At 73.7% G+C, this 54,015-nt stretch carries 55 protein-coding genes, 1 pseudogene and 1 riboswitch (1 of these 57 only partly in view); of the genes and pseudogenes, 30 read left to right on the top strand and 26 right to left on the bottom strand.

Annotated elements, in window-relative coordinates; all coding sequences use genetic code 11:
- Positions 1–674, bottom strand: partial view of an FAD-dependent monooxygenase gene (locus AB0H75_RS46560; RefSeq protein WP_367807801.1) — the 5' portion only. Its footprint begins 598 nt before the window's first position; the window shows 674 of its 1,272 coding nt (coding positions 1–674); the start codon lies at positions 672–674; the stop codon falls past the left edge of the window.
- Positions 675–846: 172 nt separating this feature from the next.
- On the opposite strand from AB0H75_RS46560, the gene AB0H75_RS46555 reads away from it, so the two are divergent.
- Positions 847–1,515: a peroxiredoxin-like family protein gene (locus AB0H75_RS46555; protein ID WP_367807799.1), complete on the top strand. Its 669-nt coding sequence runs from the start codon at positions 847–849 to the stop codon at positions 1,513–1,515.
- 49 nt (positions 1,516–1,564) lie between these two features.
- Here the strand turns inward: AB0H75_RS46555 and AB0H75_RS46550 are convergent, their stop codons facing one another.
- From AB0H75_RS46550 to AB0H75_RS46535, 4 genes are all read right to left on the bottom strand, one after another.
- Positions 1,565–4,114: a bifunctional FO biosynthesis protein CofGH gene (locus AB0H75_RS46550; RefSeq protein ID WP_367807797.1), complete on the bottom strand. Its 2,550-nt coding sequence runs from the start codon at positions 4,112–4,114 to the stop codon at positions 1,565–1,567.
- A gap of 13 nt (positions 4,115–4,127) precedes the next feature.
- Complete coding sequence (locus tag AB0H75_RS46545) at positions 4,128–4,862, bottom strand: 2-phospho-L-lactate guanylyltransferase (protein WP_367807795.1); 735 nt, start codon at positions 4,860–4,862, stop codon at positions 4,128–4,130.
- On the bottom strand, positions 4,859–5,872 hold the full coding sequence (fgd, locus tag AB0H75_RS46540) for a glucose-6-phosphate dehydrogenase (coenzyme-F420) (RefSeq protein WP_367807793.1): 1,014 nt from the start codon (positions 5,870–5,872) through the stop codon (positions 4,859–4,861). Before fgd ends, AB0H75_RS46545 begins: the two co-directional genes overlap by 4 nt.
- A gap of 75 nt (positions 5,873–5,947) precedes the next feature.
- On the bottom strand, positions 5,948–6,937 hold the full coding sequence (locus tag AB0H75_RS46535; RefSeq protein WP_367807791.1) for a sigma-70 family RNA polymerase sigma factor: 990 nt from the start codon (positions 6,935–6,937) through the stop codon (positions 5,948–5,950).
- Positions 6,938–7,171: 234 nt separating this feature from the next.
- Between AB0H75_RS46535 and AB0H75_RS46530 the strand changes: the two genes are divergently transcribed.
- The gene (locus AB0H75_RS46530; protein WP_367807789.1) at positions 7,172–8,209 is read left to right on the top strand and encodes an amidohydrolase family protein; all 1,038 of its coding nucleotides are present in this window, start codon (positions 7,172–7,174) and stop codon (positions 8,207–8,209) included.
- 59 nt (positions 8,210–8,268) lie between these two features.
- Here the strand turns inward: AB0H75_RS46530 and AB0H75_RS46525 are convergent, their stop codons facing one another.
- The 3 genes from AB0H75_RS46525 to AB0H75_RS46515 all read right to left on the bottom strand — a co-directional run bounded on the left by AB0H75_RS46525 (position 8,269) and on the right by AB0H75_RS46515 (position 11,314).
- Positions 8,269–9,222, bottom strand: coding sequence for an EamA family transporter (locus tag AB0H75_RS46525; protein WP_367807787.1), 954 nt, complete (start codon positions 9,220–9,222; stop codon positions 8,269–8,271).
- On the bottom strand, positions 9,219–10,037 hold the full coding sequence (locus AB0H75_RS46520; RefSeq protein ID WP_367807785.1) for an SDR family NAD(P)-dependent oxidoreductase: 819 nt from the start codon (positions 10,035–10,037) through the stop codon (positions 9,219–9,221). Before AB0H75_RS46520 ends, AB0H75_RS46525 begins: the two co-directional genes overlap by 4 nt.
- Before the next feature lie 182 nt (positions 10,038–10,219).
- Positions 10,220–11,314, bottom strand: coding sequence for a GNAT family N-acetyltransferase (locus AB0H75_RS46515; RefSeq protein ID WP_367807783.1), 1,095 nt, complete (start codon positions 11,312–11,314; stop codon positions 10,220–10,222).
- 30 nt (positions 11,315–11,344) lie between these two features.
- Between AB0H75_RS46515 and AB0H75_RS46510 the strand changes: the two genes are divergently transcribed.
- The gene (locus AB0H75_RS46510) at positions 11,345–11,809 is read left to right on the top strand and encodes a MarR family winged helix-turn-helix transcriptional regulator (protein ID WP_367807781.1); all 465 of its coding nucleotides are present in this window, start codon (positions 11,345–11,347) and stop codon (positions 11,807–11,809) included.
- Between the two features lie 155 nt (positions 11,810–11,964).
- On the opposite strand, the gene AB0H75_RS46505 is transcribed toward AB0H75_RS46510, so the two are convergent.
- On the bottom strand, positions 11,965–12,471 hold the full coding sequence (locus AB0H75_RS46505) for a pyridoxamine 5'-phosphate oxidase family protein (protein ID WP_367807779.1): 507 nt from the start codon (positions 12,469–12,471) through the stop codon (positions 11,965–11,967).
- Between the two features lie 286 nt (positions 12,472–12,757).
- Here AB0H75_RS46505 and AB0H75_RS46500 point away from each other — a divergent pair, with 286 nt between their 5' ends.
- The 3 genes from AB0H75_RS46500 (at position 12,758) to AB0H75_RS46490 (ending at position 15,397) form a co-directional block, all read left to right on the top strand.
- On the top strand, positions 12,758–13,732 hold the full coding sequence (locus AB0H75_RS46500; RefSeq protein ID WP_367807777.1) for an LLM class F420-dependent oxidoreductase: 975 nt from the start codon (positions 12,758–12,760) through the stop codon (positions 13,730–13,732).
- A gap of 94 nt (positions 13,733–13,826) precedes the next feature.
- The gene (locus tag AB0H75_RS46495) at positions 13,827–14,180 is read left to right on the top strand and encodes a YciI family protein (protein WP_367807775.1); all 354 of its coding nucleotides are present in this window, start codon (positions 13,827–13,829) and stop codon (positions 14,178–14,180) included.
- A complete protein-coding gene (locus tag AB0H75_RS46490) occupies positions 14,177–15,397 on the top strand; it encodes an RNA polymerase sigma factor (RefSeq protein ID WP_367807842.1) in 1,221 nt (406 codons plus the stop codon). Before AB0H75_RS46495 ends, AB0H75_RS46490 begins: the two co-directional genes overlap by 4 nt.
- A 23-nt stretch (positions 15,398–15,420) precedes the next feature.
- On the opposite strand, the gene AB0H75_RS46485 is transcribed toward AB0H75_RS46490, so the two are convergent.
- Complete coding sequence (locus AB0H75_RS46485; RefSeq protein ID WP_367807773.1) at positions 15,421–16,158, bottom strand: 50S ribosomal protein L11 methyltransferase; 738 nt, start codon at positions 16,156–16,158, stop codon at positions 15,421–15,423.
- A 7-nt stretch (positions 16,159–16,165) separates the two neighbouring features.
- Positions 16,166–16,267, bottom strand: a riboswitch (SAM riboswitch).
- A 254-nt stretch (positions 16,268–16,521) separates the two neighbouring features.
- Between AB0H75_RS46485 and AB0H75_RS46480 the strand changes: the two genes are divergently transcribed.
- Positions 16,522–17,511 (top strand): DUF664 domain-containing protein, encoded by a 990-nt coding sequence (locus AB0H75_RS46480; protein WP_367807771.1) that lies wholly within the window; start codon positions 16,522–16,524, stop codon positions 17,509–17,511.
- Positions 17,512–17,516: 5 nt separating this feature from the next.
- Here the strand turns inward: AB0H75_RS46480 and AB0H75_RS46475 are convergent, their stop codons facing one another.
- Positions 17,517–18,383, bottom strand: a complete 867-nt coding sequence (locus AB0H75_RS46475; RefSeq protein ID WP_367807769.1) for a helix-turn-helix transcriptional regulator — start codon at positions 18,381–18,383, stop codon at positions 17,517–17,519.
- Between the two features lie 139 nt (positions 18,384–18,522).
- Here AB0H75_RS46475 and AB0H75_RS46470 point away from each other — a divergent pair, with 139 nt between their 5' ends.
- Positions 18,523–19,389 carry an NAD(P)-dependent oxidoreductase gene (locus AB0H75_RS46470; protein WP_367807767.1) on the top strand — a complete coding sequence of 289 codons (867 nt, stop codon included), beginning with the start codon at positions 18,523–18,525 and terminating at the stop codon, positions 19,387–19,389.
- On the opposite strand, the gene AB0H75_RS46465 is transcribed toward AB0H75_RS46470, so the two are convergent.
- On the bottom strand, positions 19,370–19,858 hold the full coding sequence (locus tag AB0H75_RS46465; RefSeq protein ID WP_367807765.1) for a GNAT family N-acetyltransferase: 489 nt from the start codon (positions 19,856–19,858) through the stop codon (positions 19,370–19,372). The genes AB0H75_RS46470 and AB0H75_RS46465 overlap by 20 nt on opposite strands.
- Complete coding sequence (locus tag AB0H75_RS46460) at positions 19,818–20,651, bottom strand: helix-turn-helix domain-containing protein (protein ID WP_367807763.1); 834 nt, start codon at positions 20,649–20,651, stop codon at positions 19,818–19,820. The genes AB0H75_RS46465 and AB0H75_RS46460 overlap by 41 nt, the downstream gene beginning before the upstream one ends.
- An 88-nt stretch (positions 20,652–20,739) precedes the next feature.
- Here AB0H75_RS46460 and AB0H75_RS46455 point away from each other — a divergent pair, with 88 nt between their 5' ends.
- Positions 20,740–21,144 (top strand): nuclear transport factor 2 family protein, encoded by a 405-nt coding sequence (locus AB0H75_RS46455; protein ID WP_367807761.1) that lies wholly within the window; start codon positions 20,740–20,742, stop codon positions 21,142–21,144.
- 21 nt (positions 21,145–21,165) lie between these two features.
- Here the strand turns inward: AB0H75_RS46455 and AB0H75_RS46450 are convergent, their stop codons facing one another.
- A complete protein-coding gene (locus AB0H75_RS46450) occupies positions 21,166–22,629 on the bottom strand; it encodes a sulfatase (protein WP_367807759.1) in 1,464 nt (487 codons plus the stop codon).
- A gap of 274 nt (positions 22,630–22,903) precedes the next feature.
- On the opposite strand from AB0H75_RS46450, the gene AB0H75_RS46445 reads away from it, so the two are divergent.
- Complete coding sequence (locus AB0H75_RS46445) at positions 22,904–23,863, top strand: MBL fold metallo-hydrolase (RefSeq protein WP_367807757.1); 960 nt, start codon at positions 22,904–22,906, stop codon at positions 23,861–23,863.
- A gap of 32 nt (positions 23,864–23,895) precedes the next feature.
- Here AB0H75_RS46445 and AB0H75_RS46440 read toward each other — a convergent pair whose 3' ends face one another.
- Entirely contained in the window at positions 23,896–24,852 is a 957-nt protein-coding gene (locus tag AB0H75_RS46440) for a GlxA family transcriptional regulator (RefSeq protein ID WP_367807755.1), read from the bottom strand.
- 83 nt (positions 24,853–24,935) lie between these two features.
- On the opposite strand from AB0H75_RS46440, the gene AB0H75_RS46435 reads away from it, so the two are divergent.
- Complete coding sequence (locus AB0H75_RS46435; RefSeq protein WP_367807753.1) at positions 24,936–25,508, top strand: MBL fold metallo-hydrolase; 573 nt, start codon at positions 24,936–24,938, stop codon at positions 25,506–25,508.
- A 464-nt stretch (positions 25,509–25,972) separates the two neighbouring features.
- Positions 25,973–26,971 (top strand): GlxA family transcriptional regulator, encoded by a 999-nt coding sequence (locus tag AB0H75_RS46430; protein ID WP_367807751.1) that lies wholly within the window; start codon positions 25,973–25,975, stop codon positions 26,969–26,971.
- Between the two features lie 181 nt (positions 26,972–27,152).
- Here AB0H75_RS46430 and AB0H75_RS46425 read toward each other — a convergent pair whose 3' ends face one another.
- Positions 27,153–30,914 (bottom strand): BTAD domain-containing putative transcriptional regulator, encoded by a 3,762-nt coding sequence (locus AB0H75_RS46425; protein WP_367807749.1) that lies wholly within the window; start codon positions 30,912–30,914, stop codon positions 27,153–27,155.
- A 199-nt stretch (positions 30,915–31,113) separates the two neighbouring features.
- Here AB0H75_RS46425 and nhaA point away from each other — a divergent pair, with 199 nt between their 5' ends.
- The 8 genes from nhaA to AB0H75_RS46385 all read left to right on the top strand — a co-directional run bounded on the left by nhaA (position 31,114) and on the right by AB0H75_RS46385 (position 37,824).
- Complete coding sequence (gene nhaA, locus AB0H75_RS46420; RefSeq protein WP_367807747.1) at positions 31,114–32,454, top strand: Na+/H+ antiporter NhaA; 1,341 nt, start codon at positions 31,114–31,116, stop codon at positions 32,452–32,454.
- Positions 32,455–32,493: 39 nt separating this feature from the next.
- Positions 32,494–32,940, top strand: a complete 447-nt coding sequence (locus AB0H75_RS46415; RefSeq protein ID WP_367807745.1) for a hypothetical protein — start codon at positions 32,494–32,496, stop codon at positions 32,938–32,940.
- A gap of 119 nt (positions 32,941–33,059) precedes the next feature.
- On the top strand, positions 33,060–33,533 hold the full coding sequence (locus AB0H75_RS46410; RefSeq protein ID WP_367807743.1) for a GbsR/MarR family transcriptional regulator: 474 nt from the start codon (positions 33,060–33,062) through the stop codon (positions 33,531–33,533).
- Complete coding sequence (locus AB0H75_RS46405; protein WP_367807741.1) at positions 33,523–34,701, top strand: FAD-dependent monooxygenase; 1,179 nt, start codon at positions 33,523–33,525, stop codon at positions 34,699–34,701. Before AB0H75_RS46410 ends, AB0H75_RS46405 begins: the two co-directional genes overlap by 11 nt.
- Positions 34,698–35,648: an alpha/beta hydrolase gene (locus tag AB0H75_RS46400; protein ID WP_367807739.1), complete on the top strand. Its 951-nt coding sequence runs from the start codon at positions 34,698–34,700 to the stop codon at positions 35,646–35,648. Before AB0H75_RS46405 ends, AB0H75_RS46400 begins: the two co-directional genes overlap by 4 nt.
- Before the next feature lie 210 nt (positions 35,649–35,858).
- On the top strand, positions 35,859–36,257 hold the full coding sequence (locus AB0H75_RS46395; RefSeq protein ID WP_367807737.1) for a VOC family protein: 399 nt from the start codon (positions 35,859–35,861) through the stop codon (positions 36,255–36,257).
- Between the two features lie 29 nt (positions 36,258–36,286).
- Positions 36,287–36,625, top strand: coding sequence for a YciI family protein (locus AB0H75_RS46390; RefSeq protein ID WP_367807735.1), 339 nt, complete (start codon positions 36,287–36,289; stop codon positions 36,623–36,625).
- Positions 36,622–37,824 carry an RNA polymerase sigma factor gene (locus tag AB0H75_RS46385; RefSeq protein WP_367807733.1) on the top strand — a complete coding sequence of 401 codons (1,203 nt, stop codon included), beginning with the start codon at positions 36,622–36,624 and terminating at the stop codon, positions 37,822–37,824. Before AB0H75_RS46390 ends, AB0H75_RS46385 begins: the two co-directional genes overlap by 4 nt.
- 61 nt (positions 37,825–37,885) lie before the next feature.
- On the opposite strand, the gene AB0H75_RS46380 is transcribed toward AB0H75_RS46385, so the two are convergent.
- On the bottom strand, positions 37,886–38,464 hold the full coding sequence (locus AB0H75_RS46380; RefSeq protein WP_367807731.1) for a TetR/AcrR family transcriptional regulator: 579 nt from the start codon (positions 38,462–38,464) through the stop codon (positions 37,886–37,888).
- An 82-nt stretch (positions 38,465–38,546) separates the two neighbouring features.
- Here AB0H75_RS46380 and AB0H75_RS46375 point away from each other — a divergent pair, with 82 nt between their 5' ends.
- The gene (locus tag AB0H75_RS46375) at positions 38,547–39,734 is read left to right on the top strand and encodes an MFS transporter (protein ID WP_367807729.1); all 1,188 of its coding nucleotides are present in this window, start codon (positions 38,547–38,549) and stop codon (positions 39,732–39,734) included.
- Between the two features lie 108 nt (positions 39,735–39,842).
- Positions 39,843–40,403, top strand: coding sequence for a dihydrofolate reductase family protein (locus AB0H75_RS46370; RefSeq protein ID WP_367807727.1), 561 nt, complete (start codon positions 39,843–39,845; stop codon positions 40,401–40,403).
- 92 nt (positions 40,404–40,495) lie between these two features.
- Here AB0H75_RS46370 and AB0H75_RS46365 read toward each other — a convergent pair whose 3' ends face one another.
- Positions 40,496–41,380: a family 16 glycosylhydrolase gene (locus tag AB0H75_RS46365; RefSeq protein ID WP_367807725.1), complete on the bottom strand. Its 885-nt coding sequence runs from the start codon at positions 41,378–41,380 to the stop codon at positions 40,496–40,498.
- A complete protein-coding gene (gene vanY-N, locus AB0H75_RS46360) occupies positions 41,308–42,027 on the bottom strand; it encodes a D,D-peptidase/D,D-carboxypeptidase VanY-N (RefSeq protein ID WP_367807723.1) in 720 nt (239 codons plus the stop codon). The genes AB0H75_RS46365 and vanY-N overlap by 73 nt, the downstream gene beginning before the upstream one ends.
- A 200-nt stretch (positions 42,028–42,227) precedes the next feature.
- On the opposite strand from vanY-N, the gene AB0H75_RS46355 reads away from it, so the two are divergent.
- From AB0H75_RS46355 to AB0H75_RS46345, 3 genes are read left to right on the top strand one after another with little or no spacing between them, the layout of a single operon-like run.
- A complete protein-coding gene (locus tag AB0H75_RS46355; RefSeq protein WP_367807721.1) occupies positions 42,228–42,893 on the top strand; it encodes a response regulator in 666 nt (221 codons plus the stop codon).
- A gap of 7 nt (positions 42,894–42,900) precedes the next feature.
- Complete coding sequence (locus AB0H75_RS46350) at positions 42,901–44,427, top strand: ATP-binding protein (protein WP_367807719.1); 1,527 nt, start codon at positions 42,901–42,903, stop codon at positions 44,425–44,427.
- The gene (locus tag AB0H75_RS46345; protein WP_367807717.1) at positions 44,424–45,020 is read left to right on the top strand and encodes a hypothetical protein; all 597 of its coding nucleotides are present in this window, start codon (positions 44,424–44,426) and stop codon (positions 45,018–45,020) included. The genes AB0H75_RS46350 and AB0H75_RS46345 overlap by 4 nt, the downstream gene beginning before the upstream one ends.
- Before the next feature lie 52 nt (positions 45,021–45,072).
- Here the strand turns inward: AB0H75_RS46345 and AB0H75_RS46340 are convergent, their stop codons facing one another.
- Positions 45,073–45,480, bottom strand: coding sequence for a hypothetical protein (locus AB0H75_RS46340; protein ID WP_367807715.1), 408 nt, complete (start codon positions 45,478–45,480; stop codon positions 45,073–45,075).
- A gap of 491 nt (positions 45,481–45,971) precedes the next feature.
- Between AB0H75_RS46340 and AB0H75_RS46335 the strand changes: the two genes are divergently transcribed.
- Entirely contained in the window at positions 45,972–46,523 is a 552-nt protein-coding gene (locus AB0H75_RS46335; protein ID WP_367807713.1) for a MarR family winged helix-turn-helix transcriptional regulator, read from the top strand.
- A 139-nt stretch (positions 46,524–46,662) separates the two neighbouring features.
- Here the strand turns inward: AB0H75_RS46335 and AB0H75_RS46330 are convergent, their stop codons facing one another.
- The gene (locus tag AB0H75_RS46330) at positions 46,663–47,499 is read right to left on the bottom strand and encodes a hypothetical protein (protein ID WP_367807711.1); all 837 of its coding nucleotides are present in this window, start codon (positions 47,497–47,499) and stop codon (positions 46,663–46,665) included.
- Between the two features lie 35 nt (positions 47,500–47,534).
- The gene (locus AB0H75_RS46325) at positions 47,535–48,245 is read right to left on the bottom strand and encodes a hypothetical protein (RefSeq protein ID WP_367807709.1); all 711 of its coding nucleotides are present in this window, start codon (positions 48,243–48,245) and stop codon (positions 47,535–47,537) included.
- Positions 48,246–48,468: 223 nt separating this feature from the next.
- Here AB0H75_RS46325 and AB0H75_RS46320 point away from each other — a divergent pair, with 223 nt between their 5' ends.
- Positions 48,469–48,750, top strand: coding sequence for a hypothetical protein (locus AB0H75_RS46320; RefSeq protein WP_367807707.1), 282 nt, complete (start codon positions 48,469–48,471; stop codon positions 48,748–48,750).
- 105 nt (positions 48,751–48,855) lie between these two features.
- A complete protein-coding gene (locus AB0H75_RS46315; protein WP_367807705.1) occupies positions 48,856–49,584 on the top strand; it encodes a hypothetical protein in 729 nt (242 codons plus the stop codon).
- An 82-nt stretch (positions 49,585–49,666) separates the two neighbouring features.
- Here the strand turns inward: AB0H75_RS46315 and AB0H75_RS46310 are convergent, their stop codons facing one another.
- Both AB0H75_RS46310 and AB0H75_RS46305 read right to left on the bottom strand, forming a co-directional pair.
- Positions 49,667–50,134: a MarR family winged helix-turn-helix transcriptional regulator gene (locus AB0H75_RS46310; protein ID WP_367807703.1), complete on the bottom strand. Its 468-nt coding sequence runs from the start codon at positions 50,132–50,134 to the stop codon at positions 49,667–49,669.
- Positions 50,131–50,511 carry a hypothetical protein gene (locus tag AB0H75_RS46305; RefSeq protein WP_367807701.1) on the bottom strand — a complete coding sequence of 127 codons (381 nt, stop codon included), beginning with the start codon at positions 50,509–50,511 and terminating at the stop codon, positions 50,131–50,133. The genes AB0H75_RS46310 and AB0H75_RS46305 overlap by 4 nt, the downstream gene beginning before the upstream one ends.
- Positions 50,512–50,733: 222 nt before the next feature.
- Here AB0H75_RS46305 and AB0H75_RS46300 point away from each other — a divergent pair, with 222 nt between their 5' ends.
- Entirely contained in the window at positions 50,734–52,305 is a 1,572-nt protein-coding gene (locus AB0H75_RS46300; protein ID WP_367807699.1) for a DUF4214 domain-containing protein, read from the top strand.
- 36 nt (positions 52,306–52,341) lie between these two features.
- Here AB0H75_RS46300 and AB0H75_RS46295 read toward each other — a convergent pair whose 3' ends face one another.
- Positions 52,342–53,406, bottom strand: coding sequence for a LacI family DNA-binding transcriptional regulator (locus tag AB0H75_RS46295; protein WP_367807697.1), 1,065 nt, complete (start codon positions 53,404–53,406; stop codon positions 52,342–52,344).
- 79 nt (positions 53,407–53,485) lie between these two features.
- On the opposite strand from AB0H75_RS46295, the gene AB0H75_RS46290 reads away from it, so the two are divergent.
- A complete protein-coding gene (locus AB0H75_RS46290) occupies positions 53,486–53,668 on the top strand; it encodes a hypothetical protein (RefSeq protein ID WP_367807695.1) in 183 nt (60 codons plus the stop codon).
- A gap of 157 nt (positions 53,669–53,825) precedes the next feature.
- Here the strand turns inward: AB0H75_RS46290 and AB0H75_RS46285 are convergent.
- Positions 53,826–54,015: pseudogene (locus AB0H75_RS46285) on the bottom strand (hypothetical protein); the annotation flags it as partial.

The raw sequence follows: 54,015 nt of genomic DNA, 5'->3' as shown, positions 1-54,015 counted from the left end.
GTCGGCGGGCGGTGCCGGAACGGGAACACCCACATCGACCGCCGCGGCTCGGCCAGGACGACGGAGTCCCGCTGGTCGAACCCCGGGAGCGGGCCCGCGAGCTGGAAAGCGACGGCCATGTAGCCCATCCGGCGCAGGTACGCCTCGTGCGGCCCGAACACCAGCCGCCGCACGGTGGAGCGCAGCCCGTCCGCGCCGACGACCAGGTCGAAGCGCTCGGTGGTCGAGGTGTCCGTGGCGGTGTCGGTCAGCGTCACGTCCACCCCGCCGGCGTCCTGCTCGATCCGCGCGGGAACGGTGGAGTAGCGGATCTCCACGTCGGGCGGCAGGGCGGCGAACGCGGCCTGCTCCACGTCCCCGCGCATCATCACCCACGGCCGGCCGGGGAGGTCCTTGAAGCCCAGCCCGGGCCGGCGCCGGCCGGCGCGGTCGATGTCGTGGCTGGTGCCGTCCGCGCTCCGGTCGGCCATCTGCTCCAGGATGCCGAGGCGCCGGGCGGCGGCCCGGCCCGCGCCGAACAGCGCGATGAAGTGCCCGCCCAGGCGCCGCTGCGGGGCCCGCTCGACGATGACCGGCCGCCAGCCGATCTGCCGCAGCCGTAACGCGGTGGCGATTCCGCTGATGCCCAGTCCGACGATCAGGGCCCGGCGGTCGTGGTGGTTCGTCATGGTCATGATCCCACGTTACGACTGACTGACCGTTTTGCTCATATGGTCAGAACGTGATGTGCGTCACTTCCACCGGGGCTCGCCCGGCCGGTCGCGGCGATTCCTGCCCGGCTCCGGCCAGGTCTTATCTGTGGCGCCGGCACCTGCCGGCGGCTGAAACGGAAAGGAAGTGTTGTCCATGACCCCGGACGTGCGCGAGGAGACGATCGCGGAGCAGGCGGCCGCGCTGACCCTCTCGATGATCCGGCAGGCTCCCTCGGGAGCCCTGTCCCCGTTCGCCGCCGAGCAGGCCGCGCTCAGGAGCGCGGGCATCCCGGCAGGGGTGGCGGCACCCGGGAGCCCGGTGCCCGACACCGCCCTCCTCACCGAGGGGGGCGAGCCCACCTCGCTGCACGCGGTCACCGGTGGCGCCACCACGGTGATCGTCTTCTACCGCGGGGTGTGGGGCCCGTACTGCGGCGTGGCCCTGCGCACGTATCAGGCCCGCCTGCTTCCCCGCCTGGCGGAACGCGGCGTGGGGCTGGTCGCGCTCAGCCCGCAGACCCCCGAGGGTTCCGCCGCCACCCGCGAGAAGAACGAGCTGACCTTCCCCGTCCTGTCCGACGCGGGCAACCGCCTGGCCGCGGCCATCGGGATCCTCACCGAGCCGACCCCGGACGCGCTGGCGGCGCTGGGCCGGCTCGGCGTCGACGTCGCGGCCGCCAACGCCGACGGCACGGTGAAGGTCCCGATGCCCACCGTCCTCGTCATGGACGGCGACCACGTCCTGCGCTGGATCGACGTGCACCCCGATTACACGTCCAGGACCGAGGTCGCCGACATCCTGGCCGCCCTCGACGCGCTCTGACCACCGGAGGCCGGGCCCGGCGGGCGGGCCCGCCGGACCCGGTCCCGGCTCACGGGACGACGGGCAGCAGGCCGCGCGGAAGCCCGTCGGCGGCGCGCGCCAGGGCCGCGCGTTCGGCGGGGACGGGCCCGTACGTGGTCGTGCGCTGGCGGGCGGGACGGCCCGCGCGCGCGGCCAGCGCCTCCAGCGCGGAAACGGTCCGGTACGAACCGTTGCCGGAGCCCGCCATGCGGCTGATGGTCTCTTCCATGAGCGTGCCGCCGAGATCGTTGACGCCGCCCTGGAGCACCTGGACGCAGGTGTCGTCGTCCAGCTTCACCCAGGAGCACTGGATGTTGGAGAAGGCCCCGTGCAGCAGGAGCCGGGAGACCGCGTGCAGGGCGAGGTTGTCCCGCCGCGTCGGTCCGCTGCGCGCGAGGCCGGCCAGGTAGATCGGCGCGTTGTGGTGGACGAAGGGCAGCAGGACGAACTCGGTGAACCCGCCGGTGCGTTCCTGGATCGACCGGATGGTCCTCAGGTGGGCGACCCAGTGGGCGGGCGTGTCCACGTGGCCGTACATCATGGTGGCGGTGGTCGGGATGCCCAGCTCGTGCGCCGTGGTGATCACTTCGATCCAGGTCGCCGCGGGCAGCTTGCCCTTGGTCAGGACCCAGCGCACCTCGTCGTCGAGGATCTCCGCGGCCGTCCCGGGCAGGGAGTCCACGCCCGCCGCCCGGGCCTCCGACAGCCAGTCGCGGATGGAGAGGTCCGTCCTGGAGGCCCCGTTGACCACCTCCATGGGGCTGAAGGCGTGCAGGTGGATCCCCGGCGCCCGGCGTTTCACCTCCCGCGCCAGGTCGAAGTAGGCGGTGCCGGGCAGCTCCGGGTGGATGCCGCCCTGCATGCAGATCTCGGTGGCGCCCGCCGCCCAGGCCTCGTCCACGCGCTCTCCCACCTGCCGCAGCGACAGGGTGTAGGCGTCGGCGTCGCCGCGCCGCTGGGCGAAGGCGCAGAACCGGCAGCCCGTGTAGCAGACGTTGGTGAAGTTGATGTTGCGCGTGACGACGTAGGTGATGTCGTCACCGGCGCTCTGGCGGCGCACGTCGTCGGCCAGCCGGGTCAGCGCCCGCAACTCGTCGCCGTCGGCATGCAGCAGGGCCAGGGCGTGCCCGTCGGACAGGGCGGCGGGATCGCGCTCGGCGCTGCGCAGCGCCGCGGCCACGTCCGCGTCGATCCTTCGCGGCGCGCGGATCCGCGCCCCGACCTGTTCCCAGTTCCCGTACACCTCCTCGGCGTCGCCACGGCCCCCGCTCGCCCGGCCGGCCGTGTCGATCGCGACGTGCAAATCCGTACGGCCGTGATCGGCCCAGCCGCCGTCCGGCTCCTGCCACGGCCGGCCGGTCGGCACGGCGGTCTCCAGGGCCAGGCCGTCGGGTCCGGCGAGCGCGGCCACGTGCGCCCTCAGCCGGGGATCCAGCCAGGGCTCGCCCTTCAGCACGTACTCGGGGTAGAGGGTGAGCCGTTCCCGCAGCGCGAACCCCGACTCCGCCGTACGGGCCGCGAGCTCGTCGATCCGCGGCCAGGGCCGTTCCGGGTTGACGTGATCAGGGGTGAGCGGCGAGACGCCGCCCCAGTCGTCGATGCCCGCCCGGAGCATGAGCGCGTGGGCGTCGCCCACGAGGTTCGGGGGAGCCTGGAGCCGCATCCCGGGGCCGAGCACGAGGCGGCTGACCGCGATGGTGGCGGCCAGCTCCTCCAGATCGGCGTCCGGCGTGCCGCCCATCCTGGTATGCGCCTTGGCCCGGAAGTTCTGCACGATGACCTCCTGGATGCCGCCGTACTCCCGCGCGACCCGCCGGATCGCGAAGATGGACTCGGCCCGGTCCTCGACCGTCTCCCCGATCCCGATGAGGATGCCGGTGGTGAACGGGACGGCGCTGCGCCCGGCGTCCTCCAGGACGCGCAGCCGGACGGCGGGGTCCTTGTCCGGCGAGCCGAAGTGGGCCCCTCCCCTCTCCTCGAACAGCCGCCGCGACGTGGTCTCCAGCATCATGCCCATCGACGGCGCGACGGGCTTGAGCCGTTGCAGGTCCCGCCAGGTCAGCACGCCCGGGTTGAGGTGCGGCAGCAGCCCGGTCTCCTCCAGCACCCGGATCGCCATGGCGCGCACGTACGACAGCGTGTCGTCGTAGCCGTGCGCGTCCAGCCACTCGCGGGCCTGCCGCCACCGGTCCTCGGGCCGGTCGCCCAACGTGAACAGGGCCTCCTTGCATCCCGCGGCGGCGCCCCGCCGGGCGATGTCCAGAACGTCGTCCGGCTCCAGGTACGGCGCCTCCACCCGCCCGGGAACCGTCGCGAACGTGCAGTAGCCGCACCGGTCCCGGCACAGCCGCGTCAACGGGACGAACACCTTCCGGCTGTACGTGATCACCCCGGGCCGGCCGGCGGCGCGCAGCCCGGCGTCACGCACCCGTGCCGCATGCTCCATCAGGGCGCCGAGCTCGTCGCCGCGGGCCCCGAGCAGGATCCGCGCCTCGGCCGGGTCGAGGGACTTGCCGTCGCGGGCGCGGGCCAGCGCCCGCCGGATCGCGTTCGGCGGGACGGGACGGTCGTCGGTCATGGAAGCTCCACCTTCACCGCGGGGATGTCTGGGGGGATGTCTGGGGGGATGTCTGGGACGAGGACGGCGTGCCCGCCGGCGCCGGCCACCGCCGGCCGCGCAGGAACGCCGTGGTGTGGGGGCCGAGGAGGTGGCGCGCGCCCATCAGGTCGGCCACGGTGTCCATGTCGCGGCGCAGGCCGGGCAGGCGCTCGTCGCCGAAGGGCTGAGCGCCGGACCGGCGGTGGGCCGCGTACGATCGCCTGCCGAACCGGGGGCGCACCGAAGCGCCGGCCGGCACGGTGAGCATGACCGTGCCCTCCTCCTCAAGATCGGGGACGACACCGGGCCGGCCTCCCGGGGCCAGGAGCAGGGCCAGATCGACCTCGGCGGCGGACAGGGCGGGCAGGTCCGCGGGCACGACGGCGATCCCGGCCCCAGGAGCGCGCCGGCGCGCCACGCCGATGGCGTAGCGGAGCGCGGAGTTCAGGTCGCCCGCCGGTTCGCCGCGCAGGACGGTGACATGACCGAGGGCGGCGTACCCGGTGATCCGCTCGCGGACCAGCGGATCCGGGCACACGAGCAACGTCTGCCGGACGCGGGAGGAGGCGCCGAGCGCGGCGAGCGTGTCCAGCGCCATCGCCACGGCTAGGCCGGCGCGTACGCCCTCCGGCGCGGCCATGCGGGTCTTGGCCTGGCGGGGCGGCTTGAGAGCCGTGATCGCCACCCACCCGGCGGCGGCCGCCGCGCCGGCGGGGGAGATGCTCACGACAGGCCGTACCTGTCGCGGAGGCGGGGCAAGATCTCCCGCCCGTACAGGTCGATGAAGGCGGCCTGGTCCGGCCCGGGCGCGTGGAAGACCAGGTGGTTGAAGCCCAGGTCGACGTAGGACGCGATGCGCTCGACGTGCTCGTCGGGGTCGGTGGAGACGATGAACCTCCTGGCGGTCCGCTCCACCGACAGCTCGTCGGCCAGCCGCTGCATCTCCATCGGGTCCTCGACCCCGGCCTTCTGCTCCGGGTCCAGGCCCAGCGCTCCCCAGAACCGGGTGGCGCTCAGCGCCCGGTCCCGATCGGGGTCGAAGGAGACCTTCACCTCGATCATCATGTCGAGGTCACCGGTCGAGCGCCCGGCCGAGCGGGCTCCGGACTCGATCGCCGGCATGAGGGTGCCGGTGTAGAGCGCGGGGTCCTTGCCCGAGGTGGTGATCCAGCCGTCGCCCGCGCGCCCGGCGAAGCGGGTGGCCGCGGGCCCGGAGGAGGCCAGGTAGATGGGCACGTCCTTGTCGGGGCGGTCGTAGACGGTGGCGTTGAGCGTCCGGTAGTACCGCCCCTCGAAGGTGACCCGTTCCCCGCTCCACAGGGCGCGGATCAGGTCCACGGCCTCCCGCAACCGGGCGAATCGCTCCTTGCCCTCGGGCCACTCGACGCCCAAGGGCGCCTCGTTCATGGCCTCGCCGCTGCCCAGCCCCAGGATGACCCGTCCCGGATACAAGCAGCCGAGCGTCGCGAACGCCTGGGCCACGACGGCGGGGTGGTAGCGGAACGTCGGTGTGAGCACCGAGGTCCCGATGGCGACGCGCTCGGTCGAGGCGCCCAGCGCGCCCAGCCAGACGAGCGCGGAGGGGGCGTGCCCGCCGTCGTGCCGCCAGGGCTGGAAATGGTCCGAGACGAAGACGGAATCGAAACCGCTGCGTTCGGCCAGCACCGCGTACTCAAGCAGGTCCTGGGGCGAGAACTGCTCGCTGGAAGCCTTGTAACCGAGCTTCAAGGAATTCATGTCAGATGTCCTCCGAATGGTGTCAATCTGAAGACCTCGCCGAGGGCGCGAAGGAATCGACACGACCCGTGCCGGTCAAACCTCCGCCCCGGGCAGGGTGAGCGGGAAGCCGAACGTGGGGGCGAGGCGCGGGTAGTCGAAGGCGGTGATCCGCGCGATCCCGGTCGGGGTGATGTCGAGGACCGCGACGCCGAAGGCACGGTAATGGCGCCCCGCCCGGTGGTAGCCGACCACGGCGGGCTGCCCGTTCGCCCGCGTGGGCAGCATCTTCCAGTGCCCGGGAAAGCCCAGCACGTGGTCGGTGAGGAACGGCATGCAGGTCTTGAGCCCGTCGAACCACGTCTGGTACGCCAGCGCCTCCAGGGCCACGTCCTCGCGCAGGATCTGCTGGAGGGCGTCCGGGTCCGCGTTCTCGAAGGCCGCGATGTACTTGTCGAGCAGCATGCGGATCTGGGGCTCGGTGGGCTCCTCGACGCTGTCGGCCGCCGGGGCCACCTCCTCGAGTTTCGCCCTGGCCCTTTGGAGCATGCTCTTGACGGCGGGCACGCTGGTTTCCAGGATCTGCGCGACCTCGGCCGCGGGGAAGGCGAGAACGTCCCGCAGCACGAGCACCGCCCTCTGCCTGGCCGGCAGATGTTGCAGGCCGGCGATGAGAGCCAGGCGCAGGCTCTCGCGCGCGACGAGGATGCTCGCGGGGTCGTCGCCGTCCGGGCGCAGGAGGGCGTCCGGTATGGGCTGCAACGGCTTGACGCGCGACGAAGCGGGCGCGGGAAGGCGGTCCACGTCGTCGTGCGGGCTCATGAGGCCGGAGGGGAGGAAGCGGCGGCCGGCGTGCTCCAGCGCCGACAGGCACACGTTGGTGGCTATCTTGTACAACCAGCGGCGGACCGACGACCGGCCCTCGAAGCGGTCGAAGGCCCGCCAGGCGCGCAGATAGGTCTCCTGGACGAGGTCCTCCGCCTCGTCGACCGACCCGAGCATGCGATAGCAGTGCGCCAGCAGCTCGCCGCGGAAGGGCTCGGTGCTGCGGACGAAGTCGCCGTTCATGACCTGCTGTTCACTCATCCCGCTCGTGCTCCCATCATCGGCACGGCTCCTGTCTCCGGGCTGGAGACCCGACGCGCCCCGCCTCACGAGATAGGACCGGCCGCGAGGACGAAAGGAATCGCCACGGCCCGTCCGCCGATCCCACCGCCCGGCGCGTGTTATCGATGGAAACAATTTACTGTTGACATCGATAAGAACACTGATAACGTTCCTCCGTTGCCAACGGAAACACCTCTGTGAGGGAGCGTCAGCATGCCCGATCGCCTGCGGATCATCGCGGTGGAAGAGACCGTCGTCGTACCCGCCGTCCACGAGGCGTACCAGCGAGCCGGATCGCCACAGATCCCCGCCCGCGGCTTCGGCGACAGCCCGATCGCCAAGAACCTGCGCGAGACCGGCGAGCGGCGCCTGGCCCATATGGACGACCAGGGCATCGACGTCGCCGTCCTGTCCCTGTCCTCGCCCGGCGTGCAGGACCTGCCCGAGGCCGAGGCGGTCACGGTGGCCCGCGCGGCCAACGACCAGCTCGCGGAGATCGTCGCCTCGCGTCCCGACCGTTTCCAGGCGTTCGCCGCCATCCCCACCCAGTCGCCGGCCGCGGCCGCGGCCGAGCTGGAGCGGGCGGTGGGCGAGCTGGGCTTCCCCGGCGCCATGCTGTACGGCCGCACCGGCGGCAAACTGGCCGACCACCCCGACAACGACGAGCTGTACGCCACCGCCGAGCGGCTCGGGGTGCCGCTGCACTTCCACCCCCAGATGCCGGTCCAACCGGTGATCGACGCCTACTACTCCGGCATCGGCTCGATCGGCACGCCGCTGGCCGGGGCGGCGATCGGCTGGTACTACGACCTGGGCGTCCAGTACCTGCGGATGATCTTCTCGGGCGTCTTCGACCGGTTCCCCGACCTGCAGGTGATCGCCGGACACTGGGGCGAGGTCGTCCTGTTCTACCTCGACCACACCGGATTCTTCGCCCAGGCGGGCAGCCTTCGACGGCCGCTCGCCGACTACTTCAGGCAGAACTTCTGGGTCGCCGGCAGCGGCACCAACAGCCCTCGCTACCTGCGCTGGACCGCCGAGGTCATGGGCACCGACCGGATGTTGTACTCCACCGACTACCCCTTCACCTACGGTTTCCGGCCCGGCGGTTTCCCCTACGTCGACACCAGCAACGGCGCCGCCCGTTCCTTCCTGGAGGACGCGCCCTTCACCGCCGAGCAGAAGGCCGCCATCGCCCACCGCAACTGGGAACGCCTCACCGCCCGCGCGACCCGGCGCCCGGCGGCCTGAAGGCGCGGCATCCCTTGACGCCCGCGGAGTGTCCCGGACCTCTGTGGGCGCGGGCAGCGTCACCCCGTGCGTGGCACCCGGCGGTTCACTCGGTTTCGGCGCGGACGCGCGCCAGGGGCCGGCTCGGCCCCGGGGTGTCGCGTCGGGGTGTCGCGTCGGGGCCGTCGCAGCCCGACGGCGACGCCTGTCGCGACGAGCAGGGCGCCGGCGATGTCGGCCGGGTCTGCCTGGCCGAGGCCGAGCGTGACGGTGGTGAGCAGTGCTCCCACCGGTACGAGGCCGGCGAAGAGGCCCGCGCGGTCGGCGCCGAGGCGGCGCAGGGCGTCGTACCAGAGGAAGAAGGCGGCCGCGGTGACCACCGCGCCGAGGTAGCCGAAGGCGGCTGCCTCGCTGAGCGTGGGCAGCCGCAGGGAGGCCGTCCCGTTCACGGCGAGTTCCGCGGCCAGCAACATGGGCACCGACAGCGCGGCCGGGTAGGCGGCGACCCGCAGCGGGCCGAGCCGGGGCAGCAGGGGGACGGCGAGCAGGGAGAAGGCCACCTCGCCGGCGAGGGCGCCCAGGGACAGCAGCAGGCCCGCCAGGCTGCCGGATCCGAGGCCGGCGGCGACGGCCGTGCCGAGCGCGACCACGAGCGCGGTGCCGACGGTGCGGGGGGTCGGGCGCCGGCGTTCCAGCAGCGGCCCGACGAGGGCCAGGACGAGGGGGACGCCCCCGATCACGGTGCCGATCATGGCGGGACCGGCGTGCCGGGTGGCTTCGACGAGGAAGAGGTTGAACCCGGCCAGGCCGGTGGCGGCCAGCGCGAGGAGGAGCAGGACGTCGCGTGACGTCAAGGAGACGCGAGGCAGGTGCCGCCGGCGCACGACCGCGAGCAGGATCGCCGCGGCGAGCGCATAGCGCAGGGCCTGACCGGTGAAGACCGGGTAGCCGGCGATGGTGGCCGAGACCGCGGCCGAGGTGCCGACGAGCAGCATCGCCGCGGCCGCGCCCAGAGGGGCTGGGAGGACGCTCACGCGGCGCGCTCCGGCACCGCCGGGGCGGCGGGGGAGGGGGCCAGGACCTTGCGGGTGATGCGTTCGGCGATGGCGGCGACCAGCGTGCGGGGGCGGCGAGGGGTCAGATGCGCGGTCAGGGCGTTGCCGAGCCCGGGGGCGAGGTAGCCGCGGTCGCGCTCCAGGGCGCGCAGGGCGGCGCGGACGACGGGTTCGGGGGTGGTCATGGAGCCGGTGACGGCCGCCCGGCGGGTGCCGATGGTGTCGAAGAAGGCGGTTTCGACCGGCCCGGGGCACAGGGTGAGCACGCGGATTCCGCGCCGGCGGTACTCCTGGCGCAGGGCGAGCCCGAAGTTCAGCACGAAGGTCTTGGCCGCGCCGTAGACGGCGAAGTACGGGGAGGGCTGGAAGGCGGCGTTGGAGGCGACGTTGATCACCGAGCCGCGGCCGCGTTCCAGCATGGCGGGCAGCAGCTCGTGGGTGAGGTCGACGAGCGCGACGACGTTGACCATGAGCTGGTCGTGATCGCGGGCCGGGGAGATCTCCTCGAATCGGCCGCAGGTGCCGAAACCGGCGTTGTTGACCAGCAGGTCGACGCTCAGCTCGCGGGCGGCCAGCTGGCCGGCGACGCGGCGGGCGGCGTCCGGCTGGGCCAGGTCCTGGGTCAGCACGTGGGCGCGGACGCCGTGCTCGGCCGCCAGGCGCTCGGCCAGGGCGGTGAGCCGGTCGCCGGAGCGGGCCACCAGGATCACGTCGTGGCCGCGGGCGGCGAGCTGGGTGGCGAACTCCGCGCCGAGGCCGGACGAGGCTCCGGTGATGAGGGCGGTGCTGTTCATGGGTTCCTCCTTCAGGCGAGATCAACTGAGACTAGAAGGTATCAGTAAATGAAATACATGCAACATAGTTGATGCAGATGTAGTTGATACAGCACCAAGGACGTATCGCTCGTGGATCGGCGGCCGATCGGGAGGCGTGACGGGCGAGGCGGTGGCCCGCACGCGATCCGGCAGCGCTCTCGTCACCTCGCCCCGGACGGCTCGCCGGCGCCGCCGTCCGAGGGCACGGGCTTGGCGAGGAAGGCCGTCGCGCCGTCGGACGACGCCGTGCGGTAACCCTGGGAGTGGTAGAGGCGGATGTTGTGCCGGCTCCGGGCGCCGGTGGCCAGCACGATCCGGCGGCAGGAGGCGTCGGCCGCGGCTTCGGCCTCGCGCAGCAGCCAGCGCCCCACGCCCTGGCCGCGCAGGTCGGGGACGACGCCGAGGCGGCCCACGTGCCAGTCGTCGTCCACGCGGCGCGCGCGGACCATGCCCAGGAGCCGGCCGTCCCGCCACAGGCCCGTGGCCCGCCAGGTGGCCAGCCACGCGCGTACCTGCTCCAGTGACTCCTCCAGGGCGGGGATGGCCAGGGTGTCGTTGGCCAGCGCCTCCTCCAGCCAGCAGCAACGCTGGAGCACCAGGACCTCCGGGGCGTCGTCGGGGGTCAGCGCTCTCGCGTACGCCCCCGGCACCGGCGCGGCCCCGGAGCCTGCGCGGGCCCGCTCGCGCATCGGGCGCAGGGCGTGGGCGAGGCGGGCGAGCTCGTCCAGGACCCCGATGGCGGCCTGCTCGCGGGCGGCGTCCGGACGGATCCGCCCGTCCTCGACCGCGTCGGCGATGCGCAGGGCGACCGTGGCGCCCAGCGGCACCAGCCGCAGTGTGGTCACCACCTGCTTGGCGTGCTGGACCGACCGGGTGCCCGCCGAGGTGTTGCCGTAGCTGACGAACCCCATCGGCTTCCACGCCCATTCCCGGCCCAGATAGTCGAGGGCGTTCTTGAAGGCCGCCGGCATGCCGTAGTTGTACTCGGGGGTGACCGCGATGAAGCCGTCCGCCGCGTCCACCGTCGCGCTCCACCGCCTGGTGTGCTCGTGCCGGTGGAGGCCGGACGCCGGCTCCTCCTCCTCGTCCAGGAACGGCAGGGCGAGGTCGCCGAGGGCCACCGGCAGCAGCTCCACGCCCAGTTCCGCGGCCCGCGGGGCGATCGCGTCGATCAGCCACCGGCCCACGGCCGGGCCGAGAGCGCCGGGACGGGTGCTGCACGTGAGGACGAGGACCCGCAGGAGTTTCATTGACATGGAAACGAAAGTAGCTGGTAACTTGTTTACATGTCAAAGAAAGGCTCGGGGGAGACGGTGCGCTGGCTCGACGCGGACGAGGAACGCGCCTGGCGCGCCCTGCGCCGCATGATGATCGCGATCCAGTCGCGCACCGCGCACGACCTGGCCGCGGTCGGCCTGTCAGAGCCCGACTACGAGGTGCTCAGCACGCTTTCCGAGCGCCCGGGCGGCACCAGCACGCTGCGCGAGCAGGCCGCCAAGATGGGCTGGTCGCGCAGCCGCCTGTCACGGCACGCCACCCGCATGGAGGCCCGCGGTCTCGTACGGCGCGAGCCCGATCCGGACGACGGCCGGGGCTGTTACCTGGTCCTCACCGAGCACGGCAGGGAAATACTGGAGGAGGCCGCCCCGGCCCATCTGGAATCGGTCCGCCGCCACGTCATCGACCGGCTCTCGCCCGCGGACCTGTCGGCCCTGGAGAGCATCGCCCGCAAGCTGGAAGAACCCGCGTGAGCGTCACCGGGGAAATCGGGGGCCTCATGCTCACGTGAGCGGCAAGGCGCAGGACGCTCGATTCCAGCGCCTGCCGCCGCGGCTGACCCGTGGCCGGGCCGGCCCGCCCGTCGCCTTCCGGGCGGCGCGGGCCGGCCCGAGCGTTCGAGGTGTGCTCACCCGACCCCTCCGAGAGGGCTGGGGAACCGGGTCCTGAAGTCGAGGAGCCCCGCCCACGAGGGGCGGACGACGATTCGCGCCTGGCGTGTCCCGGGCTGCCTCATGGAGTCGACGAGCGCGGCCGCCGCCTCCTCGCCCAGATAGCGCTCGGCGCAGAGCACGTATTCGTCGGCCAGGCCGTCCACCTCGTGCACGACCGCACGGCCGCGGATCGAGAGCGCCAGCGGCGGGACGCCGTCCGTGCCGATGCTGATCGCCACGTCGGGGGACGCCCGCAGCGCCGCGAGGCGACGCGCGGGGTGGCGTACGCCTGCCTTCGGTCCGGCGACGAAGGTCGGCATCACCACGTCCGTTCCCGTCCAGTGGAACCACGTGGGGATGACCCTGGGCGTGCCGTCGGTCCAGACCACGCCGAGCCGCGCGTACAGAGCCGCGTTCAGCAGCTCCCGCGCCTGGGCGGTCTCCAGCAGCCGCAGATCGCCTTGAGGAAGATCGGTCCTCACTGTCACTCCTCGCTCGCTCGCCGCCGGGGCGAGGGGCGCCATTCAAGCCGCGAAGTCGCGTCACCGGCAAGGCGATCGCCGGATTCCTGCCACAAGTGGCGCGATTCCCTCTCTTGAGCCGATGAGTGCGGTCTCACCGATCCCTCGCGGGCACAGCGGCGGTCTTCATACCGGGAGCGCCGGATCGGCGGGCATGACCCGCCCGATCCACGAACGCTCTCCCCAGCCAGGCGGTGATCACCGCCGGTGACACCCCTACGCCTCAAGAGATGAGGATCCACCCCACATGAAGATCAGCCTGTACCTGCCCACGGGACTCATGCACGAGCTCGGCGGCCAGACCGACGCCGTGGCGGCCTTCGAGACGCTGGCCGAGCTGGCGCGGGCGGCCGAGGAGACCGGCTACGCGTCGGTCTGGGCACCGGACCACTTCGTCACGCTCCCGCCGGCTCCCAGCTTCGTGTTCGAGAACTGGACGACGCTGACCGCGCTGGCCCGCGACACCAGCCGCGTACGCCTCGGCCAACTGGTCACCGGGAACAGCTACCGCCATCCCGCCCTGCAGGCCAAGATGGCCTCGACCCTCGACGTGATCTCCCGCGGCCGCTTCACCTTCGGCATCGGCGCCGGTTGGTACGAGGACGAGTACCGCTCCTACGGCTACGAGTACCCGGACGGGCCGGACAGGCTGCGCCGCCTGCGCGAGGCCGTGCAGATCATCCAGTCCATGTGGACCGAGACGAGGACCACTTTCGAGGGCACCTACTACCAGGTACGAGACGCCATCAACGAGCCCAAGGGCGTGCAGTCCCCCCGCGTGCCGATGATGATCGCCGGCGCCGGCGAGAAGGTCACGCTGAAACTGGTGGCCCAGTACGGCGACGCCTGCAACATCATGGCCTCCCCGGACGAGCTCAAGCGCAAGTACGGCGTCCTGCGCGACCACTGCGATGCGGTGGGCCGGGACTTCGGCCAGATCGTGCGCACGGCGTCGTCGTACTGCATCATGGCCGACACCGACGAGCGGGCGCGTGCCGCCGTGCCCCCGTGGGCGCCCGCCGTCTTCCCCGGCGACCTCGGCTCCTACGGCCTGGTCGGCACCCCGGACACGATCCGCGAGCGCCTGGCCGCCTACGAGGACGCCGGTGTCCAGGAGCTCATCGTCAGCTTCCACGAGGCGCTGGACCCCAATGTCGTCCGCCGCTTCGCCTCGGAGTTCCTGTATCCGGCGGCGGGGGGTGGTCACGCGTTCATGCGGTGACATCGCCGGGGGCGTGATGTCGAATTCCGGCGTCCACGGGAGTCTTTACCCCGACGCCGCCGCACCGGCGGGCGACGGGAGAAAGGATTCCGGCATGGAGTACGCACTGCTGATCTACGGCGACGAGAAGGTCTGGGCCGCGCAGACCGAGGACGAGCTGCGCGAGCTGGCCGCGCGGCACGAACGCTTCGTCCGCATGCTGGACGAGCGTGGGGCCATGCGCGGCGGCAGGGAGCTGGCGCCGGTGAGCGCGGCGACCACGCTGAGGCGCCGGGGCGAGGACGTGAGCGTCACCGACGGCCCGTTCGCCGAGACCGCCGAGGTGCTGGGCGGCTTCTACCTGATCGAGGCGGCCGACCTGGACGAGGCGATGGAGCTGGCGGCCCGGATGCCCGAGGGCGTGGTCGAGATCCGGCCGGTCGTGCCGGTGCGGGAGAGTGCGGGCTGAACGCTCACGACGCGGTCGAGCAGGCCTACCGGGAGCACTGGTCGGGCCTGCTCGCGATGTTGCTGGCCCGGCTGCGCCGCTTCGACGTGGCCGAGGACGGCCTGCAGGACGCCTTCGTCGAAGCCGCGCGGACCTGGCCCGAGCGGGGCGTGCCCGGCCGCCCGCAGGCGTGGCTGGCCAGGACCGCCTACCGGCGGGCGCTGGACCGGCTGCGCCGCGAGGAGGGCGACCGGCGGCGGCTGCCGCTGCTGGTGACCGGACCGGCGCCCGCGGTGGAGGGCGCCGCCCCGGACACCATCGCCGACGAGCGGCTGCGGCTGCTGTTCGCCTGCTGTCACCCGGCGCTGTCGGCCGACGCGCGGGCGGCGTTGATGTTGCGGTTCGGGGCGGGGCTGAGCACGGCGGAGATCGCCCGCCTGTTCCTGGTGCCCGAGCCGACGATGTACGCCAGGCTGACCCGGGCCAAGGCCAAGATCGCGCAGTCCGGCATCCCGCTGCGTCGGCCGGACCCCGGCGACCTGCCCGGGCGGCTCGACGTCATGCTGAAGGCCGTCTACCTGCTGTTCGCCGAGGGCTACCGGCCCGGCGCGGGCCCCGGCCACCAGCGGCCCCGGCTGGCCGAGGAGGCGATCCGGCTCGGCTACCTGCTCGGCGAGCTGCTGCCGGGGCAGGAGGACGTCCTCGCCCTGCTGGCGCTGATGATCCTGCAGCACGCCAGGCGCGGGGCCCGCTCGGACGGCGAGGGCCGCCTGGTCATGCTGCCCGACCAGGACCGCTCCCGGTGGCGGCTCGACGAGATCGGCCGTGGCCTGGACCTGCTGAGCAGGCTGGGCACGGCGGCGTCCGGCGAGTACCACCTCCAGGCGCTGATCGCCGCCGAGCACAGCACGACGGGCGCCACCGACTGGCCGCGCGTCGCCCGGCTGTACGCCGAGCTGGAACGCCGTACCGGCTCACCGGTCGTGCGGCTCAACCGGGCGGTCGCGGTGGCCGAGGCGGGGTCGCCGGAGGCGGCGCTGAGCCTCATCGAGGGCCTGGAGCGGGTCATGCCGGCCAACCACCTGGTTCCCGCGGTGCGGGCCGAGCTGTTGTGGAGGCTGGACCGGCGCGAGGAGGCGGTGGCCGCGTTCGACGCCGCCCTGGGGCTGGTCCGTACCGATGCCGAACGCGCCCATCTGGGGCGGCGGCGGGCCACCTGCCTGAACACCGCGGGGTGACCCGGCGGACGGCGGCGGCGCCTTCATCGCGCGGTGCGGGGCCCGGGCGCGGGCACCCGGGTGAACTGCCAGACGTTGACGCGCCCGCGCAGGCCGGGCACGAGGCTGCGCCAGGCCGGGTCGAAGGGCAGCTCGGCGTCGGCGAGCAGCCGCGGCCCCGTCCAGCTCGGGTGCCTCGCCAGGGACGGGTCCAGGACGGCGGCGGCGGTGGTGCGGACCCGATGGGCGCTGGAATGGGCGAGGATCAGCCGGAGGGCGTCCAGGCCGTCCTCGCCGCCGCCGTCGTGGAGATGGCGCTGGTCGGCCGGCACCTGGGGCAGCAGCGCGGCCGGGCGTTGCGGCGGGTTGACCGCCAGGAGGTGGGCGCTCATCGGGGCGAGCAGGCGCCAGTCGGCCTCCCACAGCGTCAGCCGCTCCCGTGCCCCGGGCCCGAGGAGGGCGACGACGTTGCGGGCGGTGTCGGCGAGCGCGGCCGCGTCGTGGTCCTGGGCGATCACGTGCCGGGCCCCGGCGGCCAGGGCGGCCAGGGTGACCAGGCCCGCTCCGCAGCCCGCGTCCACGACGACATGGTCGCGGCTGTCGCGCATGGTCGAGGCGAGGAGGGCGGAGAAGGCCGACGGCCGGTGCACGCCCGGGCCGGCTTCCAGCTTCCGGCCCACGGCGGCCCAGTAGCCGATGGACCCGCCGTCCTTTCCGGGTGCCCGTCCCGCGGGTCCGGGGCACGGGGCGCCGTGGTCGGGAACGTCAAGGCACGTGCTCATGGAGACTCCCTCATCGTCTCCTGGCATTGGCACCTTTCCCGGGGGATCTCCGCCGGGGAGGTTGCCGGACCGTCGCGGGGCCAGGTCCCTCGGGTCCTCTGGATGATCGACGGGCGCAGATCCTGCCAGGTCACGCCGCACGCCGTCAAACGCCGCGCCACGCCCCGGCACGCCCCGCCGCGCTCCGGCAGGCCGGGGCGGCCATTCGGCCGGCGCGGCCCGGCGCGGGCCGAACGAAGTTCAGGCGCGATCGGCGCAGCGGCCTCCTTTCCGGCCGAACGTTCGCCGGGAAGCCCCGGCTGCCGGTCACCTGGCTAGGTTTCTGGGCGTTTCCGTCCCGCTCATCATGAAGGCGAGTCCCGCATGGCCCTGCCCACGAAACTGGTCGTCGTCATCCGTGCCGACCTGCCGCACGCGTGGGCGGTGAACGCCGCCGCCGTGCTGGGCCTGAGCCTGGGCGTACGGCTGCCCGGCCCGCCGCCGGAGGACGCCAAGGACGCCTCGGGCGGCCTGCACGCCGGGCTGGACCCGCATCCGGTGCCCGTGCTGAGCGGCACGCCAGGGGAGCTGCGCGAGCTGCACCGGACGGCCCGCGCCCGGGAGGACCTGGTCGCCGTGGGCTTCAACGAGGTGGCGCGGCGGGCCCGCGACTACGACGACTACCTCACCGCGCTCGCCGCCACCCCCGGCGAGGAGGTCGAGTACGTCGCGGTCGGGCTGCTCGGCCCGCGCAACCGGGTCACCGCGCTGACCAAGCACCTGCCGCTGCACGGCGCCCCGGCGCGGCGGCCGTCCGGATCCGGCGCGGGCGGCGCAAGGAGGGGGGACCTGTTCCCCGCGGGCGGCCACGATCGCCGGTTCGGCGGGCCCGCGACCGGCGACGAGCGGCGCCTCCTGCTGGACATGCTGCGGGCCCAGCGCGAGACCCTGCGGCTGAAGTGCGCGGGGGTGCCGGCGGAGCTGGCGCGCCGCTCGGTCGAGCCCTCGACGCTGTCGCTGCTGGGGCTGGTGCGGCACCTGGCCGACGTGGAGCGCCGCTGGTTCCGGCGCGTGCTGGCCGGCCAGAGCGCCCCGCCGGTCTTCTCCTCCGACGCCGACCCCGACGGGGACTTCGACGGGGCGGTGGACGACCCCGAGGTGATCGAGGCGGCCTGGCGGGCGTGGGAGGCCGAGGTGGCCTTCGCCGAGCGGTTCGTGGCGCGGGCGGCCGGCCTCGACGTCGAGGGGCACGACGCGTGGCGCGGCACCGTGTCGCTGCGCTGGGTGCTCCTGCACTTGATCGAGGAGTACGCCCGGCACAACGGGCACGCCGACCTGCTCCGCGAGCGGATCGACGGGGCGATCGGCCTGTGAGCCGGTCAGGCGGGTTCGCCGGCGGTTCGCGGGGTGCCGGCGTGCCGGAGCAGCAGCATCGCGTCGTGGTCGGGGGTGCCGGGCTCGGCCTGGTAGACCACGAGCCGGTGCCCGTCGCTGCGGGCCACCTCCAGCACCTCGTAGCTCAGCGTCATCCGGCCCACGGACGGGTGGTTGAAACGCTTGCGCCCGTTGGTGCGTGACCGGACGTCGTAGCGTTCCCATAGCCTGGCGAACTCCGCGCTCTTCACCACCAGCTCGCCGATCACCGCGGTCACGTCGGGCGCGTCGGGGTCGGCCCCCGCCACGGCGCGCAGGTGGGCCACGGTGGCGGCGGCCACCTCCTCCCAGTTGTCGTAGACCCGCCTGCCCTGGGGGTGGAGGAAGGTGTAGCGGGCGGTGTTCCTGGCCCGCGCCGGCCACTCCTCGATGCCCGGCAGCAGCGCCAGGCCCTGCTCGTTGGCCGCGAGCAGGTCGTTGGCCCGGCTGAGGACCTGGGCCGGATGCGGGCTGACGATGTCCAGGAGCCGGCGCACCTCGGCGCGCACCTCGGCGCGCGCGGGCCGGGCGGGCGCGGCGGGCGCGCGCCTGACCGGTGCTCCGGCGAGCCCGAACAGGTGGCGGCGCTCGTCGTCGTCCAGCCGCAGGACCCCGGCGACGGCCTCCAGCACCGGCCGGCTCGGGTTGCTCTGCTTGCCCTGCTCCAGCCTGGTGTAGTACTCGATGCTCACGCCCGCGAGCATCGCCACCTCCTCGCGCCGCAGCCCGCTGGTACGGCGCCGCCCGGTGGTGGCGGGCAACCCGGCTTCCCGGGGAGAGACCCGGGCCCGGCGCGACCGCAGGAACTCCCCCAAATCGCTCCTCGTGCTCACACCGACAAGTATGACCTCCGTCCCCGCCGCTCTGGGGTGCCCTGCCAGGGCACCCCTCGGCGGGGCCTGCCGCGGCGCGGCGCGACCGGCGAGCCTGGTGTCGAACGAACCTCCTGAGGAACACCGGAAGGAACGCGAGATGACGAAGGTCGCAGTGGTCGGGCTGGGGATCATGGGCCGCGGCATGGCCGCCAACCTGGCGGCGTCCGGGCACGACGTGGTGGTGTGGAACCGCACGCCGGGCCGCCTGCCCGAGCTGCCCGAGGCGGCCGGCCCGGCGCAGGCGGCCGCGGGAGCGGAGGTGGTCTTCGAGGTGACCGCCGACGACGCCTCCTCCCGCCAGGTGTGGCTCGGGGCCGACGGCATCCTGGCGGGGGCGCGTCCCGGCACCGTGCTCGTCTCCTCGGCGACCCTGTCGGTCGAGTGGGTGAGCGAGCTGGCCGCCCGGTGCGCCGAGCGCGGGCTGAGCTTCTACGACATGCCGGTCACCGGGGGAGCCGAGGGGGCCAGGACGGGCAACCTGGTCATGCTCGTCGGCGGCGACCCGGACCGGCCGGCCGTGCTCGACGGCGTGCTGCCGGCGATCTCCCGGCAGGTGTCGCACTTCGGCCCGGCCGGCGCCGGCACCCGGTTCAAGCTGGTGCTCAACGCCCTGCAGGCCGCGCACCTGGCGGCCTTCGGGGAGGCGATCAGCATGGCGGCGGCGGCGGGGCTCGACCTGGACCAGGTCGGCCGGGCGCTGGTCGAGCGGCCTGGCGGGGTCATCAGCCAGATGGCCTGGAGCAACCTCGTGACCCCGCCCGAGCCGATCAACTTCTCGGCCGGCTGGGCGGCCAAGGACCTGTCCTACGCCCGCCGGATGGACGCCGGGGCTCACCGCCCCGTCCTCGACGCCGTGCTGTCGCTGTTCTCGCGCGCGGTCGCCGAGGGACACGCCCAGGAGGACTGGAGCATCGTCAACCGGCTCGACTCGCCGCCGGCGCCGATCAGCGCCGCTCGGTCCTGACGGTGCGGAAACCCCGGCGGTGATAGTTGGGCAGGGCGCGGGGGTGGTCCAGCGACGAGGTGTGCAGCCAGACCCTGCTCACCGAGGGCGCCGACGCCCACGCCCGCCGGATGGCGAGCGTCAGGGCGACCCCTCCCAGGCCCTTGCCGACGAACTCGGGCAGCAGCCCGAAGGTCTCGATCTCCACCTCGCCACCGGGGTGGAGATCGTAGGAGGCCATGCCCGCCGGCTCGCCCTCGAAGGAGAGCAGCCAGAACGTGCGGTCCGGGGCCTCGGCGAACCAGGTCCGCCATTCCTCCTCGGTCCGGCTCGCGCTCTTCCAGCCGTAGGGGGCGCCGATCCTGGCCTGGACGTCCACCACCAGAGGCGAGTCCCGGGGCAGGGGCTCCAGGGAGAGGCCCGGCACGGGAGCGGCCGGGTTGAGCTGGTCAGGGGACGTCATCTCCACATATGTCACGATCTCCTGCATCGGGCAAGGGTACGCGAGCGCCCTCCGGCGCAGCAGAGCCGGTGAAGTAGGCGGCGCTCCGGGCGTCGGCCGGGTAGTAGGACTCGATCGCGATCTCGTCCAGCGTGATGTCCATCGGGGTGCCGAACGTGGTGGTGGTGGAGAACAGCCGCAGCTCGCGCCCGCCGAAGTTGAAGATCATCGAAGCGACGACCTCGGACGCGACCGGCGGGTCGGCCTCCTCGGCACCCGGCGCCAGGTACTCCTCGTAGAGCGCGGCCAGGCCGGCGTCGGGAGCGGTGGCGAGCCGGCGGGCGATCCGGACGCGCAGCAGCGCGCGTACCTCGGCCAGGTTGACGATGTGCGGGGCGAGCCCGCGCGGGTCCAGGCCGAGCCGCACCATGTTGACCGGCGGCCGGAGCAGGTCGGGGGAGACCCGGGCGAGGAAGGGGTCGAGGGCGCGGTTGGTCATCACGACGTTCCAGCGGCGGTCGATGACCAGCGCCGGGTACGGCTCGTGGGCGCGCAGCACCCGCTCCACCGCCTCGCGCACCGCCGGCAGCGCGTCCCCGTCGAGCGCCCGCTCGGTGTAGCGGGGGGCGAAGCCGGCGGCGAGCAGCATGCGGTTGCGCTCGCGCAGCGGCACCTCCAGCCGGCCGGCCAGCCGCAGGATCATCTCGGGGCTGGGCCTGGACTTCCCGGTCTCCACCAGGCTGACGTGCCGGGCCGAGACGTCGGCGGCGAGGGCGAGATCGAGCTGGCTGAGCCGCCTGCGGTGCCGCCACTGCCGCAGCAGTTCCCCGACCGTGTGCATGACCGTCGATGCTACTCACCACGGGACGATCCGCCATGACATGGGAGTTCATCGACAACCGGCGCGGCAGGCGGCGACACTGCTCGCCGTGACCACACAGAGCACGACCCCCGACAACAAGACCATCCTTCAGCGGGCCCTGTCGGCCCTGGTGGAGACCGGCGACGTCGACGCGCTCGCGCCGCTGCTGAGCGACGGCTTCGTCCACCACCGGCCGGACGGGACCTCCTCGACCAAGGCGCGATGGCTGGACGCCGTGCGCACCGCGCTCGTCCCGCTCGCCGGCATGCGGGTGGAGGTCCGGCACCTGCTGGCCGAGGGCGACCACGTCGTGATGCACTCGCGGCGATGGCTGCCCGAAGGCGGACCGGAGATCACCGTCGTCGACATCTGGCGCCTGGACGGCGGCCTGATCGCCGAGGGCTGGGAGATCATCGAGCCGACGGCGCAGGCGCGGGCGCACCTGACGTGGTGGGAGCCCGCCGGCCGCTGACGCCGGCCGTACCGGCCGCGCTCACCGTCTCCAGGGGTACCGGTCGTGGGCGGGGTCGCCGGTGGCGCGCATCCAGGCGTCCAGGGCGGCCCGCTTCGCGGCCAGCACGGCGGCGCTCGCGGGGGAGGTGTCCCGCGCGAGGTTGCGCAGCGCGTGGGGGTCCCGTTCGAGGTCGTAGAGCTCCTCGGGCGCCCGGTGCTGGTAGAAGGCGACGCGCTCGGCGACGGCCGGGTCGGTGGCGGCGGCGGTGACCATGGCGCGCCAGGTCAGGCCGGACATGTTCTCGGCCTGGTAGCTCGCCTGGCCGTCGGACCAGGCGTTCCAGATGTAGCTCCAGCGCGGGCCGTGGACGCCGCGCATGTCGTAACGGGTGTCGGCGGCGGACTTGTGGAAGACGGTGGTGACCGAGCCGCGCCCGGCCTGGACGCCGCCGCCGAGCAGCGGGGTGAGATCGCGCCCGTCGAGGCCGCCGGGCACGGGAGCGCCGGCGGCGCGGCAGAGCATGGGGAACAGGTCCAGGGTGGAGACGAAGTGCGTGCGGTCGGCGTGCCGGGGGCGGGTGACGCCCGGCCAGCGGACGACGAGCGGCGTGCGGGTGCTGTGCGCGTAGCAGTTGGCCTTCGCGTACGGCACCGCGATGCCGTTGTCCGACATGAAGACCACGAGGGTGCCGGCGGCCAGCCCGGACGTCTCCAGGGCGGCCAGCACGGCGGCCAGCGTGTCGTCGGCGCGGCGGGCGCTGCTGAGGTACTCGGCGAACTCCTGGCGGACGGCGGGCAGGTCGGGCAGGAACCCGGGCACGGCGGCCTCGTCCGGCGTGTAGACCCGTGAGGGGGTGGCCATCGTGGCCCGTTGCTCGGGGGTGAAGGCGATCCGCTCGGCGGCGCTGCCGTGGAAGGGGCGGTGCGGGTCCTCGGCGTTGGCCATCAGGAAGAACGGCCGCCCCTCCGCCTTGGCCCGCTCGAACAGGGTGGCCGCCGCCTGCGCGTAGCGGGCCGGATCGCGTCCCATGCCGAGCTCGGGCGGGTCGGCGCGCAGGTCCCAGGCGAACCGCTCGACCGGGGTGAGGTGGGAGGCCTTGCCGAGGATGCCGGTCAGGTAGCCGCGCGGGCGCAGCAGGTCGTTCAGGACCGGCACGTCGTCGCGGATCGGCTCGAAGCCCTCCGCGCCGTTGCGGTGCGGGTAGCGGCCGGTCAGCATCGCCGAGCGGCTGGGCTGGCAGATGGCGACGGGGACGTGCGTCCGGTGGAAGCTCGTGCCCTGACCGTACAGCCGGTCGATGGCGGGGGTGAGGTCGGCCCGGCCGCCGAAGCAGCCGGGGGTGTCGCCGCCCATGTCGTCGACGGTGAGCAGCAGGATGTTCGGCGCGGCCGGCCGGGAGTCGCCGCGGGCCGGGGGCGCGGGAAGGCCGAGGGGGGAGACGGCGGCGACGGTGGCGGCCCCCGACAGCAGGGCGCGTCGGGAGATCTCCGGCGCGTGGCTCACTCTGTGGTCCTTTCGTCGCGGGCAAGGAGGTCCAGGTGTAGCCGGGCGGGCGTTTCCCCGGCGTTTCCCCGCGGGCGGCACCGCCCGGCCCCGGCCCAGCCCCGGCCGGAGAGCCGCGATGACCTGGGGCGATATCCATATGTGACTTCATGCGGAGGCCATATCGATATTGGACGCGTCACGGCTGCCCGTGCTCTCCTGATCGTCCCCGGGCCGCCCCGTGAGGGCCGTCCCCGTCCCGTGAACCCCGAACCACGAGAGCAGGTGTTCGTTCATGTCCCTCGGGCAGTTCCGTCCGTCCCGCCGCGCGCTGCTGGGCGCCGCCGCCCTTCTGCCGCTGGCGGGAGGGCGGGCCGAGGCGTCGGCCGTTCCCCAGGACGCGCAGCGCTACTACGACCGCGCGGCCCGGCTGGCCGGCACCGACCCGGTGCTGCGGGCCCTGGTCAAAGCCCTCGGGCCCGACCTGGCGATGCCGGAGACCAGGCCCCTCGCGCCCCTGCGGATCTTCGACGACGTCGCGGTGCTGGGCACCACCTTCGTCCAGGCCACGGCGCTGATCACTTCGGGCGGCATCATCCTCGTCGACGCGCTGGGCTCGCCCGACGACGCCGAGAAGATCATCGTTCCGGGGCTGCGGGCGGTGGGCGCCGACCCGGCGGCCCTCAAGTACGTGGTGGTCGCCCACGGCCACAGCGACCACTTCGGCGGCGCCCAGTACCTCGCCGACCGGTACGGCGCCCGCGTGATGATGAGCCGGGCCGACTGGGACCTCGTCGCCGCCGAGCGCCCGGCCCACGCGCCCAGGCGCGACCTGGAGATCGCCGACGGCGGGCGGCTGACCCTCGGCGGCACCACGGTCACCTTCCACCACACCCCCGGCCACACCCCGGGCACCGTCTCGCCGATCTTCCCGGTGCGCTGGAAGGGGCGGCGGCACACCGCCATGTTGTGGGGCGGCACCAACCCGCCCGCCGCCACGGCCGCCAAGCGCGCCAACCTGGCCTCCGCGCTGGCCTTCGCCGCCCGGATGCGGCGGGCCGGGGTGGACGTCGAGCTGAACAACCACGGCGGCGCCGACTACGGACTGGCGCGCGTCGAGCAGCTGCGTAGCGGGTCCACGGGGGCCGCGAACCCGTTCGTCATCGGCCGGGCTAGGGCGCAGCGCTTCATGAAGGTCATGGAGATCATGCTGCGCGGCCGCATCGCCCAGGACCGGTCGGCGACCGGTGTGTGATCTACATTGTAAAGGCGTCGGTTCGGTCCAGCTCACCCCGCTCGGCGAAAAGCCTGGCGGTAGAGGCGGGGAGGCACCCCGCGGCGCTTGGTGAACCGGTCGCGCAGCACCGCCGCCGAGCGGTAGCCGACCAGGCGGGCGATCTGCTCCATGGACAGGTCGGTGGTCTCCAGCAGCTCCTCGGCCCGGTCGAGGCGCTGGGTCAGCAGCCAGGCGTGCGGCGTGGTGCCGGTGAGCGCCTTGAAGCGGCGGGCGAAGGAGCGCGGGCTCATCAGCGCGGTGGCGGCCATCTCCTCGACGGGCAGGGGGCGGTCGAGGTTGGCCCGGGCCCAGGCGATGACCGTGCCGAGCCGTTCGTCGTCGGGCTGGGGGAGGGGCCGGGTGATGTACTGGGCCTGGTCGCCGGGGCGGTGCGGCGGGACCACCAGCTCCCGGGCGATGGCGTTGGCCACGGCGGCGCCGTGCTCGCGGCGCAGCAGGTGCAGGCACATGTCCAGGCCGGCGGCGGCGCCGGCGCCGGTGACCAGGGATCCCTCGTCCACGTAGAGCGCGGTGGCGTCCACGGTGACGGTGGGGTGGCGGGCGGCCAGCTCGGCGGCCAGGCTCCAGTGGGTGGTGGCGCGCCTGCCGTCGAGCAGTCCCGTGCCGGCCAGGAGGAAGGTGCCGGTGCAGAAGGCGGCCAGGACGGCGCCGCGGGCGTGGGCGGCGCGCAGTGCGTCGGCGACGGCGGGTGGGGGAGCGGGCCGTGACTCCTCGCGTGGCAGCAGGACGACGAGGTCGGCGTGGTGCAGGGCGTCCAGGCCCTGGTCCACCGTGACGGTCAGGCCCAGGTCGGTGCTCAGCCGTGCGGGTCGCTCGGCGCAGACGGTGAAGGCGAACTCCGGCAGCCCCTGCCGGGAGCGGTCGGCGAACACCTTGCCGATGGCGCCGAGCCCGAACGCGCTCACTCCGTCGGTGGCGTAGGCGACCACCCTGCGGAAACCGGTCACCGGCCCATCATGGCAGAAAAACTGCGAACATCTGCGAATCTGCCACTGGTTCGGGGGCGCGGTCTCGCGCATGCTTACCGGTCATGGACGACACACCAGCGGGCCGGAGCGCGTCGTACGCCGTGCTGTACACCGGTTACGGCGCTCCGGGCGTCGCGAGCACGGTCGGTTACATCGAGGACGGTGACCTGCGGGTGGTGACCGATCCGGGCATGGTGCGGCACCGTTCGCTCATCCTGGATCCCCTGCGCGCGCTCGGCGTCGCGCCGGAGCAGGTCACGGATGTGATCTTCAGTCATCACCATCCCGATCACACGCTCAACGCGGCGCTCTTCCCGGACGCCCGCTTCCACGATCATTGGGCCGTCTACCAGGGGGACCGGTGGACGTGGCGGGACGCCGACAGTCACGAACTGAGCCCGTCGATCAGGCTGATCCGCACGCCGGGCCACACGGCGGAGGACATCACCACGCTGGTCGGCACCGGCGGGGGAGTGGTCGCCTTCACGCATCTGTGGAACGACGAGACCTCGGTGGGGGACCGGCACGCGGTGGACCTGGCGGCGTTGCACGCCGGCCGGCGCCGGCTGCTGGGGGTGGCCGACGTCATCGTGCCCGGTCACGGTCCCGCGTTCGGGGTGCGGGGCGCGCGGTGACGGGAAGTGGTCGAAGGCTGGCGGGATAGCGCTTTTCCCGGGGAGGGCGGGCGGCCAGCATGGCGGTACCGTTCCGCGTCCCGGGGGCTGTTTTCTGCCGGTGGCGGGCGGGTCTTGCCGGTTGTTTCCTGCCATTGGGCGTTCGCGCAGGTCGGAGTGTTCAGAACGGGGGTTGTCGCGGGGTGCGGCATGCAGGCGACGTCCAGCGTTCCGTCATCGTGCCTTCCTACTGTGGGTCTCGAACGTGATGTCGACCGGAAGGAGACCTAGTGCTGCGAACGGCACCGAGACCTTCGCTCGCGACGGGCCTGTGTCACAGCGGGTGGGACCAGTACGTGCCGCGCGTCCCGTTCCGTTCCGTGGTCGCCTACGCCAGCCAGGGCGTGAGTCTGCTGGGGTTGAGCGGGGTGGGTAACGTTTTCGCCGATCGGTCGTCGCTGGGGCTGCCTGCTTTCACCTATCGGGTGTGCAGTGACGAGAACCGCGCGTTGTGCACCGACCTGGGCGTGCTCATGGCGGTCAATCGTGGTCTGGAGGACATGGAGAGCGCCGATCTGATCATCCTGCTGCCCACCGGCGCGGTGCCGCCGCCGGTGGGCCGGGCGCTGGCGGACGCGCTGCGGTGCGCGTACCGGCGGGGGACGATCATCGCCGCGTTCGGCACGGGGACCTGGCTGCTGGCGGGGACGGGGTTGCTGGACGGCCGCCGGGCCGCCGCCGATCCGGCCCTGGCGGGGCGGCTGGCGGCGGCCTATCCCGCGATCGCGGTGGAGCGGGACGTCCCGTACGTGGACGAGGGCGGCATCGTGACCGGCGCGGACGGGGCCGCCGGCATCGACATGTGCCTGCACCTGCTGCGCCGTGAGCACGGCGGGGCGGTGCGTGACGCGGTGGCCCGGGACGCGATGATCGTGGCGTGCCCGTCGCCGGAGCCGGGCGCCGGCCTTCCCGCCGGCCCGCGACCCGCCGCTCCGCGACCCGTCGGCCCGCGACCCGCCGGCCCGCGGCTTGCCGGTCAGCGGCTCGCCGGCCTGCGGCCGGCCGACTCGCCGTCGGTCGGTTCCCCGTCGGTCGGCTCCCCGTCGGCCGGCGGGGACGAGATGTGGCTGGCCGACCTGCTGGTCTGGGCGCGTGACCGGCTCCAGCAGTCGCTGTCGGTGGCCGAGCTGGCCCAGCAGGCGTTGATGAGCACGCGGACCTTCGCCCGCCGCTTCCGCGAGGTCACGGGCACCACGCCGTACGCGTGGCTGAACGAGCAGCGCCTGGACCAGGCCGAGGAGCTGCTCAGGACGACCGACCTGTCCGTCGAGAAGATCGCCCACGCGGTGGGTTTCGCCTCCAGCGGCGCGCTTCGCGCGCACTTCGGCAGGCGGCACGGCGTGTCACCGCGCGCCTACCGCCAGACCCTGGCCCGCTCGGGCGCGCGGGGCGTGCCGCCGGACGAGGGCGGGCCGGGATGCTGAGGCGCGGGGGTACGGCGGGACGGGCCGGCGTGACGGCGGGGCGTGACGGGTGCGCCGGCAGGACCCGACGGCGAGACGCGAGGCGAGACACGGCAGCGAGGCGAGACGCGGCGGCGAGGCGGCGCGCGACCGGTCCACGGGAGCTGGACCGGCAGCCGCAGCCTCACCGACTCCGACCCGGCTACCGGGCACCGGGCTCGACGCCGGTCCCAGCACCGGACTCGGTGCCGGATTGGGCATCGGGCTGGACGCCGGACTCGGCTACGGGTTCGGCACCGGAACCGGCGCCGGGCTGGGCGCCGGGCTGGACGCCGGAATCGGCGCTGGGCTGGGCGCCGGGCTCGGCGCCGGGTCGGGGTACGGAATGGACGCCGAGTTCCCGCAGTATCTGCTCGGCCTGCCGCCGGTGGGCGGCTCCGGCCGTGCCCGTGACGGCCTCGCCGAGCGTGTGGAGCGTGTGGGCCTCGCCCAGCCGGTGGCCGGTCTCGCGGTGGATCTCCAGGGCGGTGCGCGCCTGCCGGGCGGCCTCGGCACGGTTCCCGGTGGCCAGCGCGATGGTGGCGAGCGCGGTGTGGGCCTGGCCTTCCAGGACGCGCGAGGAGCGTTCGCGGGCGAGCCGGAGCGCCCGCTCGGCGAACGTGACCGCCTCGGCCCCCGCTTCGACCCGGCTCCCGGTCCCGACCCCGACCCCGGTCCCGACCCCGGTCCCGCTCCCGGCGCCAGTCCTGGTCCCGAGCTCGGCCCGGCTCCCCGTTCTGGCGCCGGTCCCGGCGCCGGCGTCGGTCCTGATCAGTGCGCCGGCGGCGGTGGCGGCGCCGACCAGGGCGGTGCCCGTGATCGCCGGGTGGACGTCGCCGGCGATCTCCGCGGCGCGCTGGTGGTGCTCCAGGGCCTGGCGCGGGTGGCCGGTGTAGCGGTGCAGCTTGCCGAGGGCGTTGTGCGCCAGCGACAGCGCGTGGCGGTCGTTCAGGTCGCGGCCGCGCGTCAGGGACTCCTGGCCGAGGGCCAGCGCGGTGTCGTACCGGCCGAGCTCGGCGTGCACCTCGGCCAGCACCGCCAGGGTGGGCAGCTCGACCACGGGGGCCATCGCCTGGACGCTGCGGGCGCGTGCCTGCTCCAGGTACCGCAGCGCGGCCTGGAAGTCGCCCCGCAGGTGGCAGACCTCCCCGAGGTTGAGCGCGAGGATGCCGTCGAGGTCCGGGTGCAGCTCGGCGGCCGTGGCGAGATGGCGGAAGGCGTCCGCCAGCCGGCCGAGCTGGGCGTAGGCGCCGGCGAGGTTGACGTGCTTGACGCCCAGCCACGCCGTCCGGCCGTCCTCCTCGTCGAGCGCGATGCCTTCCAGGAGGAAGCTGACGGCGTCCCGTACCTGGCCGAAGCGCATGTGGTGGCCGCTGAGGTTGTTGACGATGGAGGACGCGCCGGCCTTCCACCCGCCCTGCCGGGCGAGGGCGAGCGCCTGCTCGTACAGGGGGAGGGCTTCGCGCCGGTCCTGGAAGGCGTGGGCGTCGGCCAGGGCCAGCGTGGCGGCGGCCTGTCCGGTGAGGTCGCCCTCCGCTTCGGCCGCCGCCGCGGCGGCGCGGGCGGAGGGGATCCAGTCGGCCATGTTCCCGCTGGCCCAGAAGTGGCTGCGCATGGTGTCGATGAGCAGCCACGCCGAGCGTCTGGGGCCGGAGCGGGCGGCGGCGTGGACGGCGGCGACCAGGTTGCGGTGCTCGGTGGCCAGCCATCGCGCGGCGGGGGCGAGGTCGGTGAACGCGGGGACCGGCATGCCGTCGGGGGCGGGTTCCAGGGGCAGCCGTCCCCAGTGGGGGTGGCTGCGCTCGACGGCGGCCCGGGTGGCCAGCAGGTACCAGTCGTAGAGGCGTTGCCTCGCCTCGGCCGCGTCGCGGGGGCTCTCCTGCGCGGCGGCGCGCTCGGCGGCGTAGAGCCGCAGCAGGTCGTGGAAGCGGTAGCGGCCGGGGCCGACCCGGTCGACGAGGTTGGCGCCGGCCAGCCGTGCCAGCTCCGGCCGGATGCGCGCGAGGCTCGATCCGGTCAGGGCGGCGGCCGCCTCGGCGCTGAAGTCGGTGCCCGGTACGAGGCCGAGCAGCCGGAACAGCCGCGCGGTGGAGGCGGGCAGCGCGCGGTAGGACAGCTCGAAGGCGGCCTGGACCGCGGTGCTGGCGGTGCCGTCGATGGCGAGTTCGGCCAGCCGGTCGCCCTCGCGCAGGGCGGTGATGTACTCCGGCACGGTGGCGTAGACGCCGCGGCTGATGTTGGCGGCGGCGATCCGCAGCGCCAGCGGCAGGTACGCGCACAGCCGGGCGAGCTGCTGGAGCTGGTGGGCGGGCACGTCGCCGGCGGCCGGGCCGAGTGCCCGTCGTAGCAGGGCGACGGCTTCCTCGGCGTCGAGGACGTCCAGCTCGACCATGAGCGCGTCGTCGTGGACCTTCAGCCCGGACAGGTCGTGGCGGCTGGTGACGACGACCACGCTGTCGCGGTTGGCGGGGATGAGCGGGCGGACCTGCTGGGGGTCGGTCACGTTGTCCAGCACGAGCAGCATGCGGCGTTCGGCGGTGAGGGAGCGGAACAGCGCGCTGCGGGCCTCGGCGTCGAGCGGTACGGTCTGCGGGGGCACCCGGAGCGCGAGCAGGAAGCCGGCCAGCGCGTCCGCGGGGGTCTTGGCGGCGCTCTCGGAGTAGCCGTGCAGGTTGTAGTAGAGCTGGCCGTCGGGGAAGTGGTGCCGTACGTGGTGGCCCCAGTGGACGGCCAGTGAGGTCTTGCCCACTCCGGCGGTGCCGCTGATCACCGCGACGCGGGCCGCGGCCGGTGGCGCGTCGGGGGCCGACAGGTAGGCGTTCAGCACGCCGATCTGCTCCTGGCGGCCGGTGAAGGCGGCGAGGTCGGGGGGGAGTTGGGCGGGGGCCGTCGTGGCGGCCGGCGTCAGGGCCGGGGCGGGGGTGCCGTCGCGGGGGGCGGGGCCGTCCTGGCACAGGACGCGGGCGCGGGCGTCGCGCAGCTCCGGGCCGGGGTCGATGCCGAACTCGGTCCTGAGCCGGTCGCGCAGGTCGTCGTAGAGGCGTAGTGCGGCGGCGCGCTGGCCGGAGGCGGCGAGGGCCAGCAGGATCCGCGCGTTGAGCGCTTCGTGCAGGGGTTCGGCGGCGGCGACCTGGTGCAGCCGTTCCAGGGCCGGTCCGGGGTCGGCGTGCTCCAGGACGAGGTCGGCGTACTCCAGTGCCGCGGTCAGGCGCTGCTGGGCGAGGGCGACGACCATGGGGTGCTGGAAGGTGTGGGCGGAGAGGTCGGCCAGCGGTTGTCCGCGCCACAGCGACAGCGCCTGCTCGTAGCCGCGCCGCGCGTCCTCGGGGCGGCCCGCGGCGCGGTCGGCGGCGGCGCGGGCGAGCAGGGCGGTGAACTCCAGCAGGTCGCTCTGTCCCGCCTCCAGGTGGAGGCGGTAGCCGGCGCCGGAACGGCCGATGAGTTCCTGGCCGGCGCCGGCGGCGGCGAGGAAGCGGCGCAGCCGCGAGACGTGGCCGTGTACCAGGTTCAGGTAGGAGGCGGGGATGTCCTCCTCCCAGAGGAAGTCGACGATCTCGGTGTGGGTGACGACCTCGCCGGCGCGGAGGGTGAGCAGTCCGAGCAGGCGGCGCTGCGCGGGGGGCTTGAGCTCGATCAGGTCGCCGCGGACGCGGATGGTCAGCGGGCCCAGCACGTCGATGCGTACGGCGGGGGCGGCCGCCGGTCGGTCGGGTGCCGTGCCGGTCCGCTGGAGCAGGTCGAGCTCGGCGGCCGACAGTCCGACGGCCTCGGCGAGCCGCTGCTTGGAGCGCTGGTGGAGCCGCAGGACGGCGCCTTGTTCGATGTTGCGGAGGGAGCGGACGCTCAGCCCGGCGCGGTCGGCCAGCTCCTGTTGCGTGATCCCGGTTCGTCTCCGGTAGGCGAGCAGGAACTCCCGCAACGTCATAGAGCGTCTCCCTGGCGTGTGGTGGCGGTCCCGCCGGCGGTGATCTTGTCGGGCGTTTCCATGCTAGTGACGACGGCCGGGAGCCGATGGAACACGCGGATTTACGGCGCTTTATACGTCTTTTGGTAAGTTGTCAGGAGGTGTGCCGGGAAGTCTGGTCGGCGGATTGACAGCCCGTCCCCGTCCCGAACGGAGCTCCATGCCCGGCACCCCGGCCCCTTCCTCCCGTCCCGCGGCGTCCCCGCCGGCCCGCCCCGCGCCGCGGTTGCCCGGCCGGAGCACCTGGCCCGAGGCGCGCCGTGTCGCCGACATCCTGCGCAAGGAGACCATCGGCGGCGCGCTGCTGCTGGCCGCCGCGCTGGCGGCGCTGGTCTGGGCGAACTCGCCGTGGGCGGGGGCGTACCACGACCTGCGCGCGTTCCGGGCCGGGCCCGCCGCGCTGCACCTCGACCTCGACCTGGCCACCTGGGCCGCGGACGGCCTGCTGGCGATCTTCTTCTTCGTGGCGGGGCTGGAGCTGAAACGCGAGTTCCTCGCGGGTGACCTGCGCGATCCGCGGCGGGCGGCGGTGCCGGTGGCCGCGGCCTTCGGCGGGGTGGCCGTGCCCGCGCTGGTGTACCTGGCGATCGCCGGGCCCGCCGGGGCGCCCGAGGGCTGGGCGATCCCGACCGCCACCGACATCGCGTTCGCGCTGGCCGTGCTGGCGGTGATCGGCCGCTCCCTGCCGGCCGCGCTGCGGACCTTCCTGCTGACCCTGGCCGTGGTGGACGACCTGATCGCCATCTTCGTCATCGCCGTCTTCTACACCGCGCAGCTCGCGGTGCTGCCGCTGCTGGCCGCCGCCGTGCCCGTGGCGGCCTTCGCCGTGCTGGTCCGGCGGGGGGTGCGGTCGTGGTGGCTGCTGCTGCCGGTGGCGTTCGCCGCCTGGGCGCTGGTCCACGCCTCGGGCGTGCACGCCACCGTGGCCGGGGTGCTGCTGGCGCTGACCGTCCCGGTCCTGGCGCGCAAGAGGGCGGGCGGGACGGCCGCCGGCGCCGGGCCGGCCGAGGACCCCGGTGCCGGGCCGGCCGAGCACCCCGGCGCCGGGCCGGCCGAGCACTTCGAGCACCGGTTCCGGCCGGTCTCGGCGGGCGTGGCCGTGCCCGTCTTCGCGTTCCTCTCCGCCGGGGTGAGCTTCGGCGGCCCGGACGGCCTGGCCGCAGTGCTGGCGGAGCCGGTCGTGGTGGGCGTCCTGGCCGGGCTGCTGGCCGGCAAGCCGCTCGGCATCCTGGCCGCGACCTGGCTGGTGGCCCGCTTCACCCGCGCCACCCTGGACGAGGGCCTGGCCTGGCTGGACCTGGCGGGGCTGGCCGTCCTGGCCGGCGTCGGGTTCACCGTGTCGCTGCTGATCGGCGAGCTGGCCTTCGGGCCGGCCGGCGCGGAGCAGGTGAAGGTGGCCGTGCTGGCCGGTTCGCTGGGGGCGGCGCTGCTGGCCGCGGTGATCCTGGGGCTGCGGGGGCGGGTCCACCGGCGCGCGGTCGCGGGGCAGGAGCATCAATAATCTGTTGTCAACGGATCGTTGAAAGCGCATGGTGGTGTCATGGACATCACCGCTTCGCATGACGACTACCGGCGCCGCCTCATGGCCGCGCACGCCGCCCGCACCCGGCTGCTCGACCGTTTCGGCACCGGCGACCGGCCACGCCCGCAGGACCCGGCCGCGCCGCCGGTGCCGGCCACGGAGCTGGTGCGCCTGGTCCTCGAGGCCGCTCACGACCCCGGCGACGGCGCCCCCGAGGTCGGGCCGGAGGACCTGGCGGACGCGCTGCAGATGATCGTGCCGATCCGGCGTTCCATCGACAGCATGGAGTACCAGGCCGTCGCGGCCGCCCGCCGGGCCGGCCTGACGTGGCGGCAGGTCGCCGACGCCCTCGCCCTCGAAAGCCCGCAGGCCGCCCAGCAACGTTTCCAGCGCCTCGCCGTACGGCTCGACCAGACCGCCGGCCCCTTCGGGCGGCCCGGGCCCGCCGGCGAAGGACGGCCGTGACGACCGGGGGACCGGGGGACCGGGGGACCGGGGGACCGTTCCCCTCGCGAACATCCCTTGTCTTTACGCTATGTTCAGTACATACTGAATATTATGGAAGATAACGACAGGTGGCTGGAATGACGGACGACCGGGAGCGCGTCCTGGAGTGGGTGGAGCAGGCGGCCGTCTTCTGCACCGACGAGTACGCCGTGCCCCCCATCGCCGGCCGCGTGCTGGCCTGGCTGATGATCTGCGAGCCCGCCGAGCAGTCGGCGGGCCAGATCGCCGAGGCGATCGGCGCGAGCAGGGCGTCGCTGGCCACCAGCATGCGCCTGCTCATCGACGCCGGGTTCGTACGCCGCCGCACCCGCCCGGGACAGAAGACCCACTACTACCGGGTGGACGACGACGCCTGGGAGCGGGTCGTCCGGCGCAGGGTCGCGGGCCTGGCCGCGTTCCGCGAGATCACCGCGGCGGGCATGCAACTGGCCGGCTCCGATCCCGCGCGCACCGGGCGGCTGCGCGCGGCGCACGACGTCTTCGACTGGATGGACAAGGCCTTCGCGAGCATGCCGGGGCCGCGACGCGAGGGAGACACCGATGAGGCGTGAGCGGGGTCGCAGCGCGATCGTGGCCGGGGCCGGGATCGGAGGGCTGGCCGCGGCCGTCGGCCTGCTGCGCGGCGGATGGGACGTGACCGTGCTGGAGCGGGCCCCGGAGCTGGGGGAGGTGGGCGCCGGCTGGTCGTTCGCGCCCAACGCGCTGCGCGCGGCCGACGCCCTGGGCGTCGGCGAGGAGTTCCGGGCGTGCTCGGTGCCCACCGAGGCGGGCGCCACGATGCGGCTGCCGGACGGCACCTACCTGATGCGGTTCCAGCCGGACGCCGACCCGGCGCTGCTCGCCAACCACCGCGCCGACCTGCAACGCGTGCTGTCCCGGCACGTGCCGGCCGGGCGGATCCGCACCGGCGCCGAGGTGACCGGCGTCCGCCAGGACGGCGACGGCGTCACGGTCACCTGCCGTGACGGCGCCGAGACGCGCGCCGACCTGCTGGTCGGGGCCGACGGCATCCACAGCGCGGTACGCCGCGCCGTCTGGCCGGACGCGCCCGGCCCCGTCTTCCAGCGCATCCTGTGCTGGCGCGGGGTGACGGAGCCGGGCGCGGTCCGGGCGGTGCGCGGGTTCCAGACCTGGGGCCGCGGCGCCCGGTTCGGCGCGCACCCGCTGACCGGCGAGCGGGTGTTCTGGTTCCTCACCGTCCGCCAGGAGCGGCCCGGCGCGCGCTTCGACGACGATCTCGGCGAGGTGGCGGCCAGGATGCGCGGCTGGCACGAGCCCATCCCGGCCCTGCTGGCCGCCACTCCGCCCGAAGCGGTGCTGTGCCACGACATCTACGACCTGGACCCGCTGCCCTCCTACGCCGAGGGCCGCGTCGCGCTGCTGGGCGACGCCGCCCACGCGATGACCCCCTTCCTGGCCCAGGGCGCCTGCCAGGCGCTGGAGGACGCCGTCGTGCTCGCGGCCGAGACCGCCGCGGCGGCCCGGACGGGCTCCGTCCAGGAGGCCCTGAACCGCTACGACCGGGCCCGCCGCCCCCGCGCCCAGCAGGTGCAGCGCATGGCCAGGACCGACCCCAGGCTCAGCCTGTCCACCAGCGGCGCCACCTACCGGCTCATGACCACGATGACCCGCCTGGCCTCCTCCGGCGTGGCCCGCCGCAAGAGCGCCCGGCTCTGGGAGTGGGCTCCTCCCGCTCTGTCCACGGAAGGCACACGATGACGATCGAGCACCTCAGGTTCCGCAGCGGCGACGTACACTGCGCGGCCGACCTCTATCTGCCGCCGGAAGCCGACGGGCCGGTGCCCGGCGTGGTGATGGGGCACAGCGTCCACATGGTCAAGGAGGCGCTGGCTCCCGGCGCCGCCTACCTGGTCCGGGCCGGCTTCGCCGTCCTCGCGATCGACTACCGCACCATCGGCGCCAGCGAGGGCCGCCCGCGCGGCCAGGTCTTCCCGCACCGCTACGTCGACGACGTCCGCAACGCCGTCACCTGCCTGCAAGGCCGCCCCGAGGTGGACCCCGCCAGGATCGGGCTGTGGGGGCACAGCCTGGGCGCCACCGTGGCGATCCAGGCCGCGGCCCTCGACCGCCGGGTGAAATGCGTCGCCTGCCAGAACCCCAGCATGTTCAACGGCTGGCGCGCCATGGAGAAGGCCCGCGGCCGGGCCGGCGTCCAGGCGATGCTGGATGTCGTCGACGAGGACCTGCGGCGGCGCCAGGAGACGGGGGAGGGGATCCGCATGCCGCTGCTCGGCACCGGCGACCCGCACATCGTGGACTACCTGCGCCTGGCCGAGGAGGTCTACCCCACGTTCGACGACGAGGTGGAGGCCGAGTCGCTGGCGCAGGTGCTGCAATGGGCGCCGGAGGCGTTCATCGAGCGCGTCGCCCCCCGGCCGCTCCTCATGGTCACCGGGCGCGAGGACCTCACCCACGACATCGACGAGGTCCTGGCCGCCTACGACCGCGCCCGCGAGCCCAAACGCCTGGAGATCCTGCCGTACGACGAGCGCGGCCTGTCCGTGGAGCCCGGCCTCGGCCAGGCGATGAGCCTCGCGGCCGAATGGTTCCGCCGGCACCTGGTCGAGGCGGAGCCGTTCGTGCCCTCCCCGCCGGCCGACGAGGTACGCGCCAGGGGGTTGCGCCCCGAGTTCGCCCCCCGGTGATCGTCCGGCTGTGACCGCATGCCCCCGCCGGGCTGTCATCGCCTCATGGCGATTGACCCCGGCGGGGGCCCGCGCGTCAGCACCGACATCGCCGCCGGCCTCCCCCCGGCGGCCGCACTGTTCCGCTTTCCGGGCCGGCTGTCGGATCCAGGGGTCCGCCGATCGTCTGTAGAGGTGAGGAGCGACCGAACCAGCCCGAAGGAGCGCGTCATGCACCCCACCCTCAACACGATCGACCTCGTGGTGTCCGACCTGGACGCCTCGATCGCCTTCTACGCCCGCCTCGGCCTCACGTTCAAGATCGACGAGCACGCGCCCGAGCACGCCGGCTGCGACCTGCCGAACGGCCTGCACCTCATGTTGGACACCGAGGGCTTCCGCACGCCGTTCCTGCCCGGCTGGAGCGCGCCGACCGGCGGGCCGCGTACCCTGCTGTGCTTCGAGTTCGACACCCCGGCCGAGGTGGACGCCGCGTACGCTGAGCTCGTCGAGGCGGGCCACCGGGGGATGGCCGAGCCGTTCGACGCGTTCTGGGGGATGCGCTACGCCACCGTGGCCGACCCCGACGGCAACGGCGTCGACCTGTACGCCGCCCTTCCCGCCCGCTGACCGGCCCGACCGTCGAAAAGGAGCCCGGCATGAAGTACGTGCTGATGTTCGTCGAGACCGAGGAGTTCGCCCAGCGGCTGGAGGCGATGGGGGAGCTGGACCGCGAGGCCGCCTACGCCGCGGTGGGACAGTGGTTCGCCGACCACGCCGACCAGATCACCCACCACACGCACCTGGCGCCCGTCCACACCGCCACCACCGTGCGGCTCGGCCAGGGGGAGCCGGTGATCACCGACGGGCCGTTCGTGGAGGGCAAGGAGGTGGTGAGCGGGTTCGCCGAGGTCGAGGTCGCCGACCTGGACGAGGCGCTGAAGCTGGCCCGCTCCTGGCCGGCCTGCCCCATCGTGGAGATCCGCCCCGCCTCGTGAACGAGCCGGCGCACGAGGAGGTGCTGGCCCGCGTGGTACGCGAGCACGCGGGCCGGCTCGCCGCGTCCCTGGTCGGGCTGCTGGGCGACTTCTCCGCCGCCGAGGACCTGGTCCAGGACGCGATCGAGACCGCGCTGCGCCGCTGGCCCGCCGAAGGGATCCCCGAGCGGCCGGACGCGTGGTTGTTCACGGTGGCCCGGCGGCGCGGCCTGGACGTCCTGCGCCGCGAGTCCAACCACCGCGCCAAGCTCGCCCGGACCCACCTGCCCGAGCCCGCGCCGCGCGACGACCGGCTACGGCTGATCTTCACCTGCTGCCACCCGGCGCTGTCCCGGGCGGCGCGGATCGCGCTGACGCTGCGGGTGGTGTGCGGGCTCGGCACGGCCCAGATCGCCGCCGCGTTCCTGGTGCCCGAGACCACCGTGGCCCAGCGCATCACCCGCGCCAAACGGAAGATCGGCGAAGCCGGCATCCCCTACCGCCTGCCCGCCGCCGAGGACCTGCCGCAGCGGCTGGAGGCCGTGCTGGCGGTCATCTACCTGCTGTTCAACGAGGGCTACCTGTCCAGCACGGCCGACCGGGCCCAGGCCCGCGACCTGGTGGAGGAGGCGGAATGGCTGGCCGCGCTGCTGACCGGCCTGCTGCCCAAGGAGCCGGAGGCGGCCGGGCTGCTGGCGCTGATCCGGCTGCACCGGGCGCGCGGCGCGGGCCGCTTCGACCCCTCGGGACGGCTGGTGCTGCTGCCCGACCAGGACCGCTCGCTGTGGGACCGCGCCGCCATCGCCGACGCCACCGCGCTGCTGACCCGGGCGGCCCGCACCCACCGCCGGCCGGGGCCGTACCAGCTGCAGGCGGCGATCGTGGCCTGCCACGCCGAGGCCGAGACCTTCGCCGACACCGACTGGGCGCAGATCCTCGTCCTGTACGACATGCTGCTGCACCTGGCGCCCTCGCCGGTCACCCGGCTGCACCGCGCCGTCGCCCTGCGCCACGTGAAAGGAGCGCACGCGGCCCTGGCCGAGCTGGCCGGCCTGGACCGGGAGCTGGAGCGCTACCCGCTGCTGCACGCCACCCGAGCCGAGCTGCTGCGCGCACTGGGCCACCCCGAACAGGCCCGCCAGGCCGACGAGCGCGCCCTAGCCCTGACCGCCAACCCCGCCCAGCAGGCCCTGCTGACCGAACGCCTGCAATGGACCTGACCCGCGCGGCGTCCCGCCCGGCCCGCCGGCGCCGGCCGCCGCCTGAGCCGCCGCGGGCGGCTCAGGCGGCGGCCACCCACTCGTCCACCAGGGCGCACAGCTGGTCCAGCGCGGCCTCCACCCGCTCGCGGTCGCCGGTGGTGAGAAAGTCGATCTGCAGCCCCGTGTACGCCGAGTTGACCAGCGTCGAGATGCGCGACGCGTCGGCCTCCCGGAGGCCCCGCTCGCGCAGCAGCCCCGCCACGAACTCCGACCGGTCCGCCAGCAGCCTCGGCACGTGACCCGCCAGCCTGCCCGCCACGGCCAGCCCCTCGATCTCGTGGATCAGCCGGGCGACCGGCAGGTTCTCCTCCCGCGTCTGCCAGTCCCAGGTACGCCGGACGATCGTGCCCACGCTGTCGGCGCCCGACCAGCCCGGCAGCGAGCGCAGCCAGGCCCGGTGCCGCTCGTCCAGGCGCTCCATGGTCGCCGACAGCAGGGCCTCCTTGTCGGCGAAGTGGTGGGTCAGCACCCGCGTGGACTTGCCCAGGTGCTGGGCCAGCGGACGCATCGACAACGTCGAGAGGCCGTGCCCGGCCAGGTAGTCCACGATCTGGTCGAGCAGCTCCGCGCGGCGCTGCGGGTCGGCGGTCCTGGCCATCGCTGAATCCCTTTGACGTCATTGAGGTGACGACTGTTACCCTATCTGGGAAACAGTCGTTACCTTTATCGAGGGGACACCTATGCCCGCCACCGCACCCCAACGCGCCCGCCTGCCCGCCTGGCTGCCCGCCCTGGTCCTCACCACCTTCACCTTCGCCACCGACGACTACGTCATCGCCGGCGTCCTGCCCGCCATCTCGGCCGACCTCGGCGTCAGCCAGGCCGCCGCAGGACAGCTCGTCACCGCCTTCTCCCTGGCCTTCGCGCTGACCGCACCCATCGCCTCCGTGACCACCGCCACCTGGCCCCGGCGCCGCCTGCTCACCGGAGCGCTGACCCTGTTCGTCCTGGCCAACTGGGCGGCCGCGCTCACCACCTCCTACGCCCTGCTCCTGGGACTACGCGTGCTCGCCGCGATCGCCGCGGCGGCCGTCGTCCCCACCGCATACGCCATCGCCACCACCCTCGCCCCCGAAGGACGCCAGGGCCGCTACCTGGCCCTGGTCATGGGCGGCCTGACCGGCTCGCTCGCGCTCGGCGTACCCATCGGCACCTGGATGGGCGGCGCGTTCGGCTGGCAGGCCACCTTCTGGACCGGCGGAGCACTGGGACTGCTCGCCCTGGCGGCCCTCCGCGCGACCCTCCCCGAGACACCACCCGTCCCCGCCATGCCGATCAGGGAACGGATAGCACCGCTCGCCCGGCCGCAGGTGCTGCTGGGGCTGCTCGGGATCGTCGCGATCGTGCTGGGCAGCATGATCGTGCTGACCTACCTCGCGCCGTTCCTGCACGACCTGGCCGGAGCCGGACCCGCCGAGCTGGGCTGGGTGTTCGCGCTGGCCGGCCTCGCCGGCTTCGCCGGCGGGCAGCTCGGCGGACGGGCCGCCGACCGGTGGGGAGCCGACCGGGCGCTGGTCACCGGAGTGGTGGGGTTCACGGCGGTGATGGCCGCCTTCGGCGCCTGCTGGCTCCTGCGCCCCGTGCCCCTGATGGCGCTGCTGCCCCTGCTGGCCGTCTGGGCCGGCGTGTCCTGGTGGATCCCGCCACCCGCCCAGACCCGCCTGCTCGCCCTCGCCGGGCCCGCGGGACCGCAGGCGCTCGCGCTCAACAGCAGCGCCGTCTACGCCGGCGTCTCGGGCGGAGGCGCCGCGGGCGGGCTCGTCCTCGCCGGGCACGGCAGCGGCTGGCTGCCGGCCGTGGCGGCCGGTGTCGAGCTGGTCGCCCTCGTTCTCTTCTGGCTCGCCCGCCGCTTTAACCAGACAGAATGAAGCTTCTGTCTGGTATCGCTCTTTCGGAGAAAAATCTTCCGCCCGGATGTAGAGAACGGCGTCGTGGCTCCGACTCAGGGGTGCAGGCAAGGAGAACAGGAGTGGGACATGCGTAAGATCATTTTCTGGGTACACGCCTCGGTCGACGGCCACATCGACGGTCCGGGCGGCGCGTTCGACTGGCCCGTGATGGGCGAGGAACTGTCGGCGTACTCCGAGGCGCTGAGCGACCGCTGCGACACGTTCCTGTACGGGCGCGGCGTCTGGGAGGGCATGGTGGCCTTCTGGCCGCGGGCCGAGTCGCTGTCGGACCACCCGCACGTCGCGGCGTTCGCCCCGCGCTGGCGCGCCACGCCGAAGATCGTCTTTTCGAGGACGCTGGAGCGGGACGACTGGGCCGACCGGATCATCGGTGACGACCTGGCCCGGCAGGTAGCCGAGCTCAAGCGGCAGGACGGCAAGGATCTGCTGCTGACGGGCGGCTCGGGGCTGGCGGCCGCGCTCACCGGGCACGGGTTGATCGACGAGTACCACGTCGCGGTGCATCCGGTGGTGCTGGGCGGTGGCCGGCCGCTGTTCGTGCCGGGCGGGGGGCGGCTGGGCCTGCGGCTGGTCGAGTCGCGCACCTGTGACGGGCAGGTGGTGGTGACGCGCTACGAGCGTGTGTGACGGCGGTGGCCTGGTGGTGGCCCGGCATGTCGTCCCTTCCCGCCGGTGCCGGTCCTGCGTGCGGGTGCCGGCGGGAAGGGGCGGTGGGTGGTCTACCAGTTGCGGGTGCGGCCGAACCACACGTTGCGTGCCTGGAAGGTGGTGTTCCCGGAGGGGCCCGGCTGCCGGTTCCAGGCCGGGTCGCCGGGTTCGATGCCCGAGGCCCAGGAGCCCATCTGCAGGTTGATGATCAGGTACTGCGGGATGCCGGCCCAGCCGACGCCGCGGTGGCCGGCCTTCCAGGTTCCGTCGAAGTAGTAGTCGAGCAGGACGTCGTCGCCGTCCTTCTCCATCCAGACGCGGTAGGTGTGCCAGGTGGCGGGGTCGTGGCCGCTGAGCTCGTGGCGTTCGGCGGGGTCGTTCTCGCCGGCTTGCTTGGTCCAGGTGTTGAAGAGGTTGGTGGAGTCGCCGACGTACTCGAGGATGTCGCTCTCCGGGGGCCAGTCGGGGTAGATGCCGGTGGTCCAGAAGGCGGGCCAGATGCCCTGCCCGGTCTGGGTGCGGAACTCGCCCTGGATGTCGTACTCGGGGAACTGGTCGTTGACGAGGATCTGTTCCTTGGCGTGCACGGTGCCGGAGTGGTACCAGATGGGTGCGTGCGGCTCGCTCTCGCTCTGCCCGTCCGGCTGGCTCAGGCGGGTGGCGGTCAGGGTGAGGACGCCGCCGGAGAGGGAGACCTTGCTGCTGAGCATCTTGGCGGCGCCGTTGTGGGTGGTGCCCCAGGGGTAGCCGTGGTTCCATTCCCGGGTGAAGGCCGTGGTGCTGCTGAAGGAGGACTTGTCCACGAGGTTCTCCCACGTGGCCGCGGTGCGGCGGGCGCGGGTGCGGGTCTGGGCGCCGGCCTCGGACGGGAGGAGCGGGAGTCCTAGGACGCCGCCCGCGGCCGCTGCCGATCCCCGGGTGAGGAGGGTGCGGCGGTCGATCGTTCGTTCGGACATGTGGTCCTTTCTCTTCGGGGAGGGCCGAGCCGGGGACGGGGGGTCTTCTCGGCGGCGGGTTCAAGATCGTAAGTGGCCGGGGTGGCGGGCGTCCAGCCGGTGCGGCGCTCGCCGGGGTGGGCCAGGCGCCGGGGTGGTGTGCCGCGGCGTTGCGGGTGGTGCTCGAAGTGCCACCATTCGTTGTCGTAGATGCGGTAGAGGTCGTAGCGGGCGCCGTGTTCCTCCAGCCAGCGCGCGCCCTCGTGCGGTCGTACGTCGAGTGCGATGCCTCTGACGTGGGGTGATTCCGCCGCCGGCAGGACGAGCATGCGGGCCGCGGTGGCCGAGCCGCGGCGGCGTGCCTCTTCTTCGAACATGCGTTGCTGGACGGCGGGGTCGCGGTATCCCGAGGTGAGGCCGATGAGCTGGCGGTGGCGCCACAGTGCCTCGGTACGCGCCGCGCTGAACGCCGCCCTGGTGCCGTCGGTGAGCCCGGTGAGGTCCTCGGCGGGGAAGCGCAGGGCCAGTGCCCAGTGGCAGGCCAGCTCGCGGGCGTGGCCGGGGCGGCGGGCGAACGCCGCCGGCAGCAGCAGCGCGGCGAGCACCAGGGTGAGCGCCGCGTACAGGCGGTCCCGGAGCCGGGGCGGGATGGTGCGTGGTTCGTTCATGGCGAACTACGATTGGCGCCGGATGTGCGCAGGTTGTCAGCCGTATGTCACCGTTTGTCGACGGCGGTCGCCGCCGGCGCGGCCGTGACACGACCATGACATGGCGCTGACGGGACGGGGACACGGCCGGTCGAGAGTGGGCAGGACCGACCGGCGGGCGAGTGACGGAGTGTGCGGTGAAACCCGGTGGTGTATCGCGAGTGTTGCTGATCGAGGACGACCCGGCTGTGCGGGAGGGCCTTGAGCTGGCCCTGACCCGGCACGGGCACCGGGTGCGCGCGGTGGAGTCCGGCGAGCAGGGCCTGGACCGGCTGCGCGCGGACGTCCCCGACGTCGTCGTGCTCGACCTGATGTTGCCCGGCATGGACGGCTTCGAGGTCTGCCGCCGCATCCGGGCCGCCGGGGACACCCCGATCATCATGCTGACCGCGCGCGGCGACGACATGGACGTGGTGGCCGGGCTGGAGGCGGGCGCCGACGACTACGTCGTCAAGCCGGCTCAGCCCAGGGTGCTGGAGGCGCGCATCCGCGCGGTGCTCCGGCGCGTCGGCCGCGACCAGGCGGAGCTGGAGCGGTACGGGGACCTGACCATCGACCGGGCCGCGCTGGTGGTCGCCCGCCGCGGCGAGCCGGTCAGCCTCGCCCCGACCGAGCTGCGCCTGCTGCTGGAGCTGTCGGGCACGCCGGGCCGGGTGCACAGCCGCCAGCAGTTGCTGGAGTCGGTGTGGGAGCACGGGTACTTCGGCGACTCGCGGCTGGTGGACGCCTGCGTGCAGCGGCTGCGCGCGAAGATCGAGGACGACTCGGCGGCGCCCGTCTACGTGCAGACGGTGCGCGGCTTCGGCTACCGCTTCGGGCCGGTGTGACCCGCCGATGGCAGCTCGGCCGAGCCTGGGGCTGCGCGCCCGGCTGGTGTTCGCCTTCGCGCTGCTGTGCGTGGTCACCGCGGCGGCGGTGGCCGGCGGCGGCTACGTCCAGGCCCGCAACGCCATCCTGCAACGGACCCAGGACGCCGCGGTCCAGGCGGTGACCGGCCGCCTGCAGGCGCTCTACCCGCTGCGGACCCCGGCGCCGGACCCGGACGAGCTCGACGAGATCGCCAGGACCGCCGCCGACCCGAACGGCTTCGCGGTCGCCTTCTACCACGGGACGCACTCGCAGCTCCCCCCGGCCCCGCCGCCTCCCCCGCCGCCGGGGCGCAGGAAGCCGGGCGGCAGGCCGCCGGTCCTGGACGCGCGGGTGATCTCGCCGGAGCTGCGGCGGGCGGTGGCCGGCGGCAGCACCGCGTGGCAGCGGGTGCTGTGGGAGGGCCGGCCCTGGCTGATCGTCGGCACGTCGCTGATGATCACCGAGCGCGGCGGGGGGACGCGGCCGTCCGGCATCGAGGTCTACGTCCCGCGTGACCTGTTCTCCGAGCAGCGCAGCATCGACGAGCTGGCCGCGTCCGCCTGGCTCACCGGGGGGATGGCTCTGGCCTTCGCGGTCGTCCTGGCGTCGCTGGCCACCCGCAGCGTGCTGCGCCCGGTGCGCGAGCTGGGCCGGGCGGCCCGCCTGCTGGGCCAGGGCGAGCTGCGGACCAGGATCGCGGTCCACGGCTCCGACGAGCTGGCGGACGTGGCGCGCACGTTCAACGACACCGCCGCCGAGCTGGAGCGGCACGTCGAGCAGCTGCGCGCGATGGAGGCCGACGCCCGCCGGTTCGTGGCCGACGTGTCGCACGAGCTGCGCACGCCGCTGGCCGCGCTGGCCGCGGTCGCCGACGTCCTGGACGAGGAGGCGGCCGGGCTGCCCGAGCCCGCCGGCCGGGCCGCGCGGCTGGTCAGCCAGGAGACGCTCAACCTCACCGGGCTGGTGAACGACCTCATCGAGATCAGCAGGTTCGACTCGGGCGTCGCGGCCCTCGCGCTGAACGAGATCGACGTGGCCGAGCTGGTACGCGCCACGCTGCGCACCCGGGGCTGGCCGGAGCGGGTGGACGCCGAGCTCCCCGAGGGGGTGACGGCGCGGCTGGACCCGCGCCGGGTGGACGTCATCCTGGCGAACCTGGTCGGCAACGCCCTGCGGCACGGCGAGCCGCCGGTGTCGGTACGGCTGTCGGCCGACGCGGGCTGGATCGTCCTGGAGGTCCGCGACCACGGGCCGGGGCTGGAGGCGACGGTGCTGCCGCACGTGTTCGACCGGTTCTACAAGGCCAGCGCGGCCCGGGCCAGGTCCGAGGGCAGCGGTCTCGGCCTGGCCATCGCGCGGGAGAACGCGCGCCTGCACGGGGGCGAGCTCACCGTCGCCAACGCCCCGGACGGCGGCGCCGTCTTCACCCTGCGCCTGCCACGCCGGTCCCCCGGCCCGGACGCAGGCCCGGATGCAGGCCGGGGCGCAAGCCCGGACGGAGGTCCCGCATGAGGCCCGCACTCCCCCACCACGTGCTCACGGCCGAACGCGCGTCCCTGCCGGCCGCGTCCCTTCTGGCCACGTCCCTGCCGGCCGCGTCCCTTCTGGCCACGTCCCTTCTGGCCTCGGTCCGCGCGCGGCTGCTGGCCGCGGTACTCGCGTCGCTGCTCGCCGTGGCCGGGTGCGGTGTGCGGCCCAGCGACGTCATCGCCGCCGGCGATCCGCCGAGCGGGCCCCTCTTCTCCCCCGCGACGGTCACCCTCTACCTGGTGAAGGACGGCCGCCTCAGCCGGGTGACCCGCCCCGGGGGCCCGCTGGTCCTGGTGGACACGCTCGCGCTGCTGGCGTCCGGGCCCACCACGCAGGAGCAGGCGCGCGGGCTGAGCACCGACGTCCCGCCCGAGGCCGGTCCGTTCTCGTTGACCATGGACGCGGCCGGCCACCTGGTGGTGACCCCGTCCCCCACGGCCGGCGAGCTGCCGCCGCCGGCCGTCGAGCAGATCGTGTGCACGGCCGCCGCCGCCACGTCGCAGGAGGACCCCACTCGGATCACCGTGGCCGGCGCCGGCGTGCGGCGTCCAGGTCCGTCGCGCTGCCCGCGGTGACCGGGCGGCCGGCACCGTGCCGGCAGCCGATCGGAAGGAGCGCCGGGCGTCGTCAGGCGGCGTCGAGGGCTCCGGTGATGCTGCGGATCATGCCGGCCAGGACGGGGGCGGGCTCGCCCTGGTGGGTCCGGGCGGCCGTCCGCACGGCGACGAGGACGGTGTCGCGGAAGTTGCCCGCCTCCGCCGGCGCCTGCCGCCCGAGCAGGTGCATGGCCGCGGTCAGCGCCGGCAACACGACCTCGGCGAGCTCGGCCACGGTCCTGCCGCGCAGGTTCACGCCCTTGGGCCACTCGGCGAGCACGTGCCCGACCAGGCCGGTCGCGCAGCCCAGGGCGATGGAGCCGTCGCTGGCGGTCCGGTGGGGCCTGCCGGCGGCGTCCGCGGCGGCCATCAGCGAGACGGCGCCGTAGGCGGCGGTGCGCAGGGTGATCCTGTCCTGGTGGGTGAGGGTGCCGGACATGGTGGTGTGTGCTCCTTCTTACCTGTCACGCTTACCTGCCACGCGAGGCGGACGGACGGACGGCCGGCGCCACGCGGTCGCCGCACACCGCCGGACCGTTCACGGCACGCACCCTCCCCCGCCGCGCTGACACCGGGCCGCCGCCGCCCTGACACGACCGCCGCGCCACGCGCCGACCAGCCCCTCCCCTCCCCCACGCTCACGCCGGTCGAGCCGGTCGAGCCGGACGGGCCGGAGTCCCGGGTCGTGTCCCGTCCTCCGTGATCGGCCGCGAGGACACGTGAGGACGACGGCCGCTTCGAGCCGTCCCCGGCGCGGTTAGGCTGTCCGGCGGATTGGCGCGCGAGCGTGGGGAGGCACGATGACGCCCGGTGACGACCAGCACCCGGCCCGGCCGGCGAGCGGCGGCGCGCGGTGCTCCGGGCTCCGGGCTCCGGGCTCCGGGCTCCGGGCTCCGGGCGATGCGAATTCGAAGCAGTAGGGTGGGTGGCGTGAGCGACCCGGCAACCGGTCTGAACACCGAGCAACTCGGTGCGTACTTCGCCCTGATGGAGGTCAGCAGCCTCCTCCAGTACGCGGTGGAGGAGCACCTGCGTGCCGACGGCGACCTCAGCTACGTGCAGTTCCAGATCCTGGCCCGGCTGGTGGACGCGCCGGAGGGCAGGCTGCGGATGACCGACCTGGCCGACGGCGTCGTCTACAGCCGCAGCGGGCTCACCTACCAGGCGGGCCTGCTGGACAAACGGGGCCTGATCACCCGCTCGCCCTCGCCCGACGACGAGCGCAGCGTGATCGTGACCGTCACGGACGCCGGCCGCGAGCTGGTCGCCCGGGTGCTTCCCGGCCACGTCGACCAGGTGCGGGGGCTGTTGTTCGACCCGATGAGCGACGAGGACCTCGCCGCGCTCGGCGGCGTGCTGGCCCGCGTCCGCGCGCACATGCGCGCCAACCCGCCGCGCTCCGCCAAACCCCGCGCCGCCCGCAACCGCCCCGACCGTCCCCCGGCGACGGACGCGACTCCCCCGGCACGCCGGCGCGGCTGAGCTCGCGGCACCGGACGAACCGCCCGCCGATCAGGACCGCTCGACGGTGAAGCCCGTGTGGGCGGGGTGTCGCCGAGTTCATCTTTCGGCGGCACCCCCGGTGCATGAGGTCTGGACGATCGGCGGCGCTGGCCCTACGTCAGTTGCTCACATCGTCCGGATTCTCCTCGACGTTGTCCTCCGCGCCATTCCACGGATCCACGTTGGTCTCGTCCTCACCGTGATCGGCCGTGTCCTCCTCGGGGGTGGGATCGAGCGCCGCGAGCTCGGCGGACACCTTCGCCCACCGGGCGTCCGGGTCGAGGGAGGCATATTGGGCCACCAGGGAATCGGGCCGGGCGGAGCCGAGAGACCCCACCAGCGCGGCCTCGTCCTTGGACTGCAGAGCGAGCTGGAGGGGGGACTCCTCCCCCGCGAAGACGCCCTTGGCTTCCCCGCGACCGATCACCCCGTGGTCGTAGGGAAGGATCGCTTGGGCGGCGAGTGGAGCGTACGTCCCGCCCTCCTCATGTGCGAGCGGAATGATGTAGGTATGACCCACCTCGACCCGCGGCGCACCCTCGATGACGAGCTGCGTCCGGGTCTCACCGGTGAACTCCCAGCCTGCCACGTCGAGCGAGAAACCGGCCGGCGGCGCCGGCCACCAACCGCTGCCCAGTTTCCGGGACCAGACAGTCTTCGTGACCGTCATGCGCACGGTCCGCCCGATGTAGCCTTCTCCAGCGGCGACCTCCTCCTCGGACGGCGTACCCTCCGTCTCCGACGTGGCTCTGGCCACCACCACATGGTCCGCGTACCCCACCCAGTCCGCGAGTCTGGCGTGCGGCAGACGGGGCGTCCCTTGGGCGACGATCAGGTCGGCCTCTTCGCCGTCGTCCGCGGCGGCGCTGGCTCCGACGGCGGGGCCGGAGTGGCCGGTGGCGGCGGAAGCCGCCCCTATCGTCCCGGCCAGCGCGAGCAGGAGCACGCCGGCCATGACACTCGTACGAGTTCTCATTTGATGCCCCCGACTCAGTAGGTCTTGTTGATCATCCTGCGGTTGTGCCCGCCGAGTGTCTGCACGCCCACCCGGGGAGGAGTTCGCAGGCACCCCAGCCGGCTGTCCTCGTTGCTGACCGCGGGATAGGCGCGGTTGCCGTGGGTGAGGCCGACCGCGTGCCCGGTTTCGTGGCACGCGAGCTCCTTGGAGGGGGTGGCCCCTTTCAGCAGGACGTAGTGCTGGTCGCACTTCAGCTCGTCAACCCTGTTGTCGCACCAGGTCAACGCGACGACGCCGGCCGGGAACTTCTCGGGCTTCTTGTAAATGACGTCTGTTTCCGCGTCGCCGGTGTACACCGGTTTCCTGACGAACTTGACCTTCAGATCCGTCCTCGCGTCGAAGTCGTCCTTCAGCACCTCCTTGATCCGGGTCCATCCGGAAGGCGCGACAGATTTTTGACGCCAGACTGTGAGAGTGCTGTTGTCGGTCTGGCAGAACCTCCTCGGGAGGGTCTTGTTGCCGTGACAGTCCCACGGCGTGTTCTTCGTGCGGAACATGTTGTCGAAATCCTGGGGCTGGCAGTCGTCAGGCCCGTCGAAGCACATCGAGGGAGGGCTCTGTGCGTCGGCCAGTGCCGGGGAGGCCGGGCCCGCGCCGGCGATCCCCAGCGCCATCAAGCACATCGTCCCCAGCGCCGGCGCCCAGCGGGCACGTCTGACAATTCCCGCGTTGCTTGCGGTCATGCTCTTTCCTTCCGGCTTCGTCATCCTGCGGTCGCAGGCGACACGAGCAACGATCTCCCGGCGTCTCCGACATCGAATCTGTCGAACGACTGGTCGAAGTGCTGCGAGCGGCGTGCCGCAGGCGGAGCGGGTGGCCGCTTCTGGACACCGCCTGCCAGGTAGGGCATGAGGGGGCCGGGTAAGGAGGCACGCACCGGCCACATCCTCCGTGGGAAGGGCTCTCATGACCTCCTTGCTCAAGCGCTCGGCCGTCCTCGCCGCGTCGGCCGCCCTGGCGTTGTCCGTGACCACCGCCCCGGCCGCGGCCATGGACGCCAACTACACCTGCTCCACCGGCACCCGGCTCCTCGTGTCCGATCTGGTGGGCTACATCATCGTCGCGAGCGGGTGCACCGGCTCGGGCTCGGGCACCTACGGGACGATCACGATCCCGTCCGGCAGCTACTTCTGCCAGAACGTGGTCTACAACCCGACGATCGACTGGCTCAACGGCCACCGTTGCTGAGAGGAGGGCGGGGCGCCGGACGCGCACCCAACGTTGGGATAACGATCGTCCCCCGGGACGGTTGTGACTCCAGGTTGTGATCTCCCTGCGGCACGATCGCTTCCCATGAAGAAGACGATCACCTTAGTGGTGGCCTGCGGCGTGCTGGCGCTGGTCGCCGTTCCGGCGCACGCGGCGCACGCGGCGCCGAAGGACCCCGTCAGCGCGCTCAAGGCCACGATGACGCCCGGCCACGGCGTACGCTTCACCGACACCGTCACCTGGGGGGACGGCCTCGACGAGATGGGCGCCCGCGACGCCAAGGGCACCTTCCAGTTCGGCAAGAAGGGCGTGGCCGCCTTCGAGCTCACGATGGACTACGGCGACGAGCGGGAGCGCGTCATCTCCATCGGCAGGACCGGCTACTACTCGGGCGGCGTCCTGGAGGGCGTGCTCCCCAAGGGCAAGACTTGGCTCAAGAGCGTCGGCGGCGCCATCCCCGACTCCTGGGCCCAGTGGCTCAACCCGGCCGAGCCCACGACCCTGGCCGCGCTCATGAAGAAGGGCGCGAGGAGCGGCAACGCGGTCACCGGCTCGATCACCCTCAAGGAGCTCAAGGCGGTCTCGGCCTGGGTCGCCGCCGCCGGCGTCGGCAAGGAGTACGACGGCATCAAGATGTCCTACACCCTCACGCTGGGCTCCTCGGGCCTGGTGAACCGGCTGCGGACGTCGTACACGATCACCCAGGACGGCAAGCTCAACGAGGTCACCGTCGACAGCCGCTACACCGGGTGGGGCGCCAAGGTCTCGATCAAGGCGCCGGACCCGAGCACGGTGACCACCCGGTACCGCTGACCCCGCCATCCGGTACCGCTGACCCCAGCCCGAGGGACACCTCCGGCGCGAGGCTCCACCCGGCGGCGGCGTCCCTCGCCGCTCACCGGAGCGTTCGCGTGGCTGGTGCGTCCAGCGCGTAGGAGCGGTCCATCAGGTCGGTCATCGCCTGCTGGAAGTCGCGGCGCCTCTTGTCGCTCCAGCCCGCGGTCAACCGCGCGAAGATCTCCTCCTGCCAGCGATGAGCCTGGTCCAGCATGGACCGGCCCGCGGCGGTGAGCGAGGCTTCGCGCCGCCGGCCGTCGGCCGGGGATGCCGCCATGAGCACGTAGCCGGCCGCTGTGGCGCTCTTGACCAGCCGCGAGGCGCTACTCTGGTCGATCCCGATCTCGTACGCGATCGCGTTGACCGTTGCCGGGGTCCCGCGCCGGCCGAGGGCGTGGACGGCCTCGCAGACCAGGACGAGCCGGCCCTGGTCGCCGCCGGCGTCCGCCGCCGACGCCGTCACGGGCCGGCGCGCCCAGTGCCGGACGAAGTGGAACAGGACCTGGCCGGGGCCGTGGCCGGTCACTCGGATGCCGCCATCTCGCGGCAGACGGCGGCCAGTTCGAGGGCGGACCTGAGGTCCGGCAGCCGCAGCGCGGCCGTGACCTTCCCGCCGGAGGCGCGAAAGACCGTCGCCACCCGCGTGGGCCGCGTGCTCCCGGGCCAGGTGGCGTCCTCCTCGACCACCATCAGCCGTTCGCTGACCGGGTGCCAGGACCGGGGAATCAGGGTGATCCCCGATCGCTCCACCCACTCCGCGAACTGCGCGGGCGTGATCGGTCCTGCGCCCTTCGGGCCCAGGACGACGATCGGGTCGCCGACGGCCCCCGCGGCGCGCCGCGGGTCGCCGTCGTTGACGCTCGCGTGCCACTCGTTGATCGCTGCTTCCAGGCTGGAGTCCATACCCGGAACTATATGCGATCCGCATACATCTGAGGCCGCTCCCCCGATCGGGTCCGGAGGAAGAATGGCGGTCATGACGCGGTGAACGGCCGGAAAGCGGCTTTACCGGGCAGGACCCGATCGGCTAGACATGGCCGGGATCACGTGCGGATCGGCATCGCCGGACACTCCTGCGGCCGGACGGCCCCTGCGAGCGCCCGGCCAGAGAAGACAGGCTCCCCTATGTTCCTGGGCACTACCAGAGTCCTCGTGCTCGTGCTGGCCCTCGTCGCGGGCGGCGCGACGCTGACGGGCGGTCCGGGCCGGGCGGCGGCGGCCGGGACGGTGCCGGCGCAGTTCTTCGCGAAGATGTACAGCGAGGCCCTGGGCAGGATGCCGGATCCGGGCGGGTGGGCGAGCATGGTGGACGACTTCGCCACGCACGGATGCGGCCGCGAACGACTGGGCGAGCGGGTGCGGGGCTTCTACACCTCGGCGGAGTACCTCGCGCTGCCGTACGACCATGCGGCCAGGGTGCTCACCCTTTACCGCGGCGCGCTCAACCGTGAGCCCGATCAGGGCGGGCTGGAACACTTCACCGACCAGCTCGCCACCGGCGCGCGTACCTGGCCGCAGCTCGTGGACGTCTTCACGGGCAGCGGTGAGTTCGAGGCGCTCGCCCGCACGATCTGCGGCTCCTCCTCCGGCTACCAGTTCGGCACGACCCCCGCGCCGCGGCTGCCCACGTCCGGGGCCGGCTTCACCGGCGGCACGGGCGAGCAGCTCCAGGCCCTGCTGGACGCCGCGCCCCAGGACGGCGTGGTCGCGCTGGCGCAGAAGGCGGTCGTGCGCATCAGCGGGACGCTCGTCGTCCCGCCGGGCCGGACGCTGCTCACGACCGGCGCGCCGACCCCGCACCAGTACGCGCTGCAGGCGAGGCTGGTGCGCACCGGCCCCTTCGGAGCCCCGGTCATCCGCGTCATGCCGGGCGGCCGGCTGATGAACGTCTGGGTGGACGGCCAGCGGGGCGCATCCGCGAACTACTCCAGGGACGCCGTCAACATCCAGCTCATGGGCGGTGACGGCACCCGGGTGAGCGACTCCACGATCTCCAACAGCCTCGGCTGGACCAGCCTGCAGGCGTTCGGCAGCTACGAGAACCAGCCCTGCCGGAGCACGGAGATCATCGGCAACCTGGTCACCGCCTACTCCTCCGAGCACGTGGGAGAGCGGTGGACGGACGGGCTCTCGGTCGCCTGCGAGAACGCCCTCATCGAGGGCAACGGGATCATCGACGCCACCGACGTGGGCATCGTGCTGTTCCGCTCCAGCCCTGAGACGCAGAGGTCGTCGGTGCGCCGCAACCTCGTTCTCAACGCCGGCAACCCGGCGTTCGGGGCGATCGGGGTCGACGGCCTGCACAGCAGGAACACCACGCACGACTTCACCGGGGCGAGCGTGGCGGAGAACGCCTTCTGGACGGGGCCTGACACCCATGTGGACATCGGCCTGGCGGTGGGCACGCGGTCGTGGTTCGGCGACGCTTCGGACCCCGGCACCGGGATCGCCGTCACCGGCAACACGACGAACGGGCTGACCGCGGTGGTGGGCACCGGCATCGCGGTGACGGGCATGAACAGGGCGCGCGTCCAGGGCAACGACCTCCGGCTGTCGGTCCGCCCCGTCAGCGGGTGCCCGCACGTCGCCTTCGGGTACGACGCCGACGGATACGCCGAGGACGGGGACTTCCAGCCGGGCGCCGCTGCGGTGACCTTCGTCGACGCCCAAGGACGCGGCTGCGTCGCGCAACACTGACAGGCCCGGGCGGGAGGCCCGGGCCGCGCCGCCGGCCTACGGCGTACCGAGACCGGCGGGCGGCGGCGCCGTGCTGGCGCGGACGACCAGCCGGTGAGGGAAGATCAGGCGCTCCGGCCCGGCGCCCGCGCCCGCCAGCAGCAGCCGGCCCGCCGTCTCGCCCATCTCCTGCTTGGCCTGGTGGATCGTGGTGAGCCCCGCCTCCTCGGCCGCGCTGTCGGAGAAGCCCACCACCGACAGCTCGCCCGGCACCTCCAGCCCCAGGTCGGCGGCGGCGTCGAGGACGCCGAGGGCCAGCACGTCGGTGTTGGCGAGGATCGCCGTGGGCCGCGGCCGGCGGCCCAGGAGGGCGTGCCCGGCCCTGCGGCCCGCCTCGCGCGAGTTGCGCGCCACCTCGTAGAAGGGCACCTCGTCCCACCCGAGCCCGGCCTCCTCGCAGGCCCGCCGGTAGCCGCCGAGCCGCGCCCTCATGGCCGCGAACACCGCGCCCTCCTGCCGCTCGCGGCCGGCCCAGCCGCTGTGGCCGTCCTCGTGGAGGCCCGCCATGACCACGCCCAGGCGCCGGTGCCCGAGCTCCAGCACGTGGCGGGCGGCATCCGCGCCGGCCGCGGGCTCGTCGGTGCCCACGAACGGGTGGCCCTCGGCGTACGGCTCGTCCACGATCACCACGGGCAGCTTCCTGGCCAGCACCTCCGCCAGCGCCGGATGCCCGTCGGGCAGTGACATCACGCAGAAGGCGTCGACCACCGCGTCGCGCACGGTCTCGCTGCGCCGGTCGCCGTGCGGCAGCGGCAGGATGAGCAGCCCGACCCCGGCGTCCTCGGCGGCCGTGGCCAGGCCCTGGAAGAACCCGATCGCGTACGGGTCGGCGAACGCGTACGCCAGCGTCTCGCTGAAGATGAGCCCGAGCGCGCCCGCCCGGCCCAGCCGCAGGGAGCGGGCCGTCGGGTTGGGGCCGGCGTAGCCCAGCTCGTCGGCGACCTGGAGGATGCGCTGCCGCAGCCCCTCGCTGAGCTGGTCAGGGCGCGAGAAGGCGTAGGACACGGTGGCCCGGGACACGCCGAGCCGGTCGGCGATCGTCTGGAGCGTCACCCTGGGCATGGGGCAACGGTATCCCGGGTCCTTGCCACCCCGCTCTTAATCAATTAAGGTCTTAATTGATTAAGAAGGAGGAATGGCCATGGACGCGATGCAAGTCCTCGCTCACGAGACGGCGATGGGGCTCGGCGGGCCGCTCGGGGAGGCGCTGCCCGGCGCGCCCCGCAGGCCGCACCGCGAGCGCCGCCCGAAGGTCCGGGCGCGGCTGGCCCACTCGCTCCGCTGGACGGCCGACCGGCTGGACCCGAGGTACGGAACCCCCTGACGCCGTACGGCCCGCGAACGCCGCGGACCGGCCGCCAGGACGCGAACGCGGCCGCCGGGGCCGGCCATCGGGGCCGGCTCTCGGCGATCCCGGGATCGAGCGAGAGCGGCATGGTCGTTTCCTTCCGGTCCTGCTGTCGGAGGGGGACGACGGGGTGTCAGGCGGTGGGCACGACGATGACGGTCTTGCCGCCGGGCAGCGTGCCCGCGGCGGCCTGGGCGTGCACGGCCGGCAGTTCGGCCAGCGGCACGTGCTGGGCGACCTGGACGCGCAGGTCGCCGGAGTCGACCAGGGCCACCAGGTGGGCGAGCCGGCCGGCGTCGCTGCGGACGTACAGGTCGATGCCG

Origin of the sequence: Nonomuraea sp. NPDC050783, assembly GCF_040802095.1 — a bacterium.
In the GTDB taxonomy this organism is placed as follows: Bacteria; Actinomycetota; Actinomycetes; order Streptosporangiales; family Streptosporangiaceae; genus Nonomuraea.
The sequence above is the reverse complement of the archived record's forward strand: the minus strand, read 5'-3'. Positions and strand labels throughout refer to the sequence as shown.

Bases quoted from the DNA above. Each gene is read 5' to 3' on its own strand.
- vanY-N (WP_367807723.1), bottom strand. From the start codon at position 42,027: ATGAACGAACCACGCACCATCCCGCCCCGGCTCCGGGACCGCCTGTAC.
- AB0H75_RS46510 (WP_367807781.1), top strand. From the start codon at position 11,345: ATGTCAAAGAAAGGCTCGGGGGAGACGGTGCGCTGGCTCGACGCGGAC.
- AB0H75_RS46445 (WP_367807757.1), top strand. From the start codon at position 22,904: ATGTCCCTCGGGCAGTTCCGTCCGTCCCGCCGCGCGCTGCTGGGCGCC.
- AB0H75_RS46315 (WP_367807705.1), top strand. From the start codon at position 48,856: ATGAAGAAGACGATCACCTTAGTGGTGGCCTGCGGCGTGCTGGCGCTG.
- AB0H75_RS46555 (WP_367807799.1), top strand. From the start codon at position 847: ATGACCCCGGACGTGCGCGAGGAGACGATCGCGGAGCAGGCGGCCGCG.
- AB0H75_RS46405 (WP_367807741.1), top strand. From the start codon at position 33,523: ATGAGGCGTGAGCGGGGTCGCAGCGCGATCGTGGCCGGGGCCGGGATC.
- AB0H75_RS46380 (WP_367807731.1), bottom strand. From the start codon at position 38,464: ATGGCCAGGACCGCCGACCCGCAGCGCCGCGCGGAGCTGCTCGACCAG.
- fgd (WP_367807793.1), bottom strand. From the start codon at position 5,872: ATGAATTCCTTGAAGCTCGGTTACAAGGCTTCCAGCGAGCAGTTCTCG.
- AB0H75_RS46530 (WP_367807789.1), top strand. From the start codon at position 7,172: ATGCCCGATCGCCTGCGGATCATCGCGGTGGAAGAGACCGTCGTCGTA.
- AB0H75_RS46375 (WP_367807729.1), top strand. From the start codon at position 38,547: ATGCCCGCCACCGCACCCCAACGCGCCCGCCTGCCCGCCTGGCTGCCC.
- AB0H75_RS46535 (WP_367807791.1), bottom strand. From the start codon at position 6,937: ATGAGTGAACAGCAGGTCATGAACGGCGACTTCGTCCGCAGCACCGAG.
- AB0H75_RS46325 (WP_367807709.1), bottom strand. From the start codon at position 48,245: ATGACCGCAAGCAACGCGGGAATTGTCAGACGTGCCCGCTGGGCGCCG.
- AB0H75_RS46410 (WP_367807743.1), top strand. From the start codon at position 33,060: ATGACGGACGACCGGGAGCGCGTCCTGGAGTGGGTGGAGCAGGCGGCC.
- nhaA (WP_367807747.1), top strand. From the start codon at position 31,114: ATGCCCGGCACCCCGGCCCCTTCCTCCCGTCCCGCGGCGTCCCCGCCG.
- AB0H75_RS46295 (WP_367807697.1), bottom strand. From the start codon at position 53,406: ATGCCCAGGGTGACGCTCCAGACGATCGCCGACCGGCTCGGCGTGTCC.
- AB0H75_RS46400 (WP_367807739.1), top strand. From the start codon at position 34,698: ATGACGATCGAGCACCTCAGGTTCCGCAGCGGCGACGTACACTGCGCG.
- AB0H75_RS46495 (WP_367807775.1), top strand. From the start codon at position 13,827: ATGGAGTACGCACTGCTGATCTACGGCGACGAGAAGGTCTGGGCCGCG.
- AB0H75_RS46390 (WP_367807735.1), top strand. From the start codon at position 36,287: ATGAAGTACGTGCTGATGTTCGTCGAGACCGAGGAGTTCGCCCAGCGG.
- AB0H75_RS46470 (WP_367807767.1), top strand. From the start codon at position 18,523: ATGACGAAGGTCGCAGTGGTCGGGCTGGGGATCATGGGCCGCGGCATG.
- AB0H75_RS46425 (WP_367807749.1), bottom strand. From the start codon at position 30,914: ATGACGTTGCGGGAGTTCCTGCTCGCCTACCGGAGACGAACCGGGATC.
- AB0H75_RS46350 (WP_367807719.1), top strand. From the start codon at position 42,901: ATGGCAGCTCGGCCGAGCCTGGGGCTGCGCGCCCGGCTGGTGTTCGCC.
- AB0H75_RS46370 (WP_367807727.1), top strand. From the start codon at position 39,843: ATGCGTAAGATCATTTTCTGGGTACACGCCTCGGTCGACGGCCACATC.
- AB0H75_RS46500 (WP_367807777.1), top strand. From the start codon at position 12,758: ATGAAGATCAGCCTGTACCTGCCCACGGGACTCATGCACGAGCTCGGC.
- AB0H75_RS46460 (WP_367807763.1), bottom strand. From the start codon at position 20,651: ATGCACACGGTCGGGGAACTGCTGCGGCAGTGGCGGCACCGCAGGCGG.
- AB0H75_RS46300 (WP_367807699.1), top strand. From the start codon at position 50,734: ATGTTCCTGGGCACTACCAGAGTCCTCGTGCTCGTGCTGGCCCTCGTC.
- AB0H75_RS46305 (WP_367807701.1), bottom strand. From the start codon at position 50,511: ATGGACTCCAGCCTGGAAGCAGCGATCAACGAGTGGCACGCGAGCGTC.
- AB0H75_RS46290 (WP_367807695.1), top strand. From the start codon at position 53,486: ATGGACGCGATGCAAGTCCTCGCTCACGAGACGGCGATGGGGCTCGGC.
- AB0H75_RS46365 (WP_367807725.1), bottom strand. From the start codon at position 41,380: ATGTCCGAACGAACGATCGACCGCCGCACCCTCCTCACCCGGGGATCG.
- AB0H75_RS46330 (WP_367807711.1), bottom strand. From the start codon at position 47,499: ATGGCCGGCGTGCTCCTGCTCGCGCTGGCCGGGACGATAGGGGCGGCT.
- AB0H75_RS46480 (WP_367807771.1), top strand. From the start codon at position 16,522: ATGGCCCTGCCCACGAAACTGGTCGTCGTCATCCGTGCCGACCTGCCG.
- AB0H75_RS46340 (WP_367807715.1), bottom strand. From the start codon at position 45,480: ATGTCCGGCACCCTCACCCACCAGGACAGGATCACCCTGCGCACCGCC.
- AB0H75_RS46485 (WP_367807773.1), bottom strand. From the start codon at position 16,158: ATGAGCACGTGCCTTGACGTTCCCGACCACGGCGCCCCGTGCCCCGGA.
- AB0H75_RS46320 (WP_367807707.1), top strand. From the start codon at position 48,469: ATGACCTCCTTGCTCAAGCGCTCGGCCGTCCTCGCCGCGTCGGCCGCC.
- AB0H75_RS46515 (WP_367807783.1), bottom strand. From the start codon at position 11,314: ATGTCAATGAAACTCCTGCGGGTCCTCGTCCTCACGTGCAGCACCCGT.
- AB0H75_RS46465 (WP_367807765.1), bottom strand. From the start codon at position 19,858: ATGCAGGAGATCGTGACATATGTGGAGATGACGTCCCCTGACCAGCTC.
- AB0H75_RS46435 (WP_367807753.1), top strand. From the start codon at position 24,936: ATGGACGACACACCAGCGGGCCGGAGCGCGTCGTACGCCGTGCTGTAC.
- AB0H75_RS46550 (WP_367807797.1), bottom strand. From the start codon at position 4,114: ATGACCGACGACCGTCCCGTCCCGCCGAACGCGATCCGGCGGGCGCTG.
- AB0H75_RS46395 (WP_367807737.1), top strand. From the start codon at position 35,859: ATGCACCCCACCCTCAACACGATCGACCTCGTGGTGTCCGACCTGGAC.
- AB0H75_RS46415 (WP_367807745.1), top strand. From the start codon at position 32,494: ATGGACATCACCGCTTCGCATGACGACTACCGGCGCCGCCTCATGGCC.
- AB0H75_RS46520 (WP_367807785.1), bottom strand. From the start codon at position 10,037: ATGAACAGCACCGCCCTCATCACCGGAGCCTCGTCCGGCCTCGGCGCG.
- AB0H75_RS46345 (WP_367807717.1), top strand. From the start codon at position 44,424: ATGAGGCCCGCACTCCCCCACCACGTGCTCACGGCCGAACGCGCGTCC.